Consider the following 57,671-nt stretch of genomic DNA (forward strand, 5'->3'; position numbering starts at 1 on the left):
AACCACTATTGGCCTATTTTTCAATGTCAGACCTTACCAAGGTTAAGAATAATGAAGACTCGGTTTACTTTAATATGCCTTTCTTTAAGTTAGTAAGTTATCCTTTCTCTTTTATAATTCCGATGTTAATAATAGCTACAGTACTCTTTGTTGCTATTCTTATATATGGTAAAAGAGTTAAAGTGATTGAATTAAAAAAAGTGGCTGTAGGGTTTATTCCAACAATAATAGTGCTCGTTATTAATGGGCTTATTGGCTATTACATATGGCCGTTGTTAAAAGTGATGTATCCTGGTTATAAAGATATATTACATGGTTTTACATATAACGGACACTGGTATATAGCTGCTTGCGTGGCAATAAGTATTGGTGTTTGTTTTTTAATATATCAGCGGTACAAAAAGATGGGGGCTAGTAATTTGGTTGTGGCACCAATTTTTGTCTGGTTGTTAATTACTACAGCATTATCCATACATTTAAAAGGTGGGGCATTTTTTGTAATCCCATTGTATGTAAGTTTATTATTGTGGTTTTTGAAAATTAAATATCGAAAAATTAGTATTGTAATTTTAGCTTTATTAAGTACTCCTGTATTGTTTATTCTTGCTCCGTTTATTCAAATGTTTCCTGTTGGTTTAGGGTTGAAAATGATGATTGCTTCAACCTTATTTGTTACACTTATTTTTGGTTTGCTGTTACCTTTATTTATGAAGTTTGATGAGAAAAATAAATTAGGCGTAGCTGGAGTAATTCTTACTGTAGTGTTTGTATTAGTAGCGCATGTAAAATCTAAGTTTACGGTAGATACTCCTAAGCCTTCAAGTTTAATTTATGTGCACGATGCAGATACAGGGAAGAGTTTTTATGGTACTTATGACCAAAATATGACATCTTGGGTGAAAGAGTATATAACCAATTCTGTTGAAGTTACTGAAGTAGTGCCATGTACATTTAGTAGTAAATATGGTACCCCACTGGCAGAAGTAAGTTCTACAGAACAGACTGTTTTAACAGGGGATGAACCTTTGATAGAAAAGGTTTTAGATACAGTGTACGAAAATGAGCGACATTTGAAAATAACAATCACACCGCAAAGACCTGTGAATAGATTAGAGTTATTTTCAGATAATGTAGCAATTCATAAAATGAAAGTTAATGGTGTTGAAGTAGATGTTCACTTTTTAGAAAGTAGAGTAAAAGGAGCTAAATTAATAACTCACTATATTAGTAATAATGATGCTACCATTTTAGAAGTTACATTAGCTGCAGATGATGCTTTTCAAATGATGCTTTTAGAGATTTCTAATGATCTTTTAAGTACCCCAGAACTAAACGTATCTTTACGGCCTAATAATGAAATACCAATGCCTTTTGTAGTTAATGATGCAACGGTTATAAAGAAGATAGTTGAATTTTGAGAATAGGTGTTATAGGATGTGGTTGGTTAGGACTACCTTTGGCAGAACGATTAGTGCATGAAGGGCATATTGTCTTCGGAACAACTATGTCATATGAAAAAATACAGCTGCTAAAAGACAAAGGAATTACGCCTTTTTTGGTGGAATTGAATGAGGAGCATGTTTCTGATGTGTTTAACGATATGCTTAAAGAGATAGATGTACTTGTTGTAAATATTCCTCCCGGACTACGAAAAAATCCAAAATCCAATTTCATAAAAAAAATTAAGTTATTAATTAACTATATAGAGAAAAGTGAGCTTACCAAAGTGTTGTTTGTTAGCAGTACTTCAGTTTATGGGGGAAATCAGGGATTAGTTAATGAAGATATTTCTCCTATTCCTAATACAGAAAGTGGGAGGCAATTAGTAGAGTGTGAAAACATGTTTATATCTAATAATGGTTTTAAAACAGCTATTATTCGATTTGCCGGACTTATTGGTAACGATAGGCATCCGATAAATTTTCTGTCTGGTAGAGAAGGGATTAAAGGAGGAAACGATTATATAAACCTAATTCGGCTAGAAGATTGTATAGATTTGATTCTTAAAATTTTAAGAACGGATAGATTTCCATTTGTGTTAAATGGCGTGTTTCCATCTAGCTTAACAAAAAAAGAATACTACACTAAAATAGCGCAGCAGCGAAACATGGAACTTCCTTGTTTTATGGACGATAGCCGTAAAATCCATCGAAAAAAAATTGAAACAAAATATCTCGAATACCAAGGGGTGTTTAGTATATGTAAATGAAAATTACTTATTTATCAATTTTTGTTTAACATCGTTAAATTTGGGTTAAACATAAAATCAAACCGAAAACCTAGTGGCTTTGTTAATATCTTTGTGAAAAAGAAAAAAAAGTTGCTATGAAAAATAATTTGTCTAATGAAGTAATACTTCAGGAGATGAGGCGATTGCTAGCGTATAGTTGCAATGATTCCTCTATAGAAAATAATCATTATGAGAATCTTCATTTGGTTATTCTTAAAAAACATTTTAATGCAGAAGATGTACGCATAGACCATTTGAATAATGTTATCCATGTACATATTTGCTTAGATGGAGGGGCAGACTTCTTTGGAAGAAAAAGCGTAGTTGATGTTGAAATGAAGTATACGGACATCAACGAATTTTTACAGAATTGTATAGAAGGGTCTGATCAAAATATTTTTTTCTATAAGAATATTCTAAACTTTTATTCGAGAGAGGTTTAAAATAAATGCTCTTAAAAAATGGTACTCCTTTTTTTACTATTTGAATTATATAAAATTCGAATATTGGATTGCTATGTGTAATTTTAACCAAAAAATGATATCTATTTTTTCAATTAACGAGATAGCTTTAATGGAGTCGGAATCTTGTAGTTACGCAAACTCAGTTTAAGAATTCATATGTTTATCAACTGGTATTGGGAAATTTAGAAGTTAGGAGGTGAAAATTATCTGCTAAAAAGACAAAATGTGAATTAGAAAGTCTGCTTACGGAGCATAAAACTAATAATCATTATATTCATGAAAGATTAGTTTCTAAAAAAGTTTACTTAATATTTATATTTATAAAGGTTTTTTTTGATAGTTTTGGCTGTCTAAAAATATAAATATGAAAAAATTAGCTCTAATCATAGTTTTTTTTGCTGTTACCTTTATGAGTAACGCACAAACTAATAGTGATCTTTTAGCGCATTACAAAAAGTTTTATGCGCAAATGAAAATACAGGGAGACTTACAAGGTTCTATTAATGCACTAACACATTTACAAGTTCTTGCGCCTTCTCAAGCACAGCGAGATACACTTGCTTATTATTATTTGAGTGGTAACCAATACGCTCAGGCTTTATATGTTTTAGGAGATGCTAAAGATGATAATGCGTCTAATTTAGCTATTGAAGTAAAAGCGGTTGCTTTTAAATCATTAAATATGAATGAGCAGTCTCTTGAGCAATATGAGATATTGTTTAAAAAAAACCCAACAGTTTACATTGCTTATGAGATGGCAGATTTAAAAACTCAGTTAGGTAAATTTAATGAGTCGTTACAAAGTGTAGAGTATGGTTTGAGTAATGTAAAGGATACTGATAAAATACCATTTTACGAAACACAACAGCCTTATGAGGTAGCTGCAAAAGCTGCATTTTTGTATCAGAAAGCAATAGCTCAGTTTAGCTTAAATCAAGAAGATTTTGATACACCGTTAAAAACGTTGACAGATGCTATTAATGTAGCACCCAATTTTGCACTTGCAAAAAATATTAAACAAGCATTATTACAAAAGAAAGCTGGGGTAAACTAACGGCCTTAGTTAGAATATAAAATAAAAAAACCATCTGTTAAGATGGTTTTTTTATGCATTATTTTTTGTTTAATATTTTATCCTCTTCAGGTGTTTTAATTTTAATTACTTCTCCGACATTACTGTTCGGAATGGTCATGGAGAGTACATAATGTTTGATTTTCCAATTACCATTCTCTTTAATTAGTACTCCCGACCCTCTACAAATTTTCATTTGAGTATCTAATAGTTCATCAAACCAAGCCATGTTTTTTTCTTTATTGAAATAAATGTTTCGCTCAAATGCAGTAAAGTTCCAGGCTTTTCCTTTATCGAAATAAGGCTTAGAATAGTCCATAAACTCTTTTTTGTTCCAGTTTTCCGTGGCATCGGTACCTATAAAAACTGATTCTTCACTCATAAGATTAAAGTAGGTTTCAAAATTTGCTTCTGAAGCAGCTTTATGCCAAGTGTTCAGGATTAGATTTACCGATTCTTTTTCAGTTTGACTATAAGTACTTAAGCTTATCAATAAAAGTATGTATACTAATTTTTTCATTCTTGCCTTTTTAATATGCTATTCATATTTTCTTCAAGGGTATCGTCGTTTAAATTATTTATTTGGTTAAGAATGCTATTGTACGTTTTATAGATATCCTTAAGCTTATTATTAACCTCTTCATTTGTAAGGTAAGAGTTATTTCTTAATGCGTCAGTTAATAATAATGCGTTTGTTTTTAAATTACGTAAACGACTTAATATATAGGGCGTTTTATATTTTAATGGTATAGATCCTTTTTCTACATCTTCTATTCTGCGATAGATATCATCTACCTGAAAATATAATTTTTGATAAGAGCTATTTATAATCTCAAGTTCCTCTGGTTTTGGAACATATTGAATATATTCTTCAATAGTATTGATAACATTTGTAGTGGGTAAATAGGAGCCTACAGAGGTCTTGTTTTCTAATTGCGCTCCCCAAAGATAGACGTCAATTTGTTTAGTGCTTTCGAAAATAAATTGAGAAGGAGATTCACTTACACCAATTACAGCGTCACCTCTTGGGTTAGATTCAAACGTATAAGAGCATAAATACCATCCATCGCCTAATTGTTTAATAGCAGCAGCGCCTTTTTCGGGTTCATAATCTACTTTTCCTTCTTTTAAATTAAAAACGGCAGTTCCTTTTTCAGAAGGGGTCTTACTTTCTCCACTTAAATAAGCAAAAGGAGCTTCTCCTGCTTTTACTTGTACAGATAATGTTACAGTATTTTTACGACCAATTGAGTAGTTCTGTCTCACAAAGTGTGGTGAACTCAGAGTGGTTGCATTTAATCCGTCAGAAAGGGAATCTTTTTGAAATGATGGAATGGTATCTTTTACAATATCCACTGCTTTTTTATTCCATTTGGGGTTACTAAAGTCTTCAGACCACATTAAATAATTACTACGCGTAACCTTTTCTTTCTTTTGGTAATTATAGGCACCAATAGTTAAGATGGCTTGGTTAAGTTCATTAAAAGTAATCCAGCCTTTTATTGAGTTAATAGCCTTCTGTGAGAGTTGCTCAGGTTTGTATTTAGGTATCTGAATAGTGTCAGATTCTGAAACTGGTTTCAATTGGTTAGAAGAGGAGTTTACTGAATTAGTATCTTTTCCGCAACTCGCCATAAAAATCCCTGAAATAACTAGAATTAGTACTTTGGTTATATATGTTTTTAGTCTCATTTTTTTAAATGCAGTAATTAACTATGTGCAAAGATAGTACTATTTATAAGCTCTGTATGAAGCTTCTTAAAATTCAACAGTACATTTGTCATCTGCAATATGTAAAGCAATTTTCTTACCAAAAATGATTGCTCGATTGTCAGGTTCATGTCCAGACGGAAAATCAAATAGTACAGGAATATGATATTCCCTTACAACATCAAGTATTAGTTCGTATACATTTTTCCCAAAATACGTAGTATTGTATTTTACTTTGCTAATGTCTCCTACAATAATGCCTTTGCAGTTTTCAAAATACCCAGCTCGTTTTAATGATTGTAACATGCGGTCTATAACATATGCATATTCACCAATTTCTTCAAAGAACAAAATTTTACCATTGGTATTAATACTGGTGTCAGATCCTAGCATATTACTTAATAAAGTTAAGTTTCCGCCAACCAATTCGCCTGTAATATCTCCTGGTATGTTATATTCGCTAGGGGGAATGGTGTAAGTAAGTTCTTCTCCAAATAGAGCCTTTTTAAAGGTGGTTAAAGATTCTGTAATATCATTAGTAGTACCTTCCAAACTTGTCGCCATAAGAGCGTGCATTGTGGCTACCCCTAAAGTATTCATTTTACAATGAAATGCGGTAATGTCGGAATACCCAATAATCCATTTTGGATGTTTTAAAAATTGAGTATAATCTAACATGTCTAATATTCTAACACTTCCATAACCTCCACGTGCACACCAAATAGCTTTAATAGCAGGAGTGTTCATGGCATACTGAAAATCTTCACAACGTTGTTGATCAGTGCCTGCAAAATGTCCGTTTTGGGCCAAAACATGTCTACCTACCCAAACATGAAGTCCCCAACTTTTAAGTAGTTTTTCTGCGTTAGAAATAACTTTTGCACGTTTGGGTTTTATGATTCCGGCCGGGGCTACAATTGCAACGGTATCACCGATTTTTAAAAAAGGAGGTTGAATAGGAGTATCTGGCATTTTCTTGTTTTCTATTGCAAATACGTTGAGAGTACAAATTAAACATACTAGTAAAGAAGTGGCTAGTAGGGTTGTATATCTCATCATAATCTTAGCTATTTTAAGCTAAACCTAGGTTTTATTTAGGAATAAAGCAAATGGAAACTTCTTAATAGTATACAATTTACTACTTCGTTTAACGGTGAAGAGAGTCTTGCGTTATTTCGTTTAGTTTTTGCTATACAATATTTAGTAATCCCTCTTAAAATACGTATTTTTGTCGTTTTGAAAAGTATATAAAGGAACTTATGAGTAGTTTACAACAACGATATACCATTACGGCGGCTTTACCATATACAAACGGTCCCATACATATAGGTCATTTAGCAGGGGTTTATGTACCTGCCGATATTTATGCTCGTTACCTGCGTTTAACAAATAATGATGTAGCATTTGTTTGCGGTAGCGATGAACATGGTGTAGCTATTTCTATGAAGGCTAAAAAAGAAGGGGTAACACCACAAGAGATTATCGATAAGTATAATTCCATTATTAAAGATTCATTTAAGGATTTTGGTATTTCTTTTGATAACTACTCTAGAACTTCTGCACCTGTACACCATGAAACAGCTTCAGAGTTTTTTAAGAAGCTATATGCTGATGGTAAGTTTATAGAAGAGGTTACAGAACAATTATATGATGATGAGGCAAAACAATTTTTAGCCGATCGTTTTGTGATAGGTACCTGCCCTAAATGTGGAAATGAAGAAGCATATGGAGATCAGTGTGAAAAGTGTGGTACGTCATTAAATGCTACAGATTTAATAAATCCTAAGTCTACTATTACAGGTAGTAAGCCTACCTTAAAACAAACAAAGCACTGGTTTTTACCACTAGATCAATATGATGCATTTTTAAGAGAGTGGATTATTGAGGGACATAAAAATGACTGGAAGCCTAATGTATACGGACAAGTAAAAAGCTGGTTAGATGACGGGTTAAAACCACGTGCAGTAACCAGAGATTTAGATTGGGGTATACCGGTTCCTGTAGAAGGAGCAGAAGGGAAAGTACTATATGTATGGTTTGATGCACCTATTGGCTATATTTCTAGTACCAAAGAATGGGCAGCGAGAGAAGGAAAAGATTGGGAGCCTTATTGGAAAGATGAAAACACCAAATTAGTGCACTTTATAGGTAAAGATAACATTGTGTTTCATTGTGTTATATTTCCTGCTATGTTAAAAGCAGAGGGGAGTTATATTTTACCAACGAATGTACCTGCTAATGAGTTTTTAAATTTAGAGGGTAATAAGCTTTCTACTTCTAAAAATTGGGCGGTATGGTTGCATGAGTATCTAGAAGATTTTCCTGGGAAACAAGATGTGTTGCGATATACGTTAACAGCAAATGCACCCGAAACAAAAGATAACGACTTTACTTGGAAAGATTTTCAGGCTCGTAATAATAATGAGTTAGTAGCTATTCTTGGTAATTTTATCAATAGAGTAGTGGTATTAACCAATAAATATTATGAAGGGGTAATACCTACGCCAGCTGAGTTTAAGGAAATAGATAGGGCGACTTTAGAAGAAATGAAAAAGTATCCTGATAGCATTGCTTCTTCTATTGAGCGTTACCGTTTTAGAGAGGCAAGCCAGGAGATGATGAACTTGGCGCGTTTAGGAAATAAGTACTTGGCAGACGAAGAACCTTGGAAGCTTATTAAAACCGATGAAGAAAGAGTAAAAACTATTATGTACACGGCATTGCAAATTGCGGCGGCGTTAGCAGTGGTTAGTGAGCCATTTTTACCGTTTACATCTGGTAAGCTAACAGAAATGTTAGCTTTAGAACCTTTAACTTGGGAAGATGTAAAAACTGCTGAGGTTTTAGTGCCTGCTGAACATACTGTAGGAAAAGCAACATTGTTATTTACTAAAATAGAGGATACCGATATACAAAAACAATTAGACAAATTAGAGGCTACTAAAAAAGCAAATGAGGCGGCTAGTAAAACGGCAGAACCACAAAAAGAAACCATCACCTTTGACGACTTTTCAAAGCTTGATTTACGTGTGGGTACTATTGTAGAAGCTGAGAAAATGAAAAAAGCTAAAAAGCTTTTAGTGTTAAAAGTAGATACAGGGATTGATGTTCGAACCATAGTTTCGGGTATTGCTGAAAGCTTTACTCCTGAAGAAGTAGTTGGTAAAAAAGTAACGGTATTGGTAAACTTAGCACCAAGAGCTTTAAGAGGTGTAGATAGTGAAGGAATGATACTAATGACGAAGAATGCGGAAGGGAAATTGGTGTTTGTAAATCCGGATGAATCTGGAGTTATGAATGGCGAAACTATCAATTAATGCTTAAAATAGCCTGGCATCCGATATATCAACATCCATTACCGGAAAGGCACAGGTTTCCGATGATAAAATATGATTTGCTTCCTAAACAATTACTCCATGAGGGTACTTGTGTGGAAGCAAATTTTTTTAGTCCTAAAGTACCCAATACTTCACACATATTAAGGGTGCACACAAAAGAGTATGTCGAGAATCTTTTCAGCTTACAGCTCACCGCTAAAGAAATTAGAAAAACCGGATTTCCACATTCAAAAGAATTAGTAGAAAGGGAAATTATTATAGCAGATGGTACTATAAAAGGTGCAGCGTACGCACTAGAATATGGTATTGCGTTTAATATTGCTGGTGGCACGCATCATGCGTATTCAGGTCATGGAGAGGCTTTTTGCTTATTGAATGATCAGGCAATTGCTGCTCGCTATTTGCAGGATAAGGGATTAGCTCGTAAAATTTTAATTATTGATTTAGATGTGCATCAAGGAAATGGTACTGCTGAAATTTTTCAGAAAGATGATTCTGTGTTTACGTTTAGTATGCATGGTGAAAGTAACTATCCTTTTAAAAAAGAAGTAAGCAATTTAGATATTCCGTTACCTGATAATACAGGGGACGAGGCATATCTGGAAATCTTAATCGATGTATTGCCAAAGTTAATTGAAGAACAGCAACCTAATTTTATTTTCTATTTATCGGGGGTAGATGTCTTAAAGCAAGATAAATTAGGTAAACTAGGGATGACTATTGAAGGATGTAAACAGAGAGATAAGTTTGTTTTAGAAACCTGTAAGACGCTTAATATACCTGTACAATGTAGCATGGGCGGTGGATATTCACCAGAAATTAAAGATATTATAGAAGCCCACGCCAATACGTACCGATTGGCGCAGGATATTTATTTTTAATTGGTGACCAATCGGTTGCGATATAACGATGCATCTATACTATTTTTCATAGCTTCTTTATCCATGTCAATGCCTATAAATTCTCTTATTTTTTTAAGCTGTGTTTCCGGGTTTTCAAGCATATCAGTATAATTAACATACAATAGTTCTACACCTGGTTCATTATTTTTCCAAAATTCGATTTCCTTAAGTTGTCTTGTAAAAGCATTGAGTAGGGTAATGGGTAATGTATCTGGGTCTTTTCCTATCATTTTTTGTTGAGAGCGAACAATTTCATGAATATCTCTGTTCATAAAAACTACTTTATAGCGGTATTGCCTGTCAATAAACTTTAATAGTGGAGCCACTATTTTTACTACTTTGTTTTGTGCCTCTCCCAGGCAGGTATTGTCGTTATGCATATTCCTAACAGGCTTGTATTCATAATATCCTTTCGGGTTAGACTCGTCTGCTTGTCTTGTTTCATCAATTAAGGGAATCATGCCGCCATTAGAAAGTATTTGCATCATCATCGAAGTTCCAGATCTTGGCAATCCAGATACCACTGTAATTTGATTATCGTAATGCTTGTATGTGGCCTTAGAATTTAAATCAAGAGGAACCCTTGATTGATCCTCTATATTTTCTATAGCACGTTCTGCTTTATGATATGTTTTAGGGCGTAATTTTGCTGCAGTTTCAAAGGCTATTTTGGCATTTTTAAAATCACCTAATTTTGTTAAAGCTTCTCCTAAGGTATAGTGGGCTTGCGGAAAATACTTAATTAGTTCAATACTCGTTAGTGCATGTTCAGCAGCAGTCTCGTAAGCATTAAGTTGTAGGTATACTACTGCAATAGCTTGATGGTAGCGTGCGTTATCAGGCTCTAATTGAATAGCGTTTGAAAAACTTTTTTCGGCAGCCTCAAATTGTTTTAACTTCGTATGTGCCCTTCCTTTTTGAAAGAATAACTCTGAATTTGGTTTTCTTTTAATAGCCTCAATTAGTAGTTGAATGGCTTTTTTATGTCTACCTTTCCCAATATGTATTTTAGCTGCGGTAATCGTAGTGTTTAATTCTAGATCAGAATCTTTTTTTCTGATTATAGTTAGGTATTTTTCTGCTGAATCAAAATCTTTTTCTCCAAGGGAAATTGTAATAAGATCTAGGTAGAACGGAATGGTATCTAGTTTTTCTGTATGATCAATAAGTTCTAAAAGAATTTCCTTGGCACTTTCATAGTCTTTTTTACCTAAATATACCCTGGCCAAATTATGCCTTAGATCGGTTTCTGTTTTTCTAACTGCATTTTCAATTTTATCATCGGGTTTATCAATATACCCTAAATCAATAAGTTGTTGCATAGTTTCCTGATTAGACAAGATCTCCGGTGAAATTTTCTCGGGATGCTCACCAAAGTCACCTTTAATGTTCTCCCAGCTATCTATATAGGTTGGGGTTTTAGGATTTTTAAATATTTCTAAAGCAGGTTTACCATCCATATCTTTACCTATAGGTAAATCGAACATATGTAATATGGTTGGTGCAATATCAATTAAACTAAGCCCAAAAACTTTTTCATTCTTCTTAATGTTCGGACCGCTAGCTACAAAGATTCCAAATTTCCGATGTTCTAGAGCAGGTGCGGCCTGATATTTAGGCATTTTTAAAATACGTTTGTTACCAGACTCGTATCCATGATCAGACATAACAATAATATTGGTTTCTGGACCAGCCAGTTCAATCATACGTTCCAGCATCATGTCTTGGTATATATAGGCACCGCGAATAGCGTCTTTATAAATGTCAAATTGTTTTTGCTTAATTGGGGGTAGCTTTGGTGGATAGTATTTCATGAAGGCGTGGCAAAAATGATCTATAAGGTCATAATATACCGCCATAAAATCCCACTCGGTAGTTCGCATTACATTTGTTGCTGCTGCATGAACGGTAGTGTTTTCTGCCATTATTTTAGCAAAACTAGTAAGCGATTTATCTATTTTCTGATCTATTTCTGCAGCTTTTGGCATAAATGTTAAAATATGCTCATCGTTAATTTCCTCAGGAAAAATTTTAAGATCACTAATCGTATATAAAAGCGCTTCTGGGTGAGTAGTACCTTTTTTAAAAGGCTCTTTTTTCTTTGGGTTTTTAGAGACCTTCTGAAAATTGTCCGATATCATATGGCCATTAATAGGCTCTGCAGGAAAGCTTGGCCACCAGCCTACAACATTGCTTTTGTAGCCTTTATTGGTTAAGATATTCCATAAGGCTCTACTTTTTCTAGAGTAGGATGTTACGGGGCGTATTCCTTTTCTGTCCGGCATTACTTCAATAAAGCCATGAATTCCGTGTTTGTCAGGTGTTTTACCTGTGGCTACACTGGTCCATAGCATGGGTGAAAACGGAGGGTTCATAGTACTCATATTACCGTAAACTCCGTTGTCTATTAGTTTCTTGAGCGCAGGCATTTCCCCTTTGGCTAACATGGGACCTATAATTTTCCAGTCGGCTGCGTCCCATCCAATTAGTAATGTCTTTTGCTTCATTTGTTGCTGTTTAATGTGTTACGTTTTGCTGCTTTCCATTTGCGTATACCAATATCTCCTAATGCCAAAAGCCCAAGAGGTCCTTTTGAAATATTTTTCATATTAACACGATTCTTATTTTTATCATAAAGTTTCATAAAGGCTTTTTTTAAGGAATGTATATCTAGTAGCTTAAGGTTAAAAGAAAGATAACCATAATTATAAAGAGGAAAGATATAAAGAGAATCTTAAAAAAGAAAGCTATGAAAATGTCAACTACGAAGAATCTATCTAAAAACTATTAGATTATAGTGTTTTGGTGTATCTACTTGTACTAAATGGAGAGACCTGATTAATACTGGTAATATAGTGTTTCTGATGCAACGGAATTGAAAGATGAAATTACAGGAGTCTTTAAAAGAGAAAAAGATATTTTATTGATGAAAAATTTATGAATTATTTAAAAATCTGGCTTTGTGTCTAATTTTTTTGGTGAATACTTTAGAATGTAGGATTTATTTTTAAATTTACTTAGAACTAATTGGCTACAACTATGACAAAAACTACTTCTGAAAGCTTAACTAAAAAAATGTTGAGGTATGGTGCCTTAACAACTGTAATTGGTGGGGCAGCGGAGGCTAACGGACAAATTGTTTATACAGATATTAATCCTGATGAAGGTGGAGCAGGATTGTATTATATGCTGGATATAGATAATGATGGTTCTACAGAATTTTATATCGAAAATTCATCTACTATATTATACGGGATTATTCCTGTGAACTACCTAGTAGGGAGTGTTTATAATGATGTGTCTATATTAGGAGATACCTATTATATCTCTACTGCCAGTACTAGCGCGGGATACCCGTTTGCACTTAACCAAGGGGCTATTATAAGTGCTGGGAATTCAAATTGGAATGATAAGTACCAAATGTTTAATTTAAATAGTTGTGGTGGTAGTGTATTAGGCGTTGGAGGAAATGCAGATGAGTGGTGTGGTGTAACCGACAAGTACATTGGTTTAAAATTTAAGATAGGAAGTGATACGCATTATGGTTGGGCACGAATGGATGTTACGAATCCGAGTAGCTGGTTGATTAAGGATTATGCTTATAATGCGACTCCAGGTGCTTCTTTAGAGGCTGGTCAAACAGTGCTGGGTGTACAGGAAAATTTTGTTTCTACCGTAACGATTGTAGGACTAAACAAAACCATTGCATTGTATAACTTACCGGAAGAGACTTCTTATAATGTAATTAGTGTTACCGGACAATCTGTATTAAAAGGAACGATTAAAGGCGAAACATATGTAATTGATAATTTATCGCTTAATACAGGAGTGTATATCGTTGAGTTAATTGATGTAAGTACGGGGGCTTCTACTAGAAAAAAGGTAATTATTTAATGTAAGTTATAGTATTTAGAAAAAGAGTGATGCACCGCATCACTCTTTTTTAGTTTAATTTATAAGGTATTGCTTCTTGCTTTAGCATTTCCAGAAATTCAGTGGTAATATTCACTTTTCGTTTTCTACTTTGCATGGTAAGTTTTAAATCGTCATCTGGTTTATGAATCACAAAACTCACTTGGTTATCACCTGGGTAATCATTAAACAAGTTGCTAATATTGTGTATGGTGTCTTCTTTGATGTCTATGATATTAAGATGAATGGCTATTTTTCTAGCCATTTCTTCCATTACATCTTGAAGCTGTTGAATACTGTTGATCTGGATACGGGGATCTCCTCTTAAACCGGTATCTTTTCTAATCCACCCTTCTCTTACAAATAGTTTTATATATAAAAACTCATTCATGCGCATAAACTGGCGGAAGTTTAAATAATCTTCATTAAATAGTCTAAATTCGTAGGAGTCGTTATAATCTTCAATAGTAAAAGTACCCCAACCTTTTCCATTTTTAGTTTCGCGATGTTGAAAATCGGTCATAACCCCTGCTATAGAAATTTCTCTGTTCACTACTTGATTCAAGTCTTTCAAATCAGATAATGAGTTTTTGCAGAAGTGTTCCATGGTAAGTTTAAAGTCATCCAGTGGGTGACCTGAGATATAAATACCTACAACTTCTTTTTCTCTACGTAATTTTTCCATAGTTCCCCAATTATCACAAGGAGGAATAACGGGTTCAGGAATTTGTACATCACTGGCTTCACCAAATAAACTTACCTGAGAAGAGTTTTCGTTTTCTTGGTATTTGGCTCCGTACTTCACCGCTTTCTCTAAGAACGAAATACCATCACCTTCTTCATGAAAATACTGTGCACGTTGAGTGGTAGTAAAAGAGTCAAAGCCTCCTGCTAAGGCAAGATTTTCAAAAGCTTTTTTGTTGGCTGCTCTTAAATCAATACGTTTAGCCATATCAAAAATCGACTTGTATCTGCCGTCTTTTCTATTAGCTACTATAGTTTCTACAGCCCCTTTACCAACTCCTTTAACGGCACCCATGCCAAAACGCACGGCACCTTGGTCGTTTACAGTAAATTTATGGAATGATTCGTTTACGTCTGGGCCTAATACTTGTAATCCCATACGCTTACACTCTTCCATAAAAAAGGTAACCTGCTTAATATCGTTCATATTGTTAGAAAGTACAGCCGCCATATACTCTGCCGGATAATGCGCTTTTAAATAAGCGGTTTGATAGGCAACCCATGCATAACAGGTAGAGTGGCTTTTGTTAAATGCATATGCTGCAAAAGCCTCCCAGTCTTTCCATATTTTTTCAAGCTTGGTTCGGTCGTGCCCGCGTTCTTCACCTCCATTTAAAAACTGAGGTTTTAACTTGTCTAGTAAAGCAAATATCTTTTTACCCATTGCTTTACGCAACATATCGGCATCACCTTTAGAGAAACCGGCAAGCTTTTGCGATAAAAGCATTACCTGCTCTTGGTATACGGTAATACCATAGGTTTCTTTTAAGTATTCTTCGCAGTCGTCAAGGTCATATACAATCTCTTCTTCGCCATGTTTTCTGCGAATAAAACTAGGGATGTATTCCAGTGGTCCAGGTCTGTACAATGCGTTCATAGCAATTAAATCGGCAAAAACCGTAGGCTTTAATTCACGCATGTATTTCTGCATTCCGGGCGATTCGTACTGGAAAACCCCAACGGTTTCACCTCTTTGGAATAATTCGTATGTTTTTACATCGTCTAACGGAAAGGAATCTGGATCTAACTCTATGTTATGTCGGTGTTTTACAAGTTTAACTGTATCCTTAATCAGGGTTAATGTTTTTAACCCCAGAAAGTCCATTTTTAATAATCCGGCATTTTCAACAACCGAGTTGTCAAACTGTGTAACATATAAGTCAGAATCTTTGGCAATAGATACTGGTACAAATTTGGTAATATCGTCGGGGGTTATAATTACCCCACAGGCATGAATACCTGTATTACGGACAGAGCCCTCAAGAATCCTAGCCTGATTAATGGTTAAGGCCTCCAAATCTTCTCCTTCAGAAAGATTCTTCAGTTCGTTTACCGAATCAATTTCTTCAGAACGTAGCTTGGCTTTTAACCCAGCATCATCTAAAGAGAAGATTTTACCCAGTTTCATATTTGGAATTAACTTCGCGATACGGTCGGCGTCACTTAAAGGTAAATCTAGTACCCTTGCCGTATCTCTAATAGAAGATTTTGCAGCCATGGTACCGTAAGTAATAATTTGTGCTACCTGATTGGCACCATACTTATCAATTACATAGTCCATTACACGGCTTCTACCTTCATCATCAAAGTCAATATCAATATCGGGCATGCTCACACGATCCGGATTTAGGAAACGCTCAAAAAGCAAGTCGTATGCAATAGGGTCTAAGTTGGTAATACCCAAACAATAGGCTACTGCCGAACCGGCAGCCGATCCTCTTCCAGGGCCTACCGAAACTCCCATTTCACGTGCTGCAGCAATAAAGTCTTGTACAATAAGGAAGTACCCGGGATATCCTGTATTTGCAATAACGTCTAGCTCAAAGTCTAAACGTTCTTTAATATCTTCGGTTATTTCTTCGTATCTTTTTTTGGCACCTTCATAGGTTAAGTGACGAAGGAACTTATTTTCACCACGTTTACCACCATCTGCATTATCCTCTTCAACCTGAAATTGTTCAGGAATATCAAATTTAGGTAAGAGTACATCACGTGCTAAAACAAAAGGATCTACTTTATCTACAATTTCCTGAATATTCACAATAGCTTGTGGTAAATCTTTGAAGAGTTCCTTCATTTCATCACCACTCTTAAAATAATACTCGCTATTTGGTAATCCGTAGCGGTACCCTCTACCACGACCTATAGGTGTATCTTTCTTTTCGCCGTCTTTCACACATAATAAAATATCGTGTGCATTGGCATCATCTTTATTTATATAGTAGGTGTTATTGGTAGCCACCAACTTTACATCATGTTTTTGTGCAAACTGAATCAGTACATCATTCACTCGGTTTTCATCCTCCTGATTATGTCGCATTAACTCAATGTATAGGTCATCTCCAAAATGTTCCTTCCACCATAACAGTGCTTCCTCTGCCTGATTTTCACCTACATTTAAAACCTTATTAGGTACTTCACCATATAGGTTACCTGTAAGCGCAATAAGATCCTCTTTGTACTCTAATATAGTACTCCGGCTAACACGAGGGACATAATAGAACCCTTCGGTATATCCTACCGATGATATTTTAGCAAGGTTATGATATCCTTTCTTATTTTTAGCAAGTAATACTACCTGATAACCGTTGTCTTTTCTAGATTTATTGGTATGGTCTTCACAAACATTCAGTGTGCAACCTACAATGGGTTTCATGAGAACCTCTGTAGCTTCTTCGCCATTAGCAAGCGCTTCTTCATTTTTAGCTTTGGCGCCTTTATTATAATTGTCTACATCTCTAACAAAGTGAAAGGCTCCCATCATGTTCCCGATATCGGTCATGGCAACTGCAGGCATTTTTTTAGCTGCTGCAGCTTTTACTAAATCAGGAATGCTAGAGGTAGCCTGAAGAATAGAAAATTGGGTATGATTGTGTAAGTGTATAAAGTCTACTTCAGCAAGCTCAGCAATATTTTGTCTAATTTCTTCTTTAGACAACCCATTGTCAACTGACTTAAGTGACTCGCGTATTTTTTTTGACTCTTCCTTAAGGTTAATGTGTTGTAACCCTATTAACTTTATAGATTGCGGGTTTTTCTGAGAAAAACGCTGAAAGTAATCTACTGGAACATCTAATTCTTCCTGAGTAAAACCTTCGCCAATTCGTATCAATTCTAAAAAGCAACGGGTGGTAGCTTCCACATCTGCAGTTGCGTTATGTGCTTCGGAAAAACCAACTCCAAATAAATACTGGTGTAACTCGGTTAGGGTGGGGAGTTTAAATTTACCTCCTCTACCTCCTGGTATTTTACAAAGTTCAGCGGTGGTCTCGGTACAGGTATCCAATACCGGTAAGTCCGTCATGTCTGTAGGAAGTTCTAAACGATGGAATTCTGCTCCCATAATATTGACATCAAATCCTACGTTCTGACCAACCACAAACTTGGTTTTAGAAAGCGCGATATTAAATTTTTCCAAGACCTCTAGTAGGGTAATCCCTTCCTTTTCGGCAAGTTCGGTAGAAATACCATGTATTTTTTCAGCATCAAACGGAATATTGAAACCTTCAGGTTTAATCAGGTAATCCTGATGCTCCACTAAGTTTCCCATCTCGTCGTGTAGTTGCCATGCAATCTGTATGGCTCTTGGCCAGTTGTCAGAATCGGTAACAGGCGCGTCCCAACGTTTCGGTAAACCGGTTGTTTCGGTGTCAAAAATCAAATACATAAGCGTCCTTCCTCTTTTTAAAATGTACTTTTTGAAGTAGTTACCAAAAAGGTAACAGTGTAAGTTTATAAAGCTAAAAATAGCTAATATTTAAAGAGGAGTCAATATGAAGTCCGTTTAGTTATTAACGGAAATATAAAAGCCACCTATTTTGGTGGCTTTGTAAATTCAAAAGAAAGAATTTTATTAGTCTCTGTCGTAACCTCCACGGTTTCGGTTATAACCTCCACCACCACGTTGGTTACCACCGCGATTATTTTGATTAAAATTTCTTCTTCCGCCACCTTGTCCTTGTGGTTTAGGCTCAGACTTTTTAACTACAATAGTACGTCCTTCAACAGAAGCACCATTTAATTCGTCTATCGCTTTTTGAGCTTCCTCGTCATTTGGCATTTCAATAAATCCAAAACCTTTACTTTTCCCGGAAAATTTATCCATGATTATTTTAACGGACTCCACTGTTCCGTAATCACCAAATGCCTCTTCAAGGTCTGCTTCCACTATACTATACGGAAGACTTCCAATAAAAATGTTCATAAAAAAAAATAAATATTTAAAGGTCTAAAGATAAGTTATTAAATTATACAAAAAGATATCTGATGTAAGTATTTTTATAAAATTTTTTGGTCGACTTTTTATTTAAAAAATAAAATATAGTTGATTGAAAATAAAGTTTTTATATATTTGCACCCTTAAATTAATAATAGGGTCGAGAACCCCACTAATTAATGTATTATGCCAGTTAAAATTAGATTACAAAGACACGGTAAAAAAGGTAAACCTTTTTACTGGATCGTGGCTGCTGACAGCCGTGCAAAAAGAGATGGTAAATTTTTGGAAAAATTAGGTACTTATAACCCTAATACGAATCCAGCTCAAATTAACTTGAGTCTTGAAGGTTCTGTTAAATGGTTAGAAAATGGTGCTCAACCAACTGATACCGCTCGTAGAATTTTATCTTACAAAGGTGTTCTTTTAAAGCATCACTTAAACGGTGGTGTTAGAAAAGGTGCTTTAACTGCTGAACAAGCTGAAGAAAAATTTACTGCATGGTTAGAAGGTAAAGACGGTGCTGTTAATGCTAAAGTAGAAGATTTAGCAAAAGCTAAAGAAGATGCTAAAGCAAAAATATTTGCAGCTGAGAAAGAAGTAAATGAGAAGCGTAAAGCTGCTGCCGCTGAGGCTGCTGCTGAAGCATTAGCAGGTGAAGCTACAGAAGAGGCTGCTGAAGAAAACAACGAAACAGAAGCTTAATTCGGTTTTATGAGAAAAGAAGATTGCTTCTATCTCGGTAAGATTGTATCAAAATTCAGTTTTAAGGGAGAAGTTCTTATCAAATTAGATACAGACGAACCCGAACTTTACAAAAACTTGGAATCAGTGTTTCTCCAAATAGGGAGGAACCTGGTTCCTTTTTTTATTGAACGTTTATCGTTGCATAAATCAAATTTGCTGCGTATTAAGTTTGAGGATGTTGATTCTGAAGCGGATGCGGAAGCATTAATGAAAACTGAATTATATCTGCCGTTATCATTTCTACCGGAACTTACCGGAAACAAATTCTACTATCACGAGATTGTTGGTTTTACCATGAACGATGTGAATTATGGGGTAGTTGGGATTATAACTGGGGTGAACGAATCTAGTGCACAACCTTTATTTGAAGTTGAAGACGAAGGAAATCAAATATTGATTCCGATGAATGACGACTTTATTGTTGAGGTGAACCGCAATAAAAAACAAATTGTAGTACAAACCCCGGAAGGACTTATAGATTTATATTTAGGAAATTAATGTCGGTATTCAGGTTTAAACAATTTGCGGTTGAGCAAGATAAATGTGCTATGAAAATTGGCACCGACGGAGTTTTGTTGGGGGCTTGGGCTGAATTGGGAGCATATCCAGGAACTATTTTAGATGTTGGCGCAGGTACCGGACTTATTGCTTTAATGGCTGCACAGCGTTCTGAGGCTCCTACAATTGATGCATTAGAGATTGATGAATTGGCGCATGAACAGTGTGTTGAGAATTTTGAAACATCTGATTGGGGAGATCGTCTTTTCTGTTATCATGCAGAGTTTACCGAATTTGTTGCTGAAATGTATGAAGAGGAGGAAACCTATGATGTAATTATTTCTAACCCTCCTTTTTATTCAGAAGATTTTTCTTCAGGAAATGAGCAAAGAGATATTGCCAGGTTAAATTCATCCTTACCTTTTGAAGATTTAATAGAAGGGACTTCCCTTATATTGTCGGAATCGGGAATTTTTAATGTAATTATCCCTTTTAAAGAGGAGGAAGCTTTTATTACTACGGCATTAAATTTTGGGTTAATTCCATTTAAATTAACCAGAGTAAAGGGGAATCCTGAATCTGAAGTTAAGCGAAGCCTTATTGCGTTATCTTTTAAGGAACAAGCTTGTAAGGTGACCGAATTAACGATTGAAAAACAACGACATCAATATACTCCCGAGTATATTGAAATTACCCGAGAGTTCTATCTGAAAATGTAAGTTGTGTTAACTTAAACTAAGGTTCATATTGTAATAGGCTCCTTTATTTTCTTTTTGCTTTATCGATTGCTTGGTAATAAGGAGTGCTATAGTAATCAAATTTTTTATTTCAACCATTTGCGGTGTTGTTTGATACGACTTATCAAACAAATCAATGACACGCTGTAAGTACAGTAGTCTATTCTCAGCTTTTTCAAGACTTTTATTGCTACGAATTATCGAAACCTCTGTACTCATTAACTGTTGTATTTCAAGTTTAACAACATCTAATTCTTCAGAGACATTCTTTACCTTTTTCTGTTGGGTATAGGTGTAATTTATGGCAGATGGTACGGTTTTTTTAAGTAGTTCAATAGTTTTTAGATAACTACGGTGTGCAAATACGAGGGCTTCCAATAAAGAGTTAGATGCTAATCTGTTGGCACCATGTAACCCAGTGGCAGCACATTCGCCACATGCTAATAAATTAGCGATGGATGTTTCTCCATTTTGGTTTACGGAAATACCACCACATACATAGTGGGCTGCCGGTATTACAGGAATAAGATGTTCTTGCGGGTTAATACCTATTCCGTTAAGTGTTTCGGTAATTACAGGAAAGTGTTTTTTAAATTCATAGGCGTCAATATGAGTGGTGTCTAAATACACACATTCTGCCTTAGGTTCCTGCATTTCTGTATGTATTGCCCTAGTGACAATATCTCTTGGAGCCAGCTCTTTTCGGGTATCATATTTACTCATAAAAGCAACGCCCTCTTTATTTCTTAAGATGCCGCCAAAGCCTCTTACGGCTTCAGAAATTAAAAAGGCAGGCTTAAACCCTGAATAAAATAATGCTGTGGGATGAAACTGTACAAATTGCATATCTTTTATTGTAGCCTTAGCTCTGTATGCCATGGCAATACCGTCTCCTGTAGCAATAGTGGGGTTAGTGGTGTATAAATAGGTCTGCCCAATACCTCCGGTTGCCAGCATGGTAACTTTAGCATTAAAAGGAATTACCTTGTTTTCTGCCCTATTAAGAATATAAGCACCTTTACATTGTTTAGTCATTGGGGTGGTAATAAGGTCTAATGCAAGATGATTGGTGAGTAATGTAATATTGGTTTTACTGTGTATTTGTTTTAATAATTTTTGTTCAACTTCTAATCCTGTAAAATCTTTATAATGTAAAATACGCTCATGAGAGTGTCCGCCTTCTAGCCCGTAATCATAATTTCCTTTAGTATTTCTATCAAATCGGGTGCCCCATTCAATAAGTTCCTGAATTCTTGCAGGAGCTTCTCTCACTACCATACTCACAATTTCAGGATCGCAATGTCCGTCACCAGCAATTAAGGTGTCAATAATATGCTGTTCAAAAGAGTCGTTTTTTAAATCCATTACCGTGGCAATACCTCCTTGCGCATATTTGGTGTTCGATTCCAATTCGTCTGCCTTGGTACATATTAAAATCGATTTATCAGGAAAGTGGTTAGCCGTTTTAAGCGCATAGGTAAGTCCGGCAATTCCAGATCCAATAATTAAAATATCAACGTGCTGCATACCTGTAGGTTTAAAGGTTCATCATTTTCTCTATAGGCTTAAATGCTTTTTCTGCTAATGATTTATTGAGTGTAACTTCGGGAGTTTCATTTAGTAGACATAGAAAAATCTTTTCTAGAGTGGTTAACTTCATGTAAGCACATTCGCTACAAGCACATGTGTTATTTTCAATAGAAGGAGCCGGAATTAGTATTTTATTGGGTACTAATTGTTGCATTTTATGTAAAATGCCCACTTCTGTAGCTACAATAAACTTTTTAGAACTACTTTCTTTTACAAAATTAAGCATGCCTGAAGTAGAACCTGTATAGGTAGCAAGATCTAAAATATGGGAAGGCGATTCAGGATGCGCAATCAATCGCGCATCAGGGTGTTCTTTAAACAGGTTGATAATCTTATCCAGTTCAAAGGCTTCATGAACAATACATGAGCCATTCCATAGAACAAGATTTCTGCCTGTTTTTTTAGCAAGATAATTTCCTAAGTTTTTATCAGGACCAAAAATTACTGGATATTCTTCCGGTAACGATTCAATTACCTTTTCAGCGTTTGATGAGGTACAAACAATATCGCTCATTGTTTTAATAGTCGCATCACAGTTAATGTAAGTTACTACTTTGTGGTTAGGGTGTTCGTTAATAAATTCACGGAATTCATCGGGTTTGCATGATTCTGCTAGCGAGCAAGAAGCATCGGCATCCGGAATTAAAACCATTTTATCAGGATTTAAAATTTTGGCAGTTTCTGCCATAAAATAGACCCCTGCAAATACAATAATATCTGCATTTGTATCTGTGGCTTTTTTAGAAAGTTCCAAGCTATCTCCTACAAAGTCGGCTATTTCCTGAATTTCAGGTGCCTGATAATAATGAGCTAAAAGAATAGCGTTTTTCTTTTTTTTAAGATGTGTTATCTGCTCAATTAATTTATTTTTTCGAAGTTCTTGCTTGCGTTGTGTTTGCGTGTTTTTAAGTTTCATTTTTTATATAATAGATAAAAAATGAAGCGAAGTTGTGTGTCAATCACTACAAAATTAACCATAAATTCCTTTTTATAAATGATTATCGTCATATTCAGAAAGAAAGACGAATAATTAATGCTTTTAGGATTCACAAAACTGTAGAGGCATAACATAGAAGAGACGGTGTCTTTACATTAGAAATGGGATATTAAGATAATACTACCCTTTCTAATTGGTATGATAGCAACCAATGGATGGTCAGAAACTAGAACTGTATATTTTGCGATGTCTTTTAGTAAACCTTTTAAGAGTTATGTATATCAAAAGATAGATAAAAGTTTGTATAATGGTTTTTGGAGAGGGTTTGACCAGTATCATAATTTCCCTGAAATAGCCAGAAAGAAAATCAAGGCTTATTTTGATTTTTTTACAGCGGAAAATGAGACCATAGAAGTAAACTACTTTGGGTCAAGCCCACGAAGCATATAGTAAGCATTGCATTTCTATTTCGAGACTAGTCTCGGAGCATTGAAAATATAAAGGTAGAAACTCATAATTGGCGTTTTAATCAAATAAAAATAATGTACAAAAGTTATTCGTTAAATAGATTATCTCAAATACATGTCTCCTGAAAAGAACTATTTGTCAGGAGACATGTACTTGATTTAAAACTAAATTTTATAGATTATTCATTTGCGATTTAAGCTGATGAAAGAATCGGTCGATAAGGCATAGGTCGCTTGTGATAATTTCTGCGTTGCAACTCATTTCCTGTTTGAAGGTAACAGGTTTGTTGTAGGATGTGATTAATATTTTTGGTAGTGTTACGTCAATTAAATAGTTGCCATCCTCATCGGGTATTACAGATACTTTTTTAACGGTACCTTCCAAGACTCCAAATTCTTGACTTGGATAGTTGTCTATTTGTAAATGAACTTTTTGTCCTGGATGGATTTTACCTGAGTTAGTAGCTGGAGCTTTTAATCGGGCTATATATGAAGACCCGGAAGTTGGAATTACAATAAACACTAAGTCTCCTTGTGTTACTGTTTGGTTACTGTTCCAGTAATTTAAAAAAGTAACGGTTCCTTTTGTGTTTGATAGTAATACGTACTGGTTTTCCCAATCTTTAATTACTTTTTTAAGTTGGTTATAGGATTGTATCACACTTTTAAGGAGTGTCATTTCTTCTTTTACCTGATTGATTTCGGTTCCTCTGGATGTTTGTTTTGCAGATGCAATACTTTGTTTAATCTGAGAAATAGACGACTCGTAATTTTTATAAGAACGTTCCGCTTGTGCGAACTGCAACTGACTTTTTTCATATTCTTGAGCAGAGATAACTTTACTTTCAAATAGTTGTTTTGATCTGTTTAGCTCTTTTTTTTGGAATTCCATTTCGGTTTTACTGATAGCTTGTTGTTCGATTGTATTTTTTAATCTCAAATGCAATTCACTTAACGAATATTGATTTCCGGTAGCTTCGTTTGAAAAAGGCTTTAATTGTTTGTTAAGCTGGTATTGAATATAGCTGTTTTCAAATAAGGCATATTGTGAGTCAATATCTCCCAGAAATAAAACAGGTATTTCATCAAACGGAAAATAGAAATTTTGATTGCTGACCTGAATCGTATCTAAAATAGATTTCAGGAAAAATACATCTTTATAATTAGCAGAGTTTTCTATAATAGCTAGTGGTTTCCCTTTAGTAACTTTTTGTCCGTCTTTTACCAGAATAGCTTGTATTTTTCCTCCGGTTTTAGCAATTTCTCTTTCAGGAGGAATTTGTGTAGTTAACAAACCTTCTGCCGATATGATATCGGGATATTTTACAAACCAGGAAATGAATAATAGCAATAGGATTAGTGAAAAAAATAAGGTATTTCCCCAGCGTATCATCCAGTGTGGTACACGGGTGAGGATTTCCTGAACTTCTTCACTTCGAAGTTCCATATTGATTTTGTCTGTATCGTTTGCCATAATTTAATTCCCTAATTCCAATTGATTTTTTACTAGATGATAATAGTTACCTTTCTTAGCAACTAATTCGGTATGGTTTCCTATCTCAACAATTTTACCTTGTTCCAATACTACAATTTGATGTGCATTTTTTACAGTACTCAACCGGTGCGCTATAATGACCACCGTTTTATTTTCAAAAAAGGTGTTTAAGTGATTCATAATGATCTTTTCGTTATTAGCATCCAATGCACTGGTAGCTTCGTCAAAGAATAGTAAGTTTGGGTTTTTGTAGACTGCGCGAGCAATTAGTATCCGTTGTTTTTGTCCCGTACTTAAACCAATACCTTCATTCCCAATCTTAGTATTGTAAGAAAGTGGAAGCCTTTCTATAAACTCTCGTATATTGGCTACGGTAACAGCATGTAGTAGTTTTTCTTTGTCTATAATAGTTTCACCAATAGCTATGTTATAGGCAATAGTGTCATTAAAAATGAAGCCTTCCTGCATAACCACACCACATTGATCTCTCCACGAGCGCTGTAAAAGATTTTTAAAGTTATGGTTGCCTAATTGTAATTCTCCCTTATCTGGATCATAAAATTTTAACAGTAATTTCATTAGAGTAGTTTTACCACTACCACTGGTGCCTACAACAGCGGTTATTTTTTGTGGGGGAATGATTAAGTCAAGGTCTTTTAGTACATATTCATCTGAACCTGAATATCTGAAAGAAATATTTTTAAGCCTAATAGGTGTTTTTGGGTTAATGTCGTGTATTGTGTTTATATTGTTGGTGTCTTCTTCTTCTCGGTTGTGTATTTCAGAAAGACGGTCTAAAGAGATTTTAGCATCCTGTACTTCTCTAATGAAACCAATTAATTGTGCTATAGGAGAGTTAAGTTGTCCTACTATAGTACTAATGGCTAACATCATCCCTAATGTAATGGAACCATCAATAACCAATTTAGCAGAGATAATGGTTATGATAATGTTTTTAAGCTCGTTAATAAATTGAGAACCGACACTTTGATATTGTTCCAAGGCGAGCCCTTCAATAGATACTTTAAACAGTCTTGCTTGTACATATTCCCATCCCCAGCGTTTTTGTTTTTCGGCATTATGGAGTTTAATCTCCTGCATTCCGTTAATAATTTCAATTACTTTACTTTGTTCCTGGCTTACCTGAGAGAATCGTTTGTAGTCAAGGGTTTTGCGCTTTTTAAGGAAAATAACAATCCATAGAAAGTATAAAAAACTACCGATGAAAAAAATGCCAAAAATAGTTGCGCTATAATAAATAAGTACAAAACTAAAAACCAAAAGGTTTACCATAGAGAATAGTACGTTTAAGGAAGAGGTGGTTAGAATCCTTTCAATACGGTTATGATCGTTAATACGTTGTAAGATGTCTCCTGTCATGCGCGAGTCGAAAAAGGCAATAGGGAGTTTCATGAGCTTTATAAAAAAGTCGGAAATAAGTGAAATGTTGATACGTGTACTGAGGTGTAACAATATCCAGCCTCTAATTACCTCTACAGAAGTTCTTCCTATAAAAAGCATTAATTGTGCAATTAAAACAAGGTATATAAATTTAATATCTTGGTTGGTAATACCAACATCTACTACACTTTGCGTTAAAAAGGGCATAATAAGCTGCAAAATACTAGCCGTTAAAAGTCCTAATGCAAGCTGGTATATAAATCTCTTATACTTTAAGATGTATTTAAAAAGTAGTTTAAAACCAAATTCGGGTTTACCTATATCTGTTACACTTTCAAACTGATAAAATTTGGGTGTAGGTTCTACTAATAAAGCTATGCCTTCTACGGCTTCTTTAGAGGAGTTTTTACCAATCCAAAAATCTAAAAAATCTTTTTCGTCATAAGTAATAAGTCCAAAACCAGGATCTGAGATATAATATTTTCCTTTTGATATTTTATAGAGAACCACGTAATGGTTTTTGTTCCAATGTAAAATACACGGTAGTGTTGCTTCTTTAAGTTTGTTAAGGTTTAGTTTTACTGGTAGGGTGCGTAAACCTATGGCTTCTGCCGCATTGGTTAAATTAAGTAAGTTAGAGCCTTCCCTTTGTGTTTCGCTAAGGGATCTAAGCTCTTGTAGGTTAAATGTTTTGCCAAAATATTTACAGATGATTTTTAAACAAGTGGGACCGCAGTCTTTATGGTCGGGTTGTTTGTAATGTGGAAATTTTGTCATTTATCTTTTTAGGAACTCATCCAGTTTTTTTTGTAATTCTTCTTTTTCAGATGGTCTTGGTGCATTTGTACAGATAGTCCCATCTTTACCTATAATTGCATAATAGGGCAACATTTTATTAAACTTAATATTTTGGTATGTGCTATCCTTAATAATATCTAGTAGATAATAATTGTTTTTAGTATCTATTACACCATCTTTTTTTATTGCCCTTTCACATTGTTCTTTATCTAGGTCAACGGATATATATACAAATTTGATGTCCTTGTTCTGATTGAGCGATTTTAACTTCTTTGTATTTCTAATTTCTTTCCTACAGGGTTTACACCAACTCGCCCAAAAATCAAGGTATATTACTTTTCCTTCGTAATTTTCTATAATCTGAGAGAAATGCCGTCTTTGGTTAACATTTTTATTATTAAAAGAGGATGCTGCTAATACAAAACAGCAGGCTACACAAATAAATAGTACCTTTATAGAGGGATGTTTAATTTTCATAATGAATATCTATTTTTAATTTTATTGGTTTTAATTGCCAGTTTTCGTTTGTACGCCCAAGACTCATAAGATATGTTCTTTTACTATAATTTTTACTATACTTATTTTTAACCATTGGAGTAGCTGTTATTGTTCCAACTTTAGAAGATATATATAAGGGCGAATAACATTTTTTATCTAAAACTTCAAACACTACAAAAAAACCGTTTTTAGGAACCTTTATATGTTTCTTTCTCATTTTTAAGTTGTAAACAGATGATTTTCCGGTATTTTTTAGCGTATCTGATGTGTAAAACGACTTAAAGGGCGTAGCTGTTATAGAATCAATAGAATATAACGATATCTTAAATACCCCGCGGTCAATATTTTTGACTCCCTCAAAGTTTTTTTGCAAATGGATATCTATATCTTTTATATAGGTTCCTTTAGGTATTTTAAACGAAGCCCATTTATGATTGAAAGAAGAGTTAGTGGGTGGGTCATATAACAAACGTACCAACCCTTCCAAACTAACTTTTCTTTTTTTTTCACGCTTTTTTGCTAATATTACCTCGTCTAACATTGTCTCTTTATGTTTCAAAACAATGGTATCGGGTATTCGCTTTAAGTCGTTTAAAAAGTATAGGTTATAATTTATGTGGGTAACAACAAGTTGTTTGTAAGCTAATAATTTTTTTTCGGAAATTTCGTTGAAAGAATTAAGAACAAGGGTGTCTTTTTTATTTACTAAAAGTAAATAATATCCATCAACTACTTTGTTGTTATCATCCATAACCATGATATTATCTTGAGCCTTCACCTTAAATAAAGTAACAGCCGAAAGAAAACACACCGTAGTTATAATTATTTTATTCATGTATAAAAGAAATTTAAGCTTTGAAATTATATAATTATAGAGGATGCCTATAAACTAGGCATCCTATTCAATTTAACATGATCCTGTAGTGTATACCTCACTGTCTACAACAACTCCCAACCAAGCTCTTTCACATACATATTCGCAAATTTCTGCCACTGCTACGTAATCTCCTGCTTGAGAACCGGTATAATCCGGAGAATAAACAAATGTAGAATTTCCTGTTGCTTTACAATTCTGAATTTTACCGCCATTAATTGTTTTTAATTCATCCGTAGATAAAATTTTTGCTTCGTTGTTTTTTTAAATTTTTTTTTAACATAATAAAAGTTTTAATTGATTTATACTTCCCTCTTTTTTAGAAAGACTCAGGAAAGCGTAAAGTCTTACTTGCAAGTATTTTTATGAGGCCTCTGTAGACTGTAAGTTAACTATAGAGTTAGTGTATTTTTCATGTAGACCCTCTAATAGATATTTAATATCGTTGAGTGAATATTCCTTAGGGAATTTGTTTCCATTAATCACTTTAGCTGGCGTGTAATTAAAGTTGTTCTCTTGGCACCAGTTGTATTGATTTTGTAAGGAATAGTTAATAAAGTCTTTGTTTTTTATAGGACGAACCCATTCTTTTTTCCATTCCTCTATTGGTGTTCTAGCTATATGCCATGCGCTTAATGCGTCTTTTATCTTTTCTGGGGTGGTTAGGTAGATATTCATGAACGCTTGCAGAATGTCTACTCCTGGATTGTCTTTATTGGAAATGTTTACATTAAAACCAATAGTAATACTTATAGGGGTTTTGTTTAGTTGGTTTAAAATATCAATTGCTGCAGCAAATGCCTTGTGGCAATGACCGCAAAACGGACTAAGAAATAGGGTGAGTTTGGTGGGTGCGTTAGCGTCTCCTAATTCTATAAGGTTAAGTTTTTCAAAACCCTCTGAGTGAGACAAAGGACTGGTGGTAGAGATAAATAATGAAGGATTGTTTTTAAAACGTTTATAGACGTAGTTTTCCTGTTTTGTAAGTAAGTTTTCTTTTGTTGAGGTGTGTATTTTTTGGAATATCTGATACGATAAAACACCTGTAAATATGTATGTTAAAAGCGCTGTATATTCAGGGTATATGGCAAAACTAAAATGGGTGCTTAGCAGATAAATAGTAGTGTTTAATAGCATTAACGATGCTGTTAACAAACAAAATGTACACCAAGCTTTAATTTTTTGTGATTGAAGGTAAATAGAATATAGTACTAGGGGAATTCCTAAAATACTTAATAAACCAACTAGATGATAGGAAGGATTTATAGCTAGAAACAAAAGGTTTGTAATAAAGTAGCTTATAGGTAGTAACTTTAAAGAAATGTTGCCGGGTAGAACGCCATAAGAGGAATCTAATACGGTTTCGCAGTTCTTTTTTTGTCCTAGATTACAAATGGCATCTCTAAAATTATTTATTTTTGCGCTTAGCTCTTTTTCAATAACAAAGTAGCCTATAATAGAACCTATAATTGCAACTAGTTGATAGCATAATAGCGACCATGAAAATATGCCTTTCGCTAGGTATGGTAACAGTATAACGGTTATTAAGAAAAATGATAATAATGTTATTGGTAAGATTTTGGTAGTGTCATTTGAAGTAGCCGTGTTTTTTTCAGCGAGGACCACAATGCCGTTCCATTCTTCAAGAAAAGACGCTATAGAGAGTTTATTTTTTTTTAAGTCATCATTTTCATAAATAATAGAATCTCCTTTCTTGGTTACTAATACAAGTTTGCCTTGCTGTTTAGGGGTGAGTTGTGCAATGAAGTATTGCGGTAATTCATTGATTTGCTCTTTATTAATGCGTAAGGCGGCATTTTCAATTCCTAGTTGCGTGTAGGTGTCGGTTGTGGCATATAAACTAGGGTAATTTGGATGCGAGTTATAAATGTCTTCAAACTTTGTGGCTTCGATATAATAGTCTAATTTTTTAAGAAGCTTTTCTTCAATAGTATTCATGATTACATAATTGCTTTATATGCAATAGCTACTGAACAGAATCAATGTCTAATGCTGGGTGTTTTTTAAGTATAATAATCTGATTCGAAAACATGAACTGCTCCGAATAATGTGTAATAGCTATGTAAGTAAGGAGAGGGGGAAACGTTTAATTACAAAGGATGTTTCTTTAAATAAAACAGATAGATGTTAAAGTAGGGCGTTTTGGCAGAACAAAAATTAACCATGGCTTTAAATGTTTTAATGTGTGTTTTATCAAATTTAGTAGTGATATATAATTATCAGGAGTGAACTTTATGTATAAAATAAAAGACTTGAGAATTGTTTAGACTAAAGAGTGTTAGGAGGACCGTATTTTATAATATGTAGGAAATAACTTTTCATAAAAATATTATTTTCAGTTAAATGGTTAATCTTAGTATTATTTATGGTGAAATAAATTTACCTATAAAAACGGCGTAAATTTGTTAATTAAATGTTAATAAAACTTGTTTTGTGTTAAATGCATTCTTTTTGTATAAAGAAATCTTATTAGTAATGATTATTCTGCCTGGGTAAGTTAATTATAATTCATGCTTTATAATATTTTGGTTTAATCTTAAAACAAGTATCAAGATTATTATATAAGTTCATGGAAATAACTTAGTAGGTTAGTTTACGCTATAATCGAGCATTAAATGCTCCGAGGCTTGTTCCGAAATAGAAATACAATGCTTACTAACTACTTCGTGGGCAAGCCCCGAAGTAGTTTACTTTAAAAGCGTATCCAGTTTTTTATAAAAGTCTTCTGTTTCACCTACATAAATACCCAGTACGTTTTTATCTTTGTCTAGTATTACTTTGGTTGGGTATTGGCTAACTTTATATAAAGCAGCAACGTTTTTACCGTTCTTAGTGCTATTAATTACATGAGTCCATGGTAACTCATGTTTTTTAATAGCTTTTAACCATGCATCTTTAGTGTCGTTACAGGCAATACCAACAAATAAAGCCTTATCTTGGTATTTGTTGTAATATTCTTTCATTTTAGGAAACCCTGAAATACAAGGGCTACACCAGCTTCCCCAAAAGTCTAGTACGATAATTTCAGAATTACTTGTGTATAGATTAAAGAAACTATAATCCTCAGTTGCACTAAGTGTAAAATCGGGAGCCTTATATCCAATTTTTAAATCGGAAGCTTTGGCTTCTTCCTTTTTCTGTTGGTAATATTGTTCTACATTTGCTTTGGTATGTTTAATAAACGATTGAAATAGACCTTGTTTAACCTCCTCGCTAAATTTTGTATACTGTTTTGTTAGTAGACCATAGGACAAGCCTATGTAAACACTTAAGTCTTGGTCTAAATGTTCTTGTACATAGGTTGTATTTTTTTCCAAGTAGTCTATCAATGTTGTTACTGACTTTCCATAGGCTATCAATAGTTGTAGTAGCAACTCCTATATTTTTCAAAGAGTCTATTTCTCTGTAAAGTTTTTTTTGATCAATATAGTAGGCTAATAACTGCTTTCGTTGTTTTGAGTAATCGGTGTTAAAGTCAGCACCGTCAATTAGACAGTCTACCCCGTTTTTATTTTTAGTACCGGTTATGTAAATGGTTTTACCTTGAGGTACAACCAATGAAAAACAATCGCTTTTTACAGTTTGGAAATAGGAACCATCTTTCTTTTTAAAACCTTTAAGGGGTCTTATTTTTACCAGTATCGGATTTTGAGTTTTAACATCATAGAAAAATTGGTCGTCATGACTATAGATGGTGTCATATTCAAATTTTAAATTTGATGTATTAGGATGTTTAAACGGATCGTTTAAATTCGAGTATCCTATAATTAAAGTGTCATTTCCTAAGCCGGTAATAGAACCTTCAATACTATGTTTTTTTGTACATGAAGATAAAATAGCGGTTAGGATTAATACGAGTGTACAATGTAATTTCATATTTTATGGTAAATATTGGTTGATTAGTTTTTCTAATTGTTGATTTTCAGTTTCGGTACAAGATGTCAAAATAACAAAAGCGATGGCTATGAAAGTTTTTGACAGGATGGAAGGGATACTCGAAAAGGTTTTAGTTTTTATCACATTAAATGTAAAATTCTTTATACCTTTAAAGAATAGGGATTTTATCATAACAAGTATTTTTTCAACTTTAAAAGGAGTAGGTTTATGAACCCAATGGTTAGAAAGCATTAAGATAAAAAAAAATAATTTATTTGTAAGTTTTTATTTAAGATATTTTAATTAAATATCTTAAATAATTGTAGGGAGATTCGTTTCGATATAAAATTTGAGATAGTGAATCTCTATAATCGAGTAAAAGAATATAGCTATGAAGCCAGATTTATTTGAATCGCCTGATTATTATTCAGTAGACGATTTACTGTCAGAGGAACATTTATTAGTTAGAGATGCAGCACGTAGCTGGGTAAAAAGAGAAGTCTCTCCCATAATAGAGGAGTATGCTCAGAAGGCTGAGTTTCCTAAAGAGTTAATTACTGGATTAGCAGAAATAGGTGCGTTTGGGCCTTATATTCCAGAAGCCTATGGAGGCGCCGGATTAGACCAAATTTCGTACGGATTAATTATGCAGGAAATTGAACGAGGTGATAGTGGAATTAGATCTACTGCATCGGTACAATCGTCTTTAGTAATGTATCCTATTTACAAGTACGGTACCGATGAACAGCGACAAAAGTACCTGCCAAAATTGGCTAGTGGTGAGTTTATGGGGTGTTTTGGACTTACTGAGCCCAATCATGGATCGAACCCGGGAGGTATGGAAACTCGTTTTAAAGACATGGGAGATTATTACCTGCTTAACGGTGCAAAAATGTGGATATCGAATGCTCCATTTGCAGACATAGCTGTGGTATGGGCAAAGAATGAGGAAGGTAGAATATTTGGACTTATTGTAGAACGGGGTATGGAAGGTTTTACAACGCCGGAAACGCATAATAAATGGTCGTTACGGGTATCGGCCACTGGGGAGCTTATTTTTGATAATGTAAAGGTGCCGAAAGAAAATTTGTTGCTGGGTAAAAGCGGATTAGGGGCTCCGTTAGGTTGTTTAGATTCTGCAAGATATGGTATTGCATGGGGCGCCATTGGGGCAGCTATGGATTGTTATGATACGGCGCTGCGCTATGCAAAAGAGCGCGTACAGTTTGATAAACCTATTGCTGCTACGCAGTTACAGCAAAAGAAGTTAGCCGAAATGATTACCGAAATTACCAAGGCGCAATTGTTAGCATGGCGTTTGGGAGTTTTAAAAAATGAAGGAAAGGCTACTTCTGCTCAGATTTCTATGGCAAAACGAAATAACGTTGCTATGGCTATTCATATAGCCAGAGAATCTAGACAAATACTTGGTGGAATGGGGATTACAGGGGAGTATAGTATTATGCGCCATATGATGAATTTGGAGTCGGTGATTACTTACGAAGGAACACACGATATTCATTTACTAATTACAGGAGCAGATATTACTGGTTTGTCGGCATTTAAATAAAACTTGTGTAACAAATGTTACAACGCCGTTGTAAATACCAAATTACTTTTAAAAAATGATTGAAGAATTAGAATTACACTACGGGTATCTTTTTGAAGAAGAGCTTTTACACGAGATAAATCAGGTAGGAACATTCAAAGAGGTTCCGGAAGGGTATCGTTTAATGGATATTGGGGAATATATTAAAAGTATGCCTTTATTGGTAAGTGGTGTGATTAAAATATTACGCGAGGATGATAATGGAGATGAGTTGTTACTATATTTTTTAGAGCGAGGTGATACATGTGCTATGACCCTTAATTGTTGTGTGGGTACCAAGAAGAGTGAAATTCGTGCTATTGCCGAAACACCGGCTAAGCTTATAATGGTACCTGTACAAAAAATGGAAGAATGGATGCGCAACTACCATAGCTGGCGTAATTTTATTTTACAAAGTTACCATGCTCGTTTAAAGGAAATGCTAGAAACTATAGACTCTATTGCCTTTATGAAAATGGATGAACGATTATTAAAGCATCTGAGAGATAAAGCAATGGTAACTAATGACGATATGATTGTAACTACGCATCAGGAGATTGCACATAACTTACATACTTCTCGTGTAGTGATTTCCAGATTACTCAAAACGCTGGAAAACGAGGGTAAAATAGAATTGGGTAGAAACAGTATTAAAGTAATTGATTTATAATTGAGTAAACTACTTTAGGGGGAAGCCCATGAAGCATTTAATTTCGATTATGGAGTAAAGTATGTCGAGATAAATCTTGGAATATTTAATCTTGATTATCTAGTAACTTTTGTTACTGCATATTTTTATGAATAATGTTACTTTTGCCGACACCAAATAATTAGATAGTGATAGGATATATAGGAGCAATAATTGTAGGGCTCACCCTTGGCCTTATGGGAGGCGGAGGTTCTATTATAACGGTACCATTGTTGGTATATGTAGTAGCATTAAGCCCTATAACGGCTACGGCGTATTCGTTATTTGTAGTAGGTACAACATCGTTGGTTGGGTCTGTTAGAAATATACAGCAAAAACAAGTGGACTTTAAAGCGGCAGTAGCCTTTGCAGTACCTGCTTTTATATCGGTTTTTTTAACACGTAAATATTTAATGCCGGCGTTACCCGATGTGTTATTCTCATTGGGTAGTTTTCAAGTAACCAGACATGTGTTTATTATGGTGTTTTTTGCCATAGTAATGATGTTGGCTTCCTTGTCTATGATTAAGAACTTTAATTTCTCGAAAAACAACGATGCGGACAGGACATTTAATCCACCAATAATTATATTGCAGGCAATTGTATTGGGTGTTGTAACAGGTATTGTAGGAGCCGGTGGAGGCTTTTTAATTGTTCCGGCTTTGGTACTTTTGGTACATATTCCTATGAAAAGGGCGGTGGCTACGTCGTTATTAGTAGTGGCGGTAAACTCATTGGTAGGCTTTTTAGGAGATTTAGAAACCATTACTATTGATTGGGCGTTTTTATTAGCGTTTAATGCATTTGCCATAGGTGGAATTTTTATAGGGATTTCCCTCAATAAGATTGTTGATGGGAAAAAACTAAAAAAAGGGTTTGGCTGGTTTGTTATGGTTATAGGTATTTATATTGTAGCCAAGGAGTTGTCTATTATTTAAAAAATGATTTTTATAAATAATTGCTATGAATTTCGTAAATTTAATAGGATGTATTTGAGAAATTTTAATTTATGATTGATTAATGTTTCATAGTTGTATATTTAGGCGGTAAAGAAAAAAGAATACTTAAAAATTACATAAAAGATAAAATTTAGGTTAAATGAATATAGAGCAAATATATACTGGTTGTTTAGCACAGGGAGCATATTATATTGAAAGTGATGGAGAGGTTGCTATAATAGATCCACTAAGAGAGGTGGCTCCGTATATAGAAAAAGCGAAACAGGATAATGCAAAGATTAAATATATTTTTGAAACCCATTTTCATGCTGATTTTGTGAGTGGGCACGTTACACTTGCAAAGGAAACAGGTGCCGAAATTATTTATGGTCCTACTGCATCACCTTCTTTTAAGGCTAACATTGCCGAAGACGGACAGGTGTTTCAATTAGGAAATATTAGCTTTACGGTACTTCATACCCCTGGGCATACGATGGAGAGTACAACGTACCTGCTTAAAGATGCGCAAGGAAAAGATCGTGCTATTTTTAGTGGTGACACCTTGTTTTTAGGAGATGTAGGAAGACCTGATTTGGCACAAAAAGCGGCAGATATGACACAAGAGCAACTTGCCGGATTGTTATTTGAGAGTCTTAGAAACAAAATTATGCCTTTAGCAGATGATGTTATTGTATATCCTGCACATGGTGCGGGTTCTGCTTGTGGTAAGAACATGATGAAAGAAACGGTTGATACCTTAGGGAATCAGAAGCAAATGAACTATGCTTTACGAGCCGATATGACCAAGGATGAGTTTATAAAAGAGGTGACAGACGGATTGTTACCACCACCACAATATTTTCCGTTAAATGTAAAAATGAATAAGGAAGGATACGAGGATATTGATGAGGTTTTAGAGCGTGGAACAAAGGCGTTAAATCCTGATGCTTTTGAAGTGATGGCGAATGAAGTAGAAGCGGTAGTACTAGATGTAAGGCGTCAAAGTGAATTTATAAAAGGACATATACCAAGATCTATATTTATTGGTATTGATGGTGGTTTTGCGCCATGGGTTGGGGCATTGATTAAAGATGTAAAACAACCAATACTTTTAGTAATACCTGAAGGTAGAGAGGAAGAGGTAGTAACCAGATTATCTCGTGTTGGTTTTGATATGACCTTAGGATATTTAGAAGGTGGTTTTGAAGCATGGAAAAACGCTGGTAAGGATTACGACACCTTGGCTTCTATCTCGGCGGAGACCTTTAAAGAACGTTTAGAGGCACAACCAGATTTAGCTGTATTTGATGTTAGAAAAGATGGGGAGTTTGTTTCTGAGCATGTACTTACTGCAAACCATACGCCGTTAGATTATTTAAATGATTATCTAGAGAAGTTTCCTAAGGAGAAAGACTTTTATGTGCATTGTGCAGGAGGATATAGATCGGTTATTGCTGCTTCTATATTGAAAAGTAGAGGGTACCATAACTTAATTGATGTAGCCGGTGGGTTTAAGGCTATTAAAGAGGCGGGGATAGCTGTTTCTAATAAGGTGTGCCCTACAGAGTTGGAAAAATAACAAGTATGAAACCTATATATTTAGGAGTGTTTTTAGTGCTTTTGATGTCATGTAGTACATTTTATCAAGATCATGTAACACTTCTTGAAGCACCAGAATTTCAAAAACAGATTTCTGAATCGGATGCATTACAGTTAATAGATGTCAGAACGCTTAAAGAATTTAAAGAAGGAGCTATTACGGGGGCGGTAAATATGAATTTGAATGATGATGATTTTCAGAAGCAACTTGCCACGCTCGATAAAGAAAAACCTGTGTATGTATATTGTAGAACGGGTATACGAAGTAAAGACGCAACTATTATAATGGCCGAAAATGGGTTCGAAGAAATTTATGAGCTATCGGGTGGTTATAGGAGTTATAAAAAAGATTAATGATTATTAAAACCGGAGTTATTTCCGGTTTTTTTATATTTATTATAAAATTGTTAACGTTATTTTGTGGATAATCCCCGTACCTTCGGTCTTAAACCAGAAAACTAATTAGTATGAGCTTTATAGAAGATATTGTTATTCCTGGAGAGAAGGGACGTATTTTTTTAACGAGTGTAGATAAAACGGAAGACCTCATGAGCATTAAGAGTGCTATTGAAAAAATTGAAGGGATAACAGAGGTGTCTGTTAATATAGCTGTTTTTCCAACTGAATTTCACATTGTTGTAGATGTAGTGGTAGATGTAAACGAGATTGGGGAAGTTGTGAATGAACTAGGATTTCACCTGTTGCCTAAATCAAATTTGTAAATAACGTTGTAGATGATGATTTAAGTCATCTTTTTAGGAAGAAAAAAGAAGTACTTTCGATATTAGAAAGTTTTTTATAAAAGTATTGCGTTTGTAAACAGTTTAAAAAATAAAGTTGTAATTTTTTTTAATGCTGTTTTTAAGATTGAATAGGGAGCCGCCATGGCTCCCTGTTTGTTTTATAATTTATGATATCTCAAACGATTTTAAAATAGCTCCTCCATTATTAATGAGGTCTTGTTTTGCATTTTCAAAATCTTCTTCCGAGATGGCTCTGGTAGCATCTTCTATCAAATAGCTTTTAAATCCTTCTCTAATAGCATCTTTAGTCGAGAAATAGACACAAAAATCTGCCGCTAGTCCGGTAAAGTATAATTCGGTGACTCCTTTATCTTTTAGGTAGCCTGTGAGTCCGGTTGATTTTAAATGCGCATTATCATAAAACCCACTATAACTATCAATTTCTGGGTTGGTTCCTTTTCTAAAAATGGCTTCTATCTTAGCGGTATGTAAGTCTTTATGAAATTCAGCCCCTTCGGTATTTTGTACACAATGCACCGGCCATAATATTTGTTCAATACCGTTAAGATCAATGGTGTCAAATACGTTATGTTCTTCATGTTGCGATACAAAACTTGCATGGTTTTCTGGATGCCAGTCTTGCGTAGCTACAACCAGATCAAACTTTTTTTGAAGTTCATTAATCACCGGAATTACTTCATACCCATGGGGTACCGCAAGATTCCCACCCGGAATAAAATCATTTTGAACATCTATAATTACAAGAGCTTTCAATTTTTGTCGGTTTTATATAGAGCAATTAGCATATCTCTTTCTTTTTTAAGTAAGGAGCTAATCCCTACTTTGTAAATGTGCGGATTGTCAAATCGTTTGTATTCAGTAAGTAAATGACTTAAACGTTCTTTACTGTAGGCTGCTATCTCGTTTAATGAATAATCAGGAATCGTTTTTTTACCGTTTTCCATAACTGGGGTCAGTAAGGGTTCTTGTTTGTAAGCACCTACTTCTAATTGTTTATAAGGTTCATAAGGGTGGTGCATTAAGTCTACCTTTTCTTCTGTATGAATAGCAATAGCATCCGCACCAATAAACTTACCGTTTTCATCATTCATGCGGTACACCTGCTTACGATATGGTAAGGTGGTTTTAATTAGACTCTCCGATATTTTAATACGTGGTTTGCCCGAAGAATACGCAAGCTTATACACACCATCTAAGGCGCCGTTTGGTTTTCCAATCACCAGATTGGTACCTACTCCGTAGATGTCTATAGGGGCTTCCTGTTCTTTTAAACTTTTAATAACAAACTCATCTAACTGATTAGATACGGCAATTTTTACATACGCTAACCCTGCGGCATCTAATAGTTTTCTACATTGTTTAGCGTAGTAGGCAAGGTCGCCACTGTCTAATCGAATTGCCAATAGTTGCTGTCCTTTGGTTTCCATTTCTTTGGCAACAGTAATAGCATTCGGGATACCGCTTTTTAAGGTATTGTAGGTATCTACTAGCAATACACATTTTTTAGGGCGACACTCAGCAAAATCACGGAATGCCTCTAATTCTGTGTCATAACTTTGTACAAAGGAGTGTGCCATAGTACCCGAGATAGGAATGTTATAATCTCTTCCTACAATAACGTTACTTGTGCCATGAAAACCACCAATCATTGCAGCTTTACTAGCAAAATAACCACCAGGACCTTGGGCTCTTCGCAATCCAAAATCTAAAAGCGTTTTATCTTTAGCCACCATAGCAACTCTACTAGCTTTGGTAGCAATTAAGGTTTGAAAGTTTAATAGGTTCAGCAGAATAGTTTCAATAATCTGCGCCTCAACCATAGAGGCTTCTACCTGTAAAATAGGCTGCGTTTGAAAAACAACATCTCCCTCCTGAACCGAATAAATAGTTCCTGAAAATTTAAACGTACGTAAGTATGCTAAAAAATCAGGTTCAAAATCGTACTGAGTTAAATACTCAATGTCTTCTTTACTAAAGGTTAAGGTTTCAATAGTTTTAAGCAAATCCCCTAATCCTGCAAAAATTGCGTAGCCTCCGTTATATGGTATTTTTCTAAAGTAGTAATCAAAAATTGCCAGCTCGTCTTTTTTACCTTTCTTAAAGTAAACTTGAGCCATACTTAACTGATACATATCAGTATAGGTAGCGGTAAAGTTGAACATAGTATACTGTTTGTACAAATTTAGCAATTACCAGAGTCAAGAATGCTAAAGTTGTATTAAAAAATTTGATGAGGGGTAGTGGTGAGGATGTTTATTTATTATGTACTGATTAGAGGAATTTAAAGAGGAAGATTAGCTTTCAATAAAATGGTATTTTTCAATTCAAAGTCTTCAAATTTTTTCTAGGTGTAAGGTTCATGGTTAAAAAGCAGTAGTATGCGATGCTTGGTAAATACGAAAAAGGAACCCTTCTTAGCTGTTGAACATAAAAAGGAGAGTAGTAAAAAATAAGTATGACCTTGTATGCTTTCATGGCTGTTGTATCTTTTATGCGATAATCGAGATTAAATGTTTCGTGGGCTTACCCCGAAGTAGTTTACTTAAACCTTACAATAGCCAGAGGTAGAGATGAAAACCTAATGGTAGCAAATAAACGTTTAGTGTATAAATAAAAAAGTTTTATACTTACTAAAACCAATTATAAATTAGGCAGAATAGTAACCTGTGTTACATAGGTTAGGCAGGTAAAACTGTACCTTTATAAAAAAAGGAAAAAATGCGTTTAAGTGTATTAGTACTCATGGTTTTACTAGTAGCTTCTTGTGAAACCACACCCGAAAAAAAAGATGTGAAGAAGGATGTATCTACGACGTACGATCCGGCGGAAGCAAAACAATTGCTTACCCAGAATTGTTATGTGTGCCATAGTCCTACCGCACCTGAGGGCTCAGGTCGTATTGCACCACCTATGGTTGCCATTAAAGCTCATTATCTTACCGATGATATGAGCAAGGAAGAATTTGTAAATAGCATTTTACATTTTGTAAATAACCCAACTGAGGCTAACTCAAAAATGAGAGGCGCTGTTAGAAAGTTTGGGGTAATGCCAAATCAGAAGTATCCGGAAGAAACCTTGCGTAAAATTTCGGAGTATATGTACGACTACCAAATAGAAGAACCAACATGGTTTAAAGACCATTATCAGGAAAAAGGGTTTGGTAAATACCATCAACGTGGGAGGCGGCTGCCAGATGCGGGGAAACCTATGAGTTATAAAGAAGAAGGATTATCGTATGCACTAGGCACCAAAAAAGTACTGGGTAAAAATCTTATGGGTAAAATACAGTCGGAAGGAGTAGAAGCTGCACTCACATTTTGTAACGTTAAAGCTATGCCATTGACCGATAGTATGGCTACCAAGTACAATGCCACCATAAAAAGAGTATCTGATAAAAACAGAAATACTGAAAACAAAGCAAACACAAAAGAGGTAGCATATATAACTCAGTTTAAAGAAGTATTGAAAAGTGGAGCTGAAGCCCAACCCATTATTGATGAGGAAGGAGATGTGGTGCACTTTTATTATCCTATTGTAACCAATTCAATGTGTTTAAAATGTCATGGAACCCCTAGAGATATAGCGCCTAAAATACAAAGGAAGTTGGCAGAGTTATACCCTGATGATAAAGCCGTTGGGTATAGTGAAAATGAAGTAAGAGGTATTTGGAGCATTACGTTTGATAAGAATTAGTAAATGAAGGAATTTTGGAATGAGCGTTACCAGGCAGAGGCGTTTGCTTATGGTATAGCACCAAATGATTTTTTTAAAGAGAAATTAGTTGAAATACCTGCCGGTGGCAGTGTGTTATTTGCTGCAGAGGGCGAAGGGCGGAATGCCGTATATGCAGCAACACAAGGCTATAAAGGAAGTGCTTTTGATATGAGTGTTTCTGGTAAAGAAAAGGCGCTTATGTTGGCCGAAAAGCAAGGAGTGTCTATAGACTATCAGGTAGCAGATTTGGAATCGGTTCACTACGATACAGAAAGTTTTGATGCCTTGGTTCTTATATATTCGCATTTTCCTGCTGAAATTAGAGCAGCCGGACTTGAAAAATTGTGTTCGTATGTAAAACCTGGTGGAAAACTCATTTTTGAGTGCTTTGCGAAAGAACAATTTGGAAGAACTTCTGGCGGACCTAAAAATAGCGAGATGTTATTTTCTATAGCGGAAGTAAAACAACTATTTCCTGAGTTGGAATTTAACATTTTAGAGCAATGTGAGATTACTTTAAACGAGGGGCTTTACCATCGGGGTGAAGGTTCCGTTGTTAGATTTGTAGCCTCTAAATTATCTAAATAATTGATACCTACTTATGTTTGAATGACATTGGATTCATTCATTTTAGAAAGAGCTGCACTAAGTACAGCTCTTTTTTTACTCAATAATTGAGATTAAATGCTCCGAAGACTTTATCCGAGTTAGTTTACTATTAGAATTTGTATTGTACAAATGCTGTAAAGTTTCTTCCCGGTTCTGTAATAGGTGTACCATTGGTAACTCCGGTTTGGCTTTTAAACGCAAAGTTCAAATGGTTGTGATACGTTTCGTCTAATAGATTTAATACTGCAACACCTAACGTTAACTTAGGAATAGGTTTATATCCCATTTTAATATCTAAGGTCTCATAGTTGGCAGTTGTGATTTCGCCAAAGCTATAAGCTAGTTCGTGCTGGGTAGCAGTAATATTGTAACGAACATTTAACCAATATTTTTCTTTTTCAATACCCGTAGAAAGTCTTAGTTGAAAAGGGGGAACTAAAGGTAACGACTCATCAAAATCTTTATTTTTGGCATATATATATGCCGCCTCTGTTTTAAAAAAGTAATGGTTTGCAAAAGTTAACTCTGCGGCTACTTCTGCTCCGGTTTTATAGGCATTATTAATATTAGTAAAAACCTTGGCATTGGTACCGTAATCGGCATCAATAATGGCAGAGATATAGTTGTTTAATATTGAGTAGTACACAGAGCTCTCTAGGTGTAACTTATCAAAAAATCCATTAAACGATTTTACTCCATTTACGCCAACCTCAAATTGGTCGTTGGTTTCCGCTTTTAGATTTGGGTTACCGGTATACGTATAGCTATCTTGGCCTACATTAAACTGATAAATGTAACGTTCAATCATATTAGCAGAACGCACTCCGTGTCCGTAGGCAAATTCTAAATACCAATTGGGTGTTAATATCTGTTTAAGTGAGGTAGTTCCGCTTACATTGTGTTCGGTACGGTAAGCAGGGGAGTACAAAGCGGTAAATCCATCTTCAGGATTGTTGATATCAGAGGTAACATGGTCGTATCTTATGCCAAGCGTAAGTAAGCTTTTGGTAGCTACATTCCATTTAGCTTCTGTAAAGATGCCCATGTCGTTAATATAAGAATCCTGCCAAATAGAATTTACCTTGGTAATAGGAGTGTCTAATATAGTCCCATTTTGCATTTTAATAACACGAGTTTTTGTTCCGTCTCTGTCAATATGCAAATAATCGGCACCACTGTACATTTTTAAGTGGGTAATCGGCTTCCATAGTACTTCTATTTTACCTCCTGTTGTAGTAGCATCTACCAATGCTTCGGCATTCATCATGGCAAAGGTACTACGTTTATGGTTGGTCATTAAATGATCTACATAACTGTAGTACGATTTCACCTGAATGTACTCAACCTTATCAGTATTTGGTTGCCATTTATAATCAAGGGTAGCAACACTGCTATTATCGTAATCGGTGTCCATAGGTAACCCAGCATGTAACACATCTCTACCAAAGGCCTGTTTCCATCCAGCAACCATACGTTGATTGTGAGCCATGTTATAACCCAATTTAAAACCATAATTGGTGCTTTTAAAAGCAGATGGAATTTCTACGTCGTCACCATCTTCATAGTTGTCATAGTTTCGGTATCCAAAATGACTGGATACGTCAAACTTATTAGTAATGTATTTTAGTTGTGTCATACCTACATAAGCGTTTCCGTTGGTTTCGTAACCCGAAGCAACCGAACCGTGAAATCCTTTTTCTAAGGAGGTAGGATCATGAGTTACCAAGTTTACAATACCTCCGAAAGAAGCCCCGTATCTAACGCTATAAGGGCCTTTAATAATTTCAATACGTTCAATAGTTTCAGGTGCCACATGAGACGTAATAGGATCCATTCGGTTGGGGCAGGCATTCATTACTTTAACACCACCATCGTATTGTACATTTAGCTGCTCATATTGTGAAGCTCTAAAACTTGGATCTACTGCGTAGTTTCCTCTTTTAATAATAGAGAAACCGTTGAGGTTACTAAACATATCGGCCACATTTTTAGGCTGTACAATTTGTTCAGAATAATTGTTAGAGACAGTGTGTAATACAGGATCGGTAGTCGGATTCCCTGTTACAATAACCTCTTCTATATGTATAATACTATCTTTAGTAATTGTTTTCTCTTCTGTTTTTTGCGCATAGGCAACGGGTAGTAGCAACAAGTATGCTACCAATAAATATATTGATTTCATTGAATAGTAAATAAGTTATATCAATACTTAAAACACTATTTTTTAAGCATCAAAAAAAATGTAATATGTATAATGTTGTAATTATAATATTCCATTAGGTGGATGAAAAATGCATTGTGCATTTTGGTAAGAATAAGAATTTCTATAAGCAGTTTCCTGTATAGAGATGGGTTTATGAAAAGGAAACTGATATGTTGTTTTTGTAGGTAAACAATAGGTCAATTCTCGGGTTAACTCAATCTTTGGTTCATTTTGAGAGTTGGTATCGGAACTTTTAGTTACTTTTTTTAATTGACATTTACCATCGCAATGCATTTTGGGTTTGTCTTTATTTTCACAAAAACGTTCAATAAATCCTTTGGGGTCAATGGTGTAGTAACTAAATACAATAGTAGGGCGTACAATATAAAATATCATTGTAGATAATGCTAGTATTGCGATAATGGAACGCCCTAATTTCATAAATGCAAAATTAGGAATCTTAACAGTAACCAAAGGTAATCTTTGTTACATTTTTGGTACTTTTACTGCATGTAACCTAGGTTGCAAAAAGAGGAATTTATATATAGTACATTTGGCTAATACTTCACACAGATAATTTCATTTATTATGGAAGACATGCTTTTTTATGACCGGATTCAATTTGCCTTCACAATAACATTCCATTATTTATTTCCTCAGTTGACCATGGGGTTATCTTTAATGATTGTATGGTTTAAGTGGAAGTTTTTGAGATCTAACGACGAGAAATACAACGACGCGGCAAAATTTTGGATGAAGATATTTGCGTTGAATTTTGCAATGGGAGTTGTTACAGGAATTCCAATGGAATTTCAGTTTGGAACAAACTGGGCTAAATTTTCTGAACTTACTGGAGGTATTATAGGGCAAACGCTGGCAATGGAAGGGATGTTCTCGTTCTTTTTAGAGTCGTCCTTCTTGGGATTGTTTTTGTTCGGAGAAAAATTATTAGGACATAAATTACACTTTGTAACAGGATTCTTAGTCTTTTTGGGCTCTTGGGCAAGTGGGTTTTTAATTATAGCAACCCATTCATGGATGCAGTATCCGGTAGGGTATGAAATCTTGGATAATGGGAAATTTGTATTGACTAATTTTGGCGCATTGTTCTCTAATCCTTGGTTATGGCCTTCTTTCCTACATAATCAAATGGCTTCTATTGTTACTAGCTCTTTTGTAGTAGCGGCTTTTGGAGCCTTTTATCTATTAAACAATAAACATAAAGAGTTTGGGAAGTTGTTTGTAAAAACTGGGGTAGTTTTTGGTGTAATTTCTTCTATTTTGGTAGCGTTTCCAACAGGAGATTTAACGGCTAAAAATGTGGTTAAGCATCAGCCTGTAACTTTTGCTGCTATGGAAGGTATTTTTGAAACCGAAGAAGGAGGTTCTGAGATTGTATTGATAGGACAACCTAATATTCAGGATAAGAAACTAGATAACAAAATTGCAGTGCCTAATTTCTTAAGCTTTCTTACGTATCAACAATGGGATGCTGAGGTTAAAGGGTTAAATGAGTTTAATCAAGAAGATTACCCAACCAATATACCTGGCTTGTATTATGGATATCACATTATGGTAGGTTTAGGGACTATATTTATTGGATTAATGCTGTTAGCGTCTTTCTTAATGTGGCGCAAGAAACTGTTTAAAACACAATGGGTACTTTGGATATTGATGTTTATGCTGCCTTTCCCTTATATAGCAAATACAATGGGATGGTATACGGCAGAATTAGGGAGACAACCTTGGCTGGTTTATAATTTATTAAGAACAACAGAAGGAGCTTCACCAACGGTGTCTTCAGGTAATACACTTTTCACCTTACTTGGGTTTGTTGGGTTGTATTTACTATTGGGTATGTTGTTTTTAATATTAGTAGGTAAAATTGTTAACAAGGGTCCACACCCTGCAAAATAAGAGCTATGGAGTTATTTTGGTATGTTGTTTTAATGTTTATGTTGGCCATGTACGTAGTTTTAGATGGCTATGATTTTGGAGCCGGAATTATTCATTTGTTCTTTGGTAAAAAAGAAGAAGATAAAAAGGCAATTGTAAACGCTATAGGACCCTTTTGGGATGCCAATGAAGTTTGGATTATAGCAGCAGGAGGGGTGTTGTTTTTTGCCTTTCCAACCTTATATGCCTCTTCTTTTAGTGGGTTTTATCTACCTTTAATAATGATTTTATGGCTACTTATTTTTAGAGCTATAGGACTAGAATTACGAGGGCAGGTGCATAACCCAATATGGGAAAAAATATGGGATAAAGCTTTTGGTGTTGCTAGCTTATTATTAGCGTTATTTTTTGGTATTGCTTTAGGGAATGTAGTTAGAGGTGTAAACTTAGGAATGGTAGAAAACGGGGTGTCTGCTTACGAAGCCCATTATTTCTTTTTACCCTTATGGAATCCTACGTTTAACCCTATGGCGCAGCATCAAGGAATTATAGATTGGTTTACTATTCTGTTAGGTATTATAGCCGTTGTTATTTTAACGATGCATGGTGCTAACTGGGTAATCTTTAAAACAAATTCATCTTTAAATGAACGCTTAAAGAAACTTGTTTTCCGATTGAATTTTGTGCTACTCGGATTAATAGTTATTTCCGTTTCGGTATGGCATATTATAGATCCGTATCCGTTTTGGAATTTTATTGAAGAACCATGGTTATTCATATTTCCATTAATTATGCTAACAGGTTTATTCGGAATGTTTAAAGTAAGAACCTTTAAAAAGGATATTTACGGGTTTTTATTTTCAAGTTTGTTTTTGTTCGGAGGATTTGCTTCTACAGCAGCATCTATTTTTCCGGAATTGCTTCCATCTACAAATGAGGTAAACCCGTCTTTAACTATTTACAATGTGGCAGCAGATGAGTATGGTTTAGGAGTTGGAGTAAGTTGGTTTATTGTTGCGGCTATATTGGTGGTTGTTTATTTTGTAATACAACACAAAGTGTTTAAAGGTAAAATGGATGATATTGGTTATGGAGAACATTAAAAAACTAAGGTGCAAATGTTGCTGAACCTAAAAATAAACAGCGATATTTTTAAGTTGTAATTTAAAAGTATTTCTGTACGATAAAATTATTTATTGGTTATAGAGAGGCTGTCTGTGAGGATAGCCTCTTTTTTGTATCCTATGTTACTAACCTACGTAACATGAGTTACTTAAAATGTAGTGTAGCCAGATTATCTTTGAGGAAACAAATCAAATAATATGGCAACAGTTGTAGTATTGGGCGCTGGTATAGCGGGGCACACTGCTGCTTCTCACTTGAGAAGAAAGTTGGGAAAGGAGCACAAGATTGTAGTGGTTTCTCCTAACAGTAATTACCAATGGGTGCCTTCTAATATATGGGTTGGAATAGGAAGAATGAAGTCTGATGATGTTATTTTTCCATTAGCCCCCTTATACAAAAAGAAAGGAATAGATTTTAAACAGGCGAAGGCTGTGTCTTTTCATCCTGAAGGAGATATAGAAGAAACTAAACCGTATGTGTTAATAGAGTATGTATTGGGAGATGCTAAAGGACAACAAGAAAAGGCTACCTATGATTATTTAATTAATGCAACGGGACCTAAGTTAGCTTTTGACCAAACAGAGGGTTTATTACCAGGAACTAATAAAACGTTTTCGGTTTGTACCTATGGACATGCATCACATGCTTCGGAGGCTTTACATAAACTGATTGCCGAAATGAAAGCTTCTCCTGATAAAAAGATAAAGATAGTTATTGGCACAGGGCATCCTAAGGCTACTTGTCAGGGTGCTGCATTTGAATATATCCTAAATGTTGAACGAGAACTTCAAAAGTTTAAAGTACGAGACCAGGCAGAAATTGTGTGGCTTTCTAATGAATACAAATTAGGAGACTTTGGTATGGATGGTATGTTGCTTACCTATGATGGTATGTACATAAGGTCTCACGAACTGGTAGAAATGATTTTTGAAGATCGTGGTATTAAATGGATTTTGGGAGCGGGTGCAACCAAAGTAGAAGATGGTTTGGTGCACTATGAAACGTTGGATGGAAAAAAAGGAACAGAAACCTATGATTTTGGTATGTTGATACCGGCTTTTTCAGGTCATGGTTTTAAAGCTTATGATAAACAAGGAGCAGATGTGACAGATAAATTGTTTAAAGGATTCATGATTGTAGATGCCGATTATACCCTTAAACCTTACGAAGAATGGAAGGTTGAAGATTGGCCTGAAACATATCAGAATCCTTCTTATAAAAATATTTTTGCACCGGGTATTGCTTTTGCCCCCCCGCATAGTATTTCTAAACCGCGTAAGAGTACTACAGGAATGGATATATTTCCATCGCCACCAAGAACAGGTATGCCATCGGGGATTACGGCAAAATTGGTAGCCGATAATATAATAGATACCATTGAAAGTGGTAAAGAGTCTTTAACCCATAAAGGATCGTTGGGTAATATGGGAGCTGCTTGTATTGCTTCTGCCGGGTTTGGAAATACCAAGGGTAGTGGAGTTAGTATTACTACCTTCCCTATTGTACCTGATTATGAAAAATATCCAGACTCAGACGGTAGACATATAGATAAGACATTTGGTGATATTGGTTTGGCCGGACATTGGGTGAAATTGGCATTGCATTATGCCTTCTTGTACAAAGCAAAAATGAAACCTTTTTGGTGGTTAATACCCGAATAATGAGCATTAAACTTAAGTAGTATGGCAAAGCGATTATCAAAAGCAAAAAAAGCACGGATGCACAATCCGATACTTCAACTTTGGAAGTTTATTTATTTAAATCTAAAAATAATGAAAATAGTTACTGGAGGGCATGGTGGTACCCGAAAAGTATAAGGTTATATCTTGATTCGTTTTTTTATTTTATGTATGGTTGTATTTATAAAAGCTCCCTACTTTATAGGGGAGCTTTTTATGTATCTAATGTTACACAAGCCAGTAACAACGGTTACTGACTCACATGCATGAAGCTTCTATTTTTGTGAAAGAATTTAGAATAGAAGCAAATGAAATACATAGCAAGTTTATTTTTAGTTGGATTATTGTTCAATATCGGATATGGACAAGACACCTTGTCTATATCCGGAACAATGATTAAAGAAAAACTGAGGTTAGAAAACCTACAGTTAAAAATTTCAGAAAAGAACTATGAAGGAGCGAAAGCCAATTATCAGCAATCAAACTCCTTATTCCTTCCTTCAGTGTCGATATCACATACCGCAGTCTTTACAAACAATCCTTTAATGGCATTTGGCTCTAAACTAAATCAGGAAATTTTAACGCAGAACGATTTTAATCCTGCTTTATTAAATGATCCTGATGAGGTTCAAAATTATGCCACTAAAGTTGAGGTCTTACAACCCCTTATAAATGTAGATGGTATATATGCAAGAAAAGCAGCTAAGGCTAAAATGAGTGCTTTTGAAATGCAAAGTGGCCGCACGCAAGAATATCTGGAATTTGAGGGGACGAAAGCATATATGCAATTACAAGTTGCTTACAAAGCGGTAGCAGTGTTAGAGAAGGCTAAGAAAACAGCAGATGCCAATTTAAAATTAATTACTGATTATTATAACCAAGGGTTAGTAAAGCAAACCGATGTGTTAAGCGTTAAGGTACGTGTAAACGAAGTTGCTAATCAGTTGCAATATGCAAAAAGTAATGTACAGAACGCTTCTGATTATTTAGCCTTTTTAATGGGGGAAGATGGTAACGGAGTGTACAAACCAGAACAAGATTTAGAAGAAGCAATAGATGTTGAAATTCCAGCTAATACCGTGCCAGAAAGTAGAAAGGATATTCAAGCAATGGAACTCTCTACAGATGCTTATAGAAGCATGATGCAATCGGGTAACATGAGTTTGTTGCCACGTTTGAATGCTTTTGGAAGCTACGAATTATATGACGATGAGATTTTCCAAACAGGTGCAAAAGGATACACTTTTGGGGCACAGTTATCATGGGATGTTTTTGATGGGTATAAATCTTTAGCGAAAGCGAAGAAAGCAAAATTAGATTACCAGAAGGCTACCTTAGAAATGGAACAATACAAGGCTAAAAGCCAGTTAGAATTAAATAAAACGTCAAGACAACTAACCGATGCCGAAAATAATGTGTATTTATCTGAAGAAGCGTTAGCGCAAAGTAAAGAAGCTTACAGAATACTTCATAACCGTTTTGAAGAAGGATTAGAAAAAACCACCGATTTGTTACATGCAGAAACTAAAATGTTTCAAAAAGAATTTGAATACTTACAATCGGTATTTCAATACAATACAACAAAATCATACATACAATTTTTAACTAAATAGAAAAGATGAGACAATTAACAATAATTATAGCAATAGTAGCTGTGTTACAACTTACGGTGAGTTGTGGAGGTGATGAAAAAAAGGCAATGGTTACCGATGTAACGCCAGTAAATGTAACCATTAGTGAAACTGTAAATTCAGAAGATGCCCCAAGCTTAGTTGCCAGTGGTAAAATTGAAGCTGAACAAAGTGCGAACTTAAGTACTAGAATGATGGGCTATGTGAACGATGTAAAAGTAAAAGTTGGAGATAAAGTAAGTAAAGGACAGTTATTAGTAAGCATTAATAATAGTGATTTAGTTGCAAAGAAAGCTCAGGCAGAGGCAGGAGTGTTACAAGCACAAGCAGGTTATGGTAATGCTGCTAAAGATTACAAGCGTTTTAAAACGCTTTTTGCACAAAACAGTGCTTCGCAGAAAGAATTAGACGATATGACTTCTCGTTATGAAATGGCAAAAGCTGGTTTAGAAGTAGCACAGCAAATGAAGAAAGAGGTAGTGGCTCAATTTACTTATACTAATATTTCTGCACCATTTTCTGGAGTAGTCACTAACAAGTTTGTAAAAGAAGGCGATATGGCCAATCCCGGAATGCCATTGGTGAGTATAGAATCACCATCTAAATTACAGGTTACTGCGATGGTTTCTGAATCTCAAATCGATAAAATAGAAACCGGAATGAAGGTGAAAGTAATGGTGAAATCTGTAGCGGCTATTTTAGGCGGAACCGTTTCTGAAGTAAGTATGTCTGCAAAAAATACAGGAGGTCAATTTTTAGTAAAAGTTGATATTACCGAAGCACCAGAGTCTATTTTACCTGGAATGTATGTAAACGTAAAATTTCCGGTAACAGAAGGTGCTAAAGCAGCAACAGTTTATGTGCCTAAAGAGGCACTAATTCAAAGAGGACAATTAACAGGTATTTATACCATAAGTAGCCAGCAAACAGCAGTGTTAAGATGGTTACGATTGGGTAAAACCTTTGGAGATAAGGTAGAAATACTTTCAGGATTATCTGCCGATGAGCAGTACATAGTAAAAGCAGAAGGGAAACTTTACAACGGAGTTAACGTAACTATTAAGTAAGACAATCATCTTTAAATTTAAGTAGTATGAAAGAAGGATTAGCAGGTAAAATAGCCAAAGGCTTTATGAATTCAAAGCTTACGGTACTTCTGATGATTGTATTTATGGTTATTGGAGTATACAGTTCGTTTTTGATTCCTAGAGAAGAAGAGCCGCAAATAGATGTTCCTATGGCAGATGTTTTTGTAGGATATCCAGGCGCAAGTCCAACAGAGGTAGAATCTCGGGTGATCAAGCCATTAGAAAAATTAATTTCAAACATTCCGGGAGTAGAGTATGTGTATTCTACTTCTATGAAAGAACAAGGAATGGTAATTGTACAGTTTTATGTAGGAGAAGATATTGAACGCTCTTTTGTAAAGCTGTATAATGAAATTAACAAGCACATGGATCAAATGCCTCAGGGAGTTACCATGCCATTGGTAAAAACCAGAGCTATTGACGACGTGCCTATGTTAGGATTAACTTTATGGAGTGAAAGTTATAGCGATTATCAGTTAAAACAAATTGCTCAGGAGCTTGACGAAGAGATAAAGAAAGTAAATGATGTTGCGGTTACACATGTAATTGGAGGAAGAAACCGTCAGGTAAGAGTAGTTTTAGATAAAGCAAAGTTAGCAGAAAGTAACCTAGACTTTTTGTCGGTTGCTGAAATGATTAAGGCGAATAACCAGCAAATGAGTTCGGGTAGTTTTATTAAGAACGATAGTGAGTTTTTGGTAAACACAGGAGAGTTTTTACAATCAGCAGAAGAGGTTGGTAACCTTGTAGTGGGTGTTTATAAAAATGCACCTATCTATTTAAAACAAGTTGCAACAGTTAGCGATGGTCCTGAATTACCAAAAGAATATGTAGCTCTTGGTTTTGGACAAGCAAGCGAAAAAGTATCTAAATACAGGTCTGAGTACCCTGCGGTAACCATTTCGGTTGCCAAAAGAAAAGGAGCCGATGCTATGAAAATTTCGGAGGTAATTATCGACAAGGTAGCACATTTAGAAAAAACATTGATTCCTGATGATGTTCATGTAGAGATAACCAGAAACTATGGAGAAACGGCTTCTCAAAAAGTGTCAGAATTATTAATGCACTTAATTGGGGCTATTGTAGCTGTAACGTTTGTAGTAATGTTAGCCATGGGATGGCGCGGTGGTCTGGTAGTATTTTTATCGGTGCCAATTACGTTTGCTCTAACCTTGTTAAGCTACTATATGTTAGATTATACGCTTAACAGAATTACCTTATTTGCGTTAGTATTTGTAACTGGTATAGTTGTAGATGACTCTATTATTATTGCCGAAAACATGCATAGGCATTTTAAGATGAAGCGATTGCCCTTTAAACAGGCTGCTTTGTATGCAATTAATGAGGTAGGTAACCCAACTATTTTGGCTACCTTCACAGTAATTGCATCGGTTTTACCAATGGCGTTTGTTAGTGGTTTAATGGGACCATATATGTCGCCAATGCCTATTGGAGCTTCTATAGCAATGTTGTTATCTCTTTTTGTAGCGTTAACTATTACTCCTTATTTAGGATATATTTTCCTTAGAGAAAAGGATAAAAAAGGGAAAAATGGAGAGGTTAAGGAAACAAAAAAAATGGAGGATTCAACCATCTATAAGCTATATGCGAAATTTGAAACTCCATTAATTGAAAGTAAGGTAAAACGTTGGACATTTTTAGGAATCACTTTTGCTTTGTTAATAGCTTCTATAGCTATGTTCTTTACCAAATCGGTGGCAGTTAAAATGTTGCCATTTGATAACAAGAACGAGTTTCAGGTGGTAATAGATATGCCTGAAGGATCGACCCTTGAACGTACCAATCTTGTAGCTAAAGAGATTTCTCAATACATAGCAACCAGACCAGAGGTGGTTAACTATCAGAGTTATGTGGGTACAGCATCACCAATTACTTTTAACGGGTTGGTTCGTCACTACGATATGAGAATGGGAAGTAGTGTTGCAGATATTCAGGTAAACCTTACCGATAAGCACGATAGAAGCGAGCAGAGTCATGATATAGCAAAAGATTTCCGTCCGGAAATTCAGAAAATTGCTAAGAAATACAATGCGAATGTGAAAATTGTAGAGGTACCACCAGGACCACCGGTGCTATCTACTATTGTAGCCGAAGTATATGGTCCTGATTATGACAAGCAAATTGAAGTAGCGTCTAAGGTAGATAGTATTTTAAATGCTACACCGGATGTGGTAGATGTTGATTGGAGAGTGGAAGATCCACAACCTGAATATGAATTTGTGGTAGATAAAGAAAAAGCTATGTTGTACGGGGTAGCTCCACAACAAATAGTGTATACCATGAATATGGCGTTATCTGAAAGACCTGTAACGGTTTTATATGATGAGAATTCGGTAGACCAGGTTGGGGTGTTGTTAGCACTAGATGAAAAGGAAAAAGCCGGAGTTGATGATATTTTACAATTAAAAGTAAAATCGTCTCAAAATACCATGGTGCCGTTATCTGATTTAGTGGCTGTGCAAGAACATGTAAGAGCTAAGAGTATTTATAGAAAAAATCAGAAAAGAGTGGTATATGTAATGGCTGATATGGCCGGGGAATTAGAAAGTCCTGTGTATGCAATTCTTGGGATGACAGATAAATTAAATACCATTAAACTTCCTGAAGGGTATACCATGAATGAGTTGTACATGGAACAACCAGAGTTTGAAGATAACTATACTGTGAAATGGGATGGTGAATGGCAAATTACATTAGAGGTATTCCGTGACTTAGGGATGGCATTTGCTGGAGTAATTGTAATTATCTATATGTTAATAGTAGGTTGGTTCCAAAACTTTAAAGCACCGATAGTAATGATGGTAGCTATACCATTATCTATGGTAGGTATTGTAATAGGTCACTGGATGTTAGGAGCTTTCTTTACCGCAACATCATTTATTGGTATGATTGCTTTAGCTGGTATTATGGTGCGTAACTCGGTACTGTTAATTGACTTTGTGAATTTGAGGTTGGCAGAGGGTATTCCGTTAAAACAAGCGGTTATTGAAGCTGGAGCAGTACGTACAACACCAATTCTATTAACCGCAGGTACGGTGGTAATTGGTGCCTTTGTAATATTATTTGACCCAATTTTTCAGGGGTTAGCGATCTCTTTAATGGGTGGAACCATTGCTTCTACGGTATTAACCTTATTGGTAGTGCCTTTAGTATATTATTTAATTGAAAGAAAAAACTACAAGTAAGATGAAACTATTAATTATTACCGCTGTTTCTGAATTTGAGACAGATATTAAGTTATTATTGAAAAAGTCTGAGGTACAGGTGTTTTCTTGTCAGGAAGTAACAGGGTATAAAGATGTAACCGATACCGATATTGAAGGAAACTGGTTTGCAGGAGAGATGATAAGTACAAACTCAATTTTGTGTTATGCATTTGTAACAGCAGAAAATGTAAATGATGTGATTGCAAATATTGATGAGTTTAATAATAAACAAGATTTTTTAAGCAAGGTACATGTAGCCGAAGTTGCTATTGAACGAACAAATACTTTTATATAATGAAAAATAGGATAGTTAGAGGAATAGCCGGTAGTTTTATATTAATTAGCTTATTATTGGCTATTTACGTTAATCAAAATTGGCTTTGGTTTACTGCTTTTGTAGGAGCAAATTTATTACAGTCGTCATTAACAAAATGGTGTTTAATGGATGATATTTTAACAAAGGTATTCAAAATAAAAGATTAGTTTTATTCTAAATTCACTCTCTTTGAGAGGTTTAGGGCTCTGAGTTGCTTTCTCATAGCCTTACTAATTATATTCCTTTTTTAATAGGGGTAAGATACCTCATAGATAAATTGTACCTAGAATTTCCATAGCTTAATTTATACGCTTATTTTAGCCCCTTAAATTTATAGCTATGGATTTTCTTTTTAACCCCTGGCCATGGTATGTTTCGGGTTTTTTAATAGCCCTTACATTGTTGGTTTTATTGTTGTTAGGTAAACGTTTTGGGATGTCTTCTAATCTTAGAACGCTTTGTGCCATTTGTGGAGCAGGCAAGAAAACCCCTTTTTTTAATTTTGACTGGAAGTCAGAAAGTTGGAACCTGATTGTAGTTGTTGGAGCTATAATGGGTGGGTACATTGGGGCTCATTTTCTATCAGACGGTAGTATGCCGGAAATAAGTGAAGCTACAAAAGTATCTTTAGAACAACTTCATATCTCTGAACAAAATACATACTTACCTAAAGAGCTTTTCTCTATAGAAAGTTTTTCAGATTATAAAACAATATTGGTACTCTTAATTGGAGGGCTATTAATAGGTTTTGGTACACGTTATGCAGGCGGATGTACTTCTGGGCATGCAATATCTGGATTAAGTAACTTACAGTTACCATCATTAATTGCGGTAATAGGCTTTTTTATAGGAGGTCTTATAATGGTACATGTATTATTCCCTTTAATATTCTAAACATATGAAAAAGTTAATATTATTAGTTGTAGGTATTGTTTTTGGTATTATTATGTATAAGTCGGAAGCAGCATCATGGTTTAGAATTTATGAGATGTTTCGTTTTGAATCGTTTCATATGTATGGAATTATTGGAACGGCGCTGTTTTTTGGAATTATTTTCACTCAGTTAGTCAAGAAGTTTAAAGTCAAGTCTTTTGATGGAGAGCCTATTGTGATTCCTAATAAAAAAGCAACAAGATATAACTATATTTTGGGAGGAACCATTTTTGGATTAGGATGGGCTTTAGTTGGCGCTTGTCCGGGGCCTATATTTGTAATGATAGGAGCTGGTTTTTTACCTATGCTTATTGTATTGGCAGGAGCTATTTTAGGAACCTATTTATATGGAGTTTTAAAAGATAAGTTACCTCATTAAAACGTAAATAACGGTTCTTTATAATCCCACAGTATTTTTATAAATATACCTAGGTATACAATACTTAGTACAAATTTTATAAAGGTAGATGCCAAAAATCCTAAGAAAGACCCAAAAGCAGCTTTGGCTGCTTTACTAGGGTGCGATTTGTTTAGCATTTCCCCAATAAATGCGCCTGCAAAAGGGCCAATGATAAATCCGAATGGGATTGGAGAAAGTAGCCCCACTAGTAACCCTATGCTAGTTCCGATAACGCCCCATTTACTCCCTCCAAAACGTTTGGTTCCGTAAGCCGGAATGGTATAGTCTAGTACTGTAATTATAATAGCTATAACAAGTGTAACTATAAGTACCCACCAATTGGTTCCAATTGTTTTGGTAAGATATAGAAATAAGATTCCTAACCAACTTAAAGGAGGCCCTGGTAGAACAGGTAATAAACTCCCTATAATTCCTAGAAGTAAACAGCTGAATCCTATTAAAAGCATTAAAATATCCACGTGTTAAAGTCGCATTAATGGTTAGTATTTATAAAATTTTGTAAGTTTAGGTTACCAAAGCCTATGAGGTTATGGTATAATAATATATAAAACTCTTATTCTATATTCTATTTGTCTTCATGTGTTTTAATACGTTACAGGCACAGAATGATTCTCTAAAAAAGTTGCTTTAGAAAAACAAGTGCCTAAATTAAAAACTATCGATAATCTTAAAAAGAAATTGAAAAGTTATGTGTTTTGTCTACATCATATCTTGTGAAAGGGTCT

The 57,671-nt window shown here is 34.9% G+C and carries 50 protein-coding genes (1 of these 50 only partly in view); 30 read left to right on the top strand and 20 right to left on the bottom strand.

The genetic code is table 11. From position 1 onward, the window contains the following. The 4 genes from NBRC110019_RS02635 to NBRC110019_RS02650 all read left to right on the top strand — a co-directional run. Nucleotides 1-1,418, top strand: the 3' portion of a protein-coding gene (locus NBRC110019_RS02635; RefSeq protein WP_281752061.1) for a M28 family peptidase. Its footprint begins 871 nt before the window's first position; only the last 1,418 of its 2,289 coding nucleotides appear in the window; its start codon lies beyond the left edge, outside the window; it ends in the stop codon at nt 1,416-1,418. Beyond that, entirely contained in the window at nt 1,415-2,209 is a 795-nt protein-coding gene (locus NBRC110019_RS02640) for an NAD(P)-binding domain-containing protein (RefSeq protein WP_281752063.1), read from the top strand. The genes NBRC110019_RS02635 and NBRC110019_RS02640 overlap by 4 nt, the downstream gene beginning before the upstream one ends. A gap of 116 nt (nt 2,210-2,325) precedes the next feature. After that, the gene (locus tag NBRC110019_RS02645; RefSeq protein WP_281752065.1) at nt 2,326-2,673 is read left to right on the top strand and encodes a hypothetical protein; all 348 of its coding nucleotides are present in this window, start codon (nt 2,326-2,328) and stop codon (nt 2,671-2,673) included. A 385-nt stretch (nt 2,674-3,058) separates the two neighbouring features. Next, nucleotides 3,059-3,748, top strand: coding sequence for a hypothetical protein (locus NBRC110019_RS02650; protein ID WP_281752067.1), 690 nt, complete (start codon nt 3,059-3,061; stop codon nt 3,746-3,748). Nucleotides 3,749-3,806: 58 nt separating this feature from the next. Here the strand turns inward: NBRC110019_RS02650 and NBRC110019_RS02655 are convergent, their stop codons facing one another. The 3 genes from NBRC110019_RS02655 to NBRC110019_RS02665 all read right to left on the bottom strand — a co-directional run bounded on the left by NBRC110019_RS02655 (nt 3,807) and on the right by NBRC110019_RS02665 (nt 6,535). Beyond that, nucleotides 3,807-4,286 carry a nuclear transport factor 2 family protein gene (locus NBRC110019_RS02655; protein WP_281752069.1) on the bottom strand — a complete coding sequence of 160 codons (480 nt, stop codon included), beginning with the start codon at nt 4,284-4,286 and terminating at the stop codon, nt 3,807-3,809. Further along, complete coding sequence (locus NBRC110019_RS02660; protein ID WP_281752071.1) at nt 4,283-5,458, bottom strand: phage head spike fiber domain-containing protein; 1,176 nt, start codon at nt 5,456-5,458, stop codon at nt 4,283-4,285. The genes NBRC110019_RS02655 and NBRC110019_RS02660 overlap by 4 nt, the downstream gene beginning before the upstream one ends. A gap of 66 nt (nt 5,459-5,524) precedes the next feature. Next, on the bottom strand, nt 5,525-6,535 hold the full coding sequence (locus tag NBRC110019_RS02665) for a S66 peptidase family protein (protein WP_281752074.1): 1,011 nt from the start codon (nt 6,533-6,535) through the stop codon (nt 5,525-5,527). A gap of 200 nt (nt 6,536-6,735) precedes the next feature. Here NBRC110019_RS02665 and metG point away from each other — a divergent pair, with 200 nt between their 5' ends. Both metG and NBRC110019_RS02675 read left to right on the top strand, forming a co-directional pair. Further along, nucleotides 6,736-8,793: a methionine--tRNA ligase gene (gene metG / locus NBRC110019_RS02670; protein ID WP_281752076.1), complete on the top strand. Its 2,058-nt coding sequence runs from the start codon at nt 6,736-6,738 to the stop codon at nt 8,791-8,793. Beyond that, nucleotides 8,793-9,695 carry a histone deacetylase family protein gene (locus NBRC110019_RS02675; protein WP_281752078.1) on the top strand — a complete coding sequence of 301 codons (903 nt, stop codon included), beginning with the start codon at nt 8,793-8,795 and terminating at the stop codon, nt 9,693-9,695. Before metG ends, NBRC110019_RS02675 begins: the two co-directional genes overlap by 1 nt. Here NBRC110019_RS02675 and NBRC110019_RS02680 read toward each other — a convergent pair. After that, nucleotides 9,692-12,223, bottom strand: a complete 2,532-nt coding sequence (locus NBRC110019_RS02680) for an alkaline phosphatase family protein (protein WP_281752080.1) — start codon at nt 12,221-12,223, stop codon at nt 9,692-9,694. The two genes, NBRC110019_RS02675 and NBRC110019_RS02680, sit on opposite strands and share 4 nt — an antisense overlap. Nucleotides 12,224-12,755: 532 nt before the next feature. On the opposite strand from NBRC110019_RS02680, the gene NBRC110019_RS02685 reads away from it, so the two are divergent. Then, nucleotides 12,756-13,610: a T9SS type A sorting domain-containing protein gene (locus tag NBRC110019_RS02685; RefSeq protein ID WP_281752082.1), complete on the top strand. Its 855-nt coding sequence runs from the start codon at nt 12,756-12,758 to the stop codon at nt 13,608-13,610. Nucleotides 13,611-13,659: 49 nt separating this feature from the next. Here NBRC110019_RS02685 and dnaE read toward each other — a convergent pair whose 3' ends face one another. Further along, nucleotides 13,660-18,039 (bottom strand): DNA polymerase III subunit alpha, encoded by a 4,380-nt coding sequence (gene dnaE, locus NBRC110019_RS02690; RefSeq protein ID WP_281752084.1) that lies wholly within the window; start codon nt 18,037-18,039, stop codon nt 13,660-13,662. Nucleotides 18,040-18,225: 186 nt separating this feature from the next. Continuing rightward, on the bottom strand, nt 18,226-18,576 hold the full coding sequence (gene rbp / locus NBRC110019_RS02695; RefSeq protein ID WP_281752086.1) for an RNA-binding regulator: 351 nt from the start codon (nt 18,574-18,576) through the stop codon (nt 18,226-18,228). A 198-nt stretch (nt 18,577-18,774) separates the two neighbouring features. On the opposite strand from rbp, the gene NBRC110019_RS02700 reads away from it, so the two are divergent. From NBRC110019_RS02700 to NBRC110019_RS02710, 3 genes are read left to right on the top strand one after another with little or no spacing between them, the layout of a single operon-like run. Next, nucleotides 18,775-19,293, top strand: coding sequence for a 30S ribosomal protein S16 (locus NBRC110019_RS02700; RefSeq protein WP_281752088.1), 519 nt, complete (start codon nt 18,775-18,777; stop codon nt 19,291-19,293). Between the two features lie 9 nt (nt 19,294-19,302). Next, nucleotides 19,303-19,833 (top strand): ribosome maturation factor RimM, encoded by a 531-nt coding sequence (rimM, locus tag NBRC110019_RS02705; protein WP_281752090.1) that lies wholly within the window; start codon nt 19,303-19,305, stop codon nt 19,831-19,833. Next, nucleotides 19,833-20,552: a tRNA1(Val) (adenine(37)-N6)-methyltransferase gene (locus NBRC110019_RS02710; RefSeq protein ID WP_281752092.1), complete on the top strand. Its 720-nt coding sequence runs from the start codon at nt 19,833-19,835 to the stop codon at nt 20,550-20,552. The genes rimM and NBRC110019_RS02710 overlap by 1 nt, the downstream gene beginning before the upstream one ends. Nucleotides 20,553-20,558: 6 nt before the next feature. On the opposite strand, the gene nadB is transcribed toward NBRC110019_RS02710, so the two are convergent. Further along, a complete protein-coding gene (gene nadB, locus NBRC110019_RS02715) occupies nt 20,559-22,097 on the bottom strand; it encodes an L-aspartate oxidase (RefSeq protein WP_281752094.1) in 1,539 nt (512 codons plus the stop codon). A gap of 10 nt (nt 22,098-22,107) precedes the next feature. Then, a complete protein-coding gene (gene nadA, locus NBRC110019_RS02720; protein ID WP_281752095.1) occupies nt 22,108-23,076 on the bottom strand; it encodes a quinolinate synthase NadA in 969 nt (322 codons plus the stop codon). Nucleotides 23,077-23,295: 219 nt separating this feature from the next. Here nadA and NBRC110019_RS02725 point away from each other — a divergent pair, with 219 nt between their 5' ends. Then, a complete protein-coding gene (locus NBRC110019_RS02725; protein ID WP_281752098.1) occupies nt 23,296-23,547 on the top strand; it encodes a hypothetical protein in 252 nt (83 codons plus the stop codon). A gap of 189 nt (nt 23,548-23,736) precedes the next feature. On the opposite strand, the gene NBRC110019_RS02730 is transcribed toward NBRC110019_RS02725, so the two are convergent. From NBRC110019_RS02730 to NBRC110019_RS02760, 7 genes are all read right to left on the bottom strand, one after another. Then, the gene (locus NBRC110019_RS02730) at nt 23,737-25,038 is read right to left on the bottom strand and encodes an HlyD family secretion protein (RefSeq protein ID WP_281752100.1); all 1,302 of its coding nucleotides are present in this window, start codon (nt 25,036-25,038) and stop codon (nt 23,737-23,739) included. 3 nt (nt 25,039-25,041) lie between these two features. Next, nucleotides 25,042-27,237, bottom strand: coding sequence for a peptidase domain-containing ABC transporter (locus NBRC110019_RS02735; protein ID WP_281752102.1), 2,196 nt, complete (start codon nt 27,235-27,237; stop codon nt 25,042-25,044). Then, nucleotides 27,238-27,735 carry a TlpA family protein disulfide reductase gene (locus tag NBRC110019_RS02740; RefSeq protein WP_281752104.1) on the bottom strand — a complete coding sequence of 166 codons (498 nt, stop codon included), beginning with the start codon at nt 27,733-27,735 and terminating at the stop codon, nt 27,238-27,240. Next, nucleotides 27,725-28,591: a hypothetical protein gene (locus NBRC110019_RS02745; RefSeq protein ID WP_281752107.1), complete on the bottom strand. Its 867-nt coding sequence runs from the start codon at nt 28,589-28,591 to the stop codon at nt 27,725-27,727. Before NBRC110019_RS02745 ends, NBRC110019_RS02740 begins: the two co-directional genes overlap by 11 nt. Before the next feature lie 402 nt (nt 28,592-28,993). Next, nucleotides 28,994-30,589, bottom strand: a complete 1,596-nt coding sequence (locus NBRC110019_RS02750; protein ID WP_281752109.1) for a vitamin K epoxide reductase family protein — start codon at nt 30,587-30,589, stop codon at nt 28,994-28,996. A gap of 749 nt (nt 30,590-31,338) precedes the next feature. After that, nucleotides 31,339-31,905, bottom strand: coding sequence for a TlpA family protein disulfide reductase (locus NBRC110019_RS02755; RefSeq protein WP_281752111.1), 567 nt, complete (start codon nt 31,903-31,905; stop codon nt 31,339-31,341). Next, nucleotides 31,865-32,527 (bottom strand): hypothetical protein, encoded by a 663-nt coding sequence (locus NBRC110019_RS02760; RefSeq protein WP_281752112.1) that lies wholly within the window; start codon nt 32,525-32,527, stop codon nt 31,865-31,867. Before NBRC110019_RS02760 ends, NBRC110019_RS02755 begins: the two co-directional genes overlap by 41 nt. Before the next feature lie 391 nt (nt 32,528-32,918). Here NBRC110019_RS02760 and NBRC110019_RS02765 point away from each other — a divergent pair, with 391 nt between their 5' ends. The 6 genes from NBRC110019_RS02765 to NBRC110019_RS02790 all read left to right on the top strand — a co-directional run bounded on the left by NBRC110019_RS02765 (nt 32,919) and on the right by NBRC110019_RS02790 (nt 38,062). Beyond that, on the top strand, nt 32,919-34,097 hold the full coding sequence (locus tag NBRC110019_RS02765; protein WP_281752114.1) for an acyl-CoA dehydrogenase family protein: 1,179 nt from the start codon (nt 32,919-32,921) through the stop codon (nt 34,095-34,097). A 55-nt stretch (nt 34,098-34,152) separates the two neighbouring features. Beyond that, nucleotides 34,153-34,785 (top strand): Crp/Fnr family transcriptional regulator, encoded by a 633-nt coding sequence (locus NBRC110019_RS02770; RefSeq protein WP_281752117.1) that lies wholly within the window; start codon nt 34,153-34,155, stop codon nt 34,783-34,785. Between the two features lie 167 nt (nt 34,786-34,952). Further along, a complete protein-coding gene (locus NBRC110019_RS02775; RefSeq protein ID WP_281752119.1) occupies nt 34,953-35,741 on the top strand; it encodes a sulfite exporter TauE/SafE family protein in 789 nt (262 codons plus the stop codon). A 160-nt stretch (nt 35,742-35,901) separates the two neighbouring features. Beyond that, the gene (locus tag NBRC110019_RS02780; RefSeq protein ID WP_281752121.1) at nt 35,902-37,320 is read left to right on the top strand and encodes an MBL fold metallo-hydrolase; all 1,419 of its coding nucleotides are present in this window, start codon (nt 35,902-35,904) and stop codon (nt 37,318-37,320) included. Between the two features lie 5 nt (nt 37,321-37,325). Next, entirely contained in the window at nt 37,326-37,694 is a 369-nt protein-coding gene (locus NBRC110019_RS02785; protein WP_281752123.1) for a rhodanese-like domain-containing protein, read from the top strand. A gap of 113 nt (nt 37,695-37,807) precedes the next feature. Further along, nucleotides 37,808-38,062, top strand: coding sequence for a heavy-metal-associated domain-containing protein (locus tag NBRC110019_RS02790; RefSeq protein ID WP_281752125.1), 255 nt, complete (start codon nt 37,808-37,810; stop codon nt 38,060-38,062). A gap of 186 nt (nt 38,063-38,248) precedes the next feature. Here the strand turns inward: NBRC110019_RS02790 and pncA are convergent, their stop codons facing one another. Further along, the gene (gene pncA / locus NBRC110019_RS02795) at nt 38,249-38,857 is read right to left on the bottom strand and encodes a bifunctional nicotinamidase/pyrazinamidase (RefSeq protein WP_281752127.1); all 609 of its coding nucleotides are present in this window, start codon (nt 38,855-38,857) and stop codon (nt 38,249-38,251) included. Further along, on the bottom strand, nt 38,854-40,266 hold the full coding sequence (locus NBRC110019_RS02800; RefSeq protein WP_281752128.1) for a nicotinate phosphoribosyltransferase: 1,413 nt from the start codon (nt 40,264-40,266) through the stop codon (nt 38,854-38,856). The genes pncA and NBRC110019_RS02800 overlap by 4 nt, the downstream gene beginning before the upstream one ends. 556 nt (nt 40,267-40,822) lie before the next feature. Between NBRC110019_RS02800 and NBRC110019_RS02805 the strand changes: the two genes are divergently transcribed. Together NBRC110019_RS02805 and NBRC110019_RS02810 are read left to right on the top strand one after the other, a co-directional pair. Further along, entirely contained in the window at nt 40,823-41,797 is a 975-nt protein-coding gene (locus NBRC110019_RS02805) for a c-type heme family protein (RefSeq protein ID WP_281752130.1), read from the top strand. A gap of 3 nt (nt 41,798-41,800) precedes the next feature. Next, on the top strand, nt 41,801-42,406 hold the full coding sequence (locus tag NBRC110019_RS02810; RefSeq protein ID WP_281752132.1) for a class I SAM-dependent methyltransferase: 606 nt from the start codon (nt 41,801-41,803) through the stop codon (nt 42,404-42,406). Between the two features lie 130 nt (nt 42,407-42,536). On the opposite strand, the gene NBRC110019_RS02815 is transcribed toward NBRC110019_RS02810, so the two are convergent. Together NBRC110019_RS02815 and NBRC110019_RS02820 are read right to left on the bottom strand one after the other, a co-directional pair. Further along, a complete protein-coding gene (locus NBRC110019_RS02815) occupies nt 42,537-44,609 on the bottom strand; it encodes a TonB-dependent receptor domain-containing protein (protein ID WP_281752134.1) in 2,073 nt (690 codons plus the stop codon). A gap of 81 nt (nt 44,610-44,690) precedes the next feature. After that, on the bottom strand, nt 44,691-45,071 hold the full coding sequence (locus NBRC110019_RS02820) for a hypothetical protein (RefSeq protein ID WP_281752136.1): 381 nt from the start codon (nt 45,069-45,071) through the stop codon (nt 44,691-44,693). Nucleotides 45,072-45,218: 147 nt separating this feature from the next. On the opposite strand from NBRC110019_RS02820, the gene NBRC110019_RS02825 reads away from it, so the two are divergent. The 11 genes from NBRC110019_RS02825 to NBRC110019_RS02875 all read left to right on the top strand — a co-directional run bounded on the left by NBRC110019_RS02825 (nt 45,219) and on the right by NBRC110019_RS02875 (nt 56,904). Next, nucleotides 45,219-46,547, top strand: a complete 1,329-nt coding sequence (locus NBRC110019_RS02825) for a cytochrome ubiquinol oxidase subunit I (RefSeq protein ID WP_281752139.1) — start codon at nt 45,219-45,221, stop codon at nt 46,545-46,547. 5 nt (nt 46,548-46,552) lie between these two features. Next, complete coding sequence (gene cydB, locus NBRC110019_RS02830) at nt 46,553-47,629, top strand: cytochrome d ubiquinol oxidase subunit II (RefSeq protein WP_281752141.1); 1,077 nt, start codon at nt 46,553-46,555, stop codon at nt 47,627-47,629. A gap of 219 nt (nt 47,630-47,848) precedes the next feature. Then, nucleotides 47,849-49,312, top strand: coding sequence for an NAD(P)/FAD-dependent oxidoreductase (locus NBRC110019_RS02835; RefSeq protein WP_281752144.1), 1,464 nt, complete (start codon nt 47,849-47,851; stop codon nt 49,310-49,312). Nucleotides 49,313-49,333: 21 nt separating this feature from the next. Beyond that, nucleotides 49,334-49,468 (top strand): hypothetical protein, encoded by a 135-nt coding sequence (locus NBRC110019_RS02840; protein ID WP_281752145.1) that lies wholly within the window; start codon nt 49,334-49,336, stop codon nt 49,466-49,468. Nucleotides 49,469-49,638: 170 nt separating this feature from the next. Continuing rightward, on the top strand, nt 49,639-50,943 hold the full coding sequence (locus NBRC110019_RS02845; RefSeq protein WP_281752147.1) for a TolC family protein: 1,305 nt from the start codon (nt 49,639-49,641) through the stop codon (nt 50,941-50,943). Nucleotides 50,944-50,948: 5 nt separating this feature from the next. Further along, nucleotides 50,949-52,028, top strand: coding sequence for an efflux RND transporter periplasmic adaptor subunit (locus tag NBRC110019_RS02850; RefSeq protein WP_281752149.1), 1,080 nt, complete (start codon nt 50,949-50,951; stop codon nt 52,026-52,028). A gap of 26 nt (nt 52,029-52,054) precedes the next feature. Next, nucleotides 52,055-55,255 (top strand): efflux RND transporter permease subunit, encoded by a 3,201-nt coding sequence (locus tag NBRC110019_RS02855; RefSeq protein WP_281752151.1) that lies wholly within the window; start codon nt 52,055-52,057, stop codon nt 55,253-55,255. Nucleotide 55,256: 1 nt separating this feature from the next. Further along, entirely contained in the window at nt 55,257-55,571 is a 315-nt protein-coding gene (locus tag NBRC110019_RS02860) for a hypothetical protein (RefSeq protein WP_281752154.1), read from the top strand. Further along, nucleotides 55,571-55,759: a YgaP family membrane protein gene (locus NBRC110019_RS02865; RefSeq protein ID WP_281752156.1), complete on the top strand. Its 189-nt coding sequence runs from the start codon at nt 55,571-55,573 to the stop codon at nt 55,757-55,759. The genes NBRC110019_RS02860 and NBRC110019_RS02865 overlap by 1 nt, the downstream gene beginning before the upstream one ends. Nucleotides 55,760-55,931: 172 nt before the next feature. Further along, complete coding sequence (locus NBRC110019_RS02870) at nt 55,932-56,486, top strand: YeeE/YedE family protein (protein WP_281752158.1); 555 nt, start codon at nt 55,932-55,934, stop codon at nt 56,484-56,486. A 4-nt stretch (nt 56,487-56,490) separates the two neighbouring features. Beyond that, entirely contained in the window at nt 56,491-56,904 is a 414-nt protein-coding gene (locus tag NBRC110019_RS02875) for a DUF6691 family protein (protein ID WP_281752160.1), read from the top strand. Here the strand turns inward: NBRC110019_RS02875 and NBRC110019_RS02880 are convergent. Next, nucleotides 56,901-57,404: a DUF456 domain-containing protein gene (locus NBRC110019_RS02880; protein ID WP_281752162.1), complete on the bottom strand. Its 504-nt coding sequence runs from the start codon at nt 57,402-57,404 to the stop codon at nt 56,901-56,903. The genes NBRC110019_RS02875 and NBRC110019_RS02880 overlap by 4 nt on opposite strands. Nucleotides 57,405-57,671 lie beyond the last annotated feature (267 nt).

This window comes from Neptunitalea chrysea (assembly GCF_027924145.1).
Lineage (GTDB): Bacteria > Bacteroidota > Bacteroidia > Flavobacteriales > Flavobacteriaceae > Neptunitalea > Neptunitalea chrysea.

Coding starts and splice junctions, on each gene's coding strand:
- NBRC110019_RS02760 (WP_281752112.1), bottom strand. CDS start 32,527: ATGAAATTACATTGTACACTCGTATTAATCCTAACCGCTATTTTATCT.
- NBRC110019_RS02855 (WP_281752151.1), top strand. CDS start 52,055: ATGAAAGAAGGATTAGCAGGTAAAATAGCCAAAGGCTTTATGAATTCA.
- NBRC110019_RS02725 (WP_281752098.1), top strand. CDS start 23,296: ATGATAGCAACCAATGGATGGTCAGAAACTAGAACTGTATATTTTGCG.
- NBRC110019_RS02730 (WP_281752100.1), bottom strand. CDS start 25,038: ATGGCAAACGATACAGACAAAATCAATATGGAACTTCGAAGTGAAGAA.
- NBRC110019_RS02835 (WP_281752144.1), top strand. CDS start 47,849: ATGGCAACAGTTGTAGTATTGGGCGCTGGTATAGCGGGGCACACTGCT.
- rbp (WP_281752086.1), bottom strand. CDS start 18,576: ATGAACATTTTTATTGGAAGTCTTCCGTATAGTATAGTGGAAGCAGAC.
- NBRC110019_RS02710 (WP_281752092.1), top strand. CDS start 19,833: ATGTCGGTATTCAGGTTTAAACAATTTGCGGTTGAGCAAGATAAATGT.
- NBRC110019_RS02850 (WP_281752149.1), top strand. CDS start 50,949: ATGAGACAATTAACAATAATTATAGCAATAGTAGCTGTGTTACAACTT.
- NBRC110019_RS02650 (WP_281752067.1), top strand. CDS start 3,059: ATGAAAAAATTAGCTCTAATCATAGTTTTTTTTGCTGTTACCTTTATG.
- NBRC110019_RS02645 (WP_281752065.1), top strand. CDS start 2,326: ATGAAAAATAATTTGTCTAATGAAGTAATACTTCAGGAGATGAGGCGA.
- NBRC110019_RS02665 (WP_281752074.1), bottom strand. CDS start 6,535: ATGATGAGATATACAACCCTACTAGCCACTTCTTTACTAGTATGTTTA.
- NBRC110019_RS02820 (WP_281752136.1), bottom strand. CDS start 45,071: ATGAAATTAGGGCGTTCCATTATCGCAATACTAGCATTATCTACAATG.
- NBRC110019_RS02675 (WP_281752078.1), top strand. CDS start 8,793: ATGCTTAAAATAGCCTGGCATCCGATATATCAACATCCATTACCGGAA.
- NBRC110019_RS02680 (WP_281752080.1), bottom strand. CDS start 12,223: ATGAAGCAAAAGACATTACTAATTGGATGGGACGCAGCCGACTGGAAA.
- NBRC110019_RS02780 (WP_281752121.1), top strand. CDS start 35,902: ATGAATATAGAGCAAATATATACTGGTTGTTTAGCACAGGGAGCATAT.
- NBRC110019_RS02825 (WP_281752139.1), top strand. CDS start 45,219: ATGGAAGACATGCTTTTTTATGACCGGATTCAATTTGCCTTCACAATA.
- NBRC110019_RS02800 (WP_281752128.1), bottom strand. CDS start 40,266: ATGTTCAACTTTACCGCTACCTATACTGATATGTATCAGTTAAGTATG.
- NBRC110019_RS02735 (WP_281752102.1), bottom strand. CDS start 27,237: ATGACAAAATTTCCACATTACAAACAACCCGACCATAAAGACTGCGGT.
- NBRC110019_RS02740 (WP_281752104.1), bottom strand. CDS start 27,735: ATGAAAATTAAACATCCCTCTATAAAGGTACTATTTATTTGTGTAGCC.
- NBRC110019_RS02805 (WP_281752130.1), top strand. CDS start 40,823: ATGCGTTTAAGTGTATTAGTACTCATGGTTTTACTAGTAGCTTCTTGT.
- NBRC110019_RS02860 (WP_281752154.1), top strand. CDS start 55,257: ATGAAACTATTAATTATTACCGCTGTTTCTGAATTTGAGACAGATATT.
- nadA (WP_281752095.1), bottom strand. CDS start 23,076: ATGAAACTTAAAAACACGCAAACACAACGCAAGCAAGAACTTCGAAAA.
- nadB (WP_281752094.1), bottom strand. CDS start 22,097: ATGCAGCACGTTGATATTTTAATTATTGGATCTGGAATTGCCGGACTT.
- NBRC110019_RS02700 (WP_281752088.1), top strand. CDS start 18,775: ATGCCAGTTAAAATTAGATTACAAAGACACGGTAAAAAAGGTAAACCT.
- cydB (WP_281752141.1), top strand. CDS start 46,553: ATGGAGTTATTTTGGTATGTTGTTTTAATGTTTATGTTGGCCATGTAC.
- NBRC110019_RS02790 (WP_281752125.1), top strand. CDS start 37,808: ATGAGCTTTATAGAAGATATTGTTATTCCTGGAGAGAAGGGACGTATT.
- NBRC110019_RS02750 (WP_281752109.1), bottom strand. CDS start 30,589: ATGAATACTATTGAAGAAAAGCTTCTTAAAAAATTAGACTATTATATC.
- NBRC110019_RS02845 (WP_281752147.1), top strand. CDS start 49,639: ATGAAATACATAGCAAGTTTATTTTTAGTTGGATTATTGTTCAATATC.
- NBRC110019_RS02810 (WP_281752132.1), top strand. CDS start 41,801: ATGAAGGAATTTTGGAATGAGCGTTACCAGGCAGAGGCGTTTGCTTAT.
- NBRC110019_RS02865 (WP_281752156.1), top strand. CDS start 55,571: ATGAAAAATAGGATAGTTAGAGGAATAGCCGGTAGTTTTATATTAATT.
- NBRC110019_RS02785 (WP_281752123.1), top strand. CDS start 37,326: ATGAAACCTATATATTTAGGAGTGTTTTTAGTGCTTTTGATGTCATGT.
- rimM (WP_281752090.1), top strand. CDS start 19,303: ATGAGAAAAGAAGATTGCTTCTATCTCGGTAAGATTGTATCAAAATTC.
- NBRC110019_RS02870 (WP_281752158.1), top strand. CDS start 55,932: ATGGATTTTCTTTTTAACCCCTGGCCATGGTATGTTTCGGGTTTTTTA.
- NBRC110019_RS02840 (WP_281752145.1), top strand. CDS start 49,334: ATGGCAAAGCGATTATCAAAAGCAAAAAAAGCACGGATGCACAATCCG.
- NBRC110019_RS02660 (WP_281752071.1), bottom strand. CDS start 5,458: ATGAGACTAAAAACATATATAACCAAAGTACTAATTCTAGTTATTTCA.
- NBRC110019_RS02745 (WP_281752107.1), bottom strand. CDS start 28,591: ATGAATAAAATAATTATAACTACGGTGTGTTTTCTTTCGGCTGTTACT.
- NBRC110019_RS02685 (WP_281752082.1), top strand. CDS start 12,756: ATGACAAAAACTACTTCTGAAAGCTTAACTAAAAAAATGTTGAGGTAT.
- NBRC110019_RS02655 (WP_281752069.1), bottom strand. CDS start 4,286: ATGAAAAAATTAGTATACATACTTTTATTGATAAGCTTAAGTACTTAT.
- NBRC110019_RS02875 (WP_281752160.1), top strand. CDS start 56,491: ATGAAAAAGTTAATATTATTAGTTGTAGGTATTGTTTTTGGTATTATT.
- NBRC110019_RS02815 (WP_281752134.1), bottom strand. CDS start 44,609: ATGAAATCAATATATTTATTGGTAGCATACTTGTTGCTACTACCCGTT.
- metG (WP_281752076.1), top strand. CDS start 6,736: ATGAGTAGTTTACAACAACGATATACCATTACGGCGGCTTTACCATAT.
- NBRC110019_RS02770 (WP_281752117.1), top strand. CDS start 34,153: ATGATTGAAGAATTAGAATTACACTACGGGTATCTTTTTGAAGAAGAG.
- NBRC110019_RS02765 (WP_281752114.1), top strand. CDS start 32,919: ATGAAGCCAGATTTATTTGAATCGCCTGATTATTATTCAGTAGACGAT.
- dnaE (WP_281752084.1), bottom strand. CDS start 18,039: ATGTATTTGATTTTTGACACCGAAACAACCGGTTTACCGAAACGTTGG.